General features: G+C 61.1%; 61 protein-coding genes, 1 tRNA gene and 1 pseudogene (1 of these 63 running past the window's edge). 47 read left to right on the top strand and 16 right to left on the bottom strand.

Annotated elements, in window-relative coordinates:
• Positions 1–164: 164 nt before the first annotated feature.
• Positions 165–1,103, top strand: a complete 939-nt coding sequence (locus J2S73_RS14385; RefSeq protein ID WP_306886240.1) for a replication-relaxation family protein — start codon at positions 165–167, stop codon at positions 1,101–1,103.
• 27 nt (positions 1,104–1,130) lie between these two features.
• Here the strand turns inward: J2S73_RS14385 and J2S73_RS14380 are convergent, their stop codons facing one another.
• The gene (locus J2S73_RS14380; RefSeq protein WP_306886239.1) at positions 1,131–1,349 is read right to left on the bottom strand and encodes a hypothetical protein; all 219 of its coding nucleotides are present in this window, start codon (positions 1,347–1,349) and stop codon (positions 1,131–1,133) included.
• A gap of 100 nt (positions 1,350–1,449) precedes the next feature.
• Here J2S73_RS14380 and J2S73_RS14375 point away from each other — a divergent pair, with 100 nt between their 5' ends.
• From J2S73_RS14375 to J2S73_RS14365, 3 genes are all read left to right on the top strand, one after another.
• On the top strand, positions 1,450–2,055 hold the full coding sequence (locus J2S73_RS14375; RefSeq protein ID WP_306886238.1) for a CHC2 zinc finger domain-containing protein: 606 nt from the start codon (positions 1,450–1,452) through the stop codon (positions 2,053–2,055).
• A gap of 227 nt (positions 2,056–2,282) precedes the next feature.
• Positions 2,283–2,837: a hypothetical protein gene (locus tag J2S73_RS14370; RefSeq protein ID WP_306886237.1), complete on the top strand. Its 555-nt coding sequence runs from the start codon at positions 2,283–2,285 to the stop codon at positions 2,835–2,837.
• A gap of 199 nt (positions 2,838–3,036) precedes the next feature.
• Positions 3,037–3,885, top strand: a complete 849-nt coding sequence (locus tag J2S73_RS14365; RefSeq protein WP_306886236.1) for an ArdC family protein — start codon at positions 3,037–3,039, stop codon at positions 3,883–3,885.
• 7 nt (positions 3,886–3,892) lie between these two features.
• Here J2S73_RS14365 and J2S73_RS14360 read toward each other — a convergent pair whose 3' ends face one another.
• The gene (locus J2S73_RS14360) at positions 3,893–4,588 is read right to left on the bottom strand and encodes a hypothetical protein (protein ID WP_306886235.1); all 696 of its coding nucleotides are present in this window, start codon (positions 4,586–4,588) and stop codon (positions 3,893–3,895) included.
• Positions 4,589–4,814: 226 nt separating this feature from the next.
• On the opposite strand from J2S73_RS14360, the gene J2S73_RS14355 reads away from it, so the two are divergent.
• From J2S73_RS14355 to J2S73_RS14300, 12 genes are all read left to right on the top strand, one after another.
• Positions 4,815–5,486 (top strand): hypothetical protein, encoded by a 672-nt coding sequence (locus tag J2S73_RS14355; protein WP_306886234.1) that lies wholly within the window; start codon positions 4,815–4,817, stop codon positions 5,484–5,486.
• 38 nt (positions 5,487–5,524) lie between these two features.
• The gene (locus J2S73_RS14350; RefSeq protein ID WP_306886233.1) at positions 5,525–5,809 is read left to right on the top strand and encodes a hypothetical protein; all 285 of its coding nucleotides are present in this window, start codon (positions 5,525–5,527) and stop codon (positions 5,807–5,809) included.
• A gap of 190 nt (positions 5,810–5,999) precedes the next feature.
• Entirely contained in the window at positions 6,000–7,235 is a 1,236-nt protein-coding gene (locus J2S73_RS14345) for a terminase large subunit domain-containing protein (protein ID WP_306886232.1), read from the top strand.
• A 65-nt stretch (positions 7,236–7,300) separates the two neighbouring features.
• The gene (locus J2S73_RS14340) at positions 7,301–8,119 is read left to right on the top strand and encodes a glycosyltransferase family 32 protein (RefSeq protein WP_306886231.1); all 819 of its coding nucleotides are present in this window, start codon (positions 7,301–7,303) and stop codon (positions 8,117–8,119) included.
• Between the two features lie 22 nt (positions 8,120–8,141).
• A complete protein-coding gene (locus J2S73_RS14335; RefSeq protein WP_306886230.1) occupies positions 8,142–9,914 on the top strand; it encodes a hypothetical protein in 1,773 nt (590 codons plus the stop codon).
• 52 nt (positions 9,915–9,966) lie between these two features.
• On the top strand, positions 9,967–10,155 hold the full coding sequence (locus J2S73_RS14330) for a hypothetical protein (protein WP_306886229.1): 189 nt from the start codon (positions 9,967–9,969) through the stop codon (positions 10,153–10,155).
• Positions 10,156–10,241: 86 nt separating this feature from the next.
• Positions 10,242–10,841: a hypothetical protein gene (locus tag J2S73_RS14325; RefSeq protein WP_306886227.1), complete on the top strand. Its 600-nt coding sequence runs from the start codon at positions 10,242–10,244 to the stop codon at positions 10,839–10,841.
• Positions 10,842–10,896: 55 nt separating this feature from the next.
• The gene (locus J2S73_RS14320; RefSeq protein ID WP_306886226.1) at positions 10,897–11,799 is read left to right on the top strand and encodes a hypothetical protein; all 903 of its coding nucleotides are present in this window, start codon (positions 10,897–10,899) and stop codon (positions 11,797–11,799) included.
• 54 nt (positions 11,800–11,853) lie between these two features.
• On the top strand, positions 11,854–12,291 hold the full coding sequence (locus J2S73_RS14315) for a hypothetical protein (protein ID WP_306886225.1): 438 nt from the start codon (positions 11,854–11,856) through the stop codon (positions 12,289–12,291).
• A complete protein-coding gene (locus J2S73_RS14310) occupies positions 12,288–12,707 on the top strand; it encodes a hypothetical protein (protein ID WP_306886224.1) in 420 nt (139 codons plus the stop codon). The genes J2S73_RS14315 and J2S73_RS14310 overlap by 4 nt, the downstream gene beginning before the upstream one ends.
• On the top strand, positions 12,688–12,957 hold the full coding sequence (locus J2S73_RS14305; RefSeq protein WP_306886223.1) for a hypothetical protein: 270 nt from the start codon (positions 12,688–12,690) through the stop codon (positions 12,955–12,957). Before J2S73_RS14310 ends, J2S73_RS14305 begins: the two co-directional genes overlap by 20 nt.
• Positions 12,954–13,421, top strand: coding sequence for an SAP domain-containing protein (locus tag J2S73_RS14300; protein ID WP_306886222.1), 468 nt, complete (start codon positions 12,954–12,956; stop codon positions 13,419–13,421). Before J2S73_RS14305 ends, J2S73_RS14300 begins: the two co-directional genes overlap by 4 nt.
• Here J2S73_RS14300 and J2S73_RS14295 read toward each other — a convergent pair.
• Positions 13,418–14,347: a hypothetical protein gene (locus J2S73_RS14295; protein ID WP_306886221.1), complete on the bottom strand. Its 930-nt coding sequence runs from the start codon at positions 14,345–14,347 to the stop codon at positions 13,418–13,420. The two genes, J2S73_RS14300 and J2S73_RS14295, sit on opposite strands and share 4 nt — an antisense overlap.
• Before the next feature lie 55 nt (positions 14,348–14,402).
• Between J2S73_RS14295 and J2S73_RS14290 the strand changes: the two genes are divergently transcribed.
• From J2S73_RS14290 to J2S73_RS14200, 19 genes are all read left to right on the top strand, one after another.
• Entirely contained in the window at positions 14,403–15,119 is a 717-nt protein-coding gene (locus J2S73_RS14290) for a phage adaptor protein (RefSeq protein ID WP_306886220.1), read from the top strand.
• Between the two features lie 170 nt (positions 15,120–15,289).
• Positions 15,290–16,789 (top strand): hypothetical protein, encoded by a 1,500-nt coding sequence (locus tag J2S73_RS14285; RefSeq protein ID WP_306886219.1) that lies wholly within the window; start codon positions 15,290–15,292, stop codon positions 16,787–16,789.
• Positions 16,790–16,801: 12 nt separating this feature from the next.
• Complete coding sequence (locus J2S73_RS14280) at positions 16,802–18,253, top strand: hypothetical protein (RefSeq protein WP_306886218.1); 1,452 nt, start codon at positions 16,802–16,804, stop codon at positions 18,251–18,253.
• Between the two features lie 2 nt (positions 18,254–18,255).
• Positions 18,256–18,501 carry a hypothetical protein gene (locus J2S73_RS14275; RefSeq protein WP_306886217.1) on the top strand — a complete coding sequence of 82 codons (246 nt, stop codon included), beginning with the start codon at positions 18,256–18,258 and terminating at the stop codon, positions 18,499–18,501.
• Positions 18,502–18,504: 3 nt separating this feature from the next.
• A complete protein-coding gene (locus tag J2S73_RS14270; RefSeq protein ID WP_306886216.1) occupies positions 18,505–19,977 on the top strand; it encodes a coiled-coil domain-containing protein in 1,473 nt (490 codons plus the stop codon).
• Between the two features lies 1 nt (position 19,978).
• Positions 19,979–21,673, top strand: coding sequence for a hypothetical protein (locus J2S73_RS14265; RefSeq protein WP_306886215.1), 1,695 nt, complete (start codon positions 19,979–19,981; stop codon positions 21,671–21,673).
• Positions 21,674–21,875: 202 nt separating this feature from the next.
• Positions 21,876–22,184 carry a hypothetical protein gene (locus J2S73_RS14260; RefSeq protein WP_306886214.1) on the top strand — a complete coding sequence of 103 codons (309 nt, stop codon included), beginning with the start codon at positions 21,876–21,878 and terminating at the stop codon, positions 22,182–22,184.
• Between the two features lie 3 nt (positions 22,185–22,187).
• Positions 22,188–23,225: a hypothetical protein gene (locus J2S73_RS14255; protein WP_306886213.1), complete on the top strand. Its 1,038-nt coding sequence runs from the start codon at positions 22,188–22,190 to the stop codon at positions 23,223–23,225.
• 608 nt (positions 23,226–23,833) lie between these two features.
• Positions 23,834–24,010 (top strand): hypothetical protein, encoded by a 177-nt coding sequence (locus tag J2S73_RS14250; protein ID WP_306886212.1) that lies wholly within the window; start codon positions 23,834–23,836, stop codon positions 24,008–24,010.
• 752 nt (positions 24,011–24,762) lie between these two features.
• Positions 24,763–25,266, top strand: coding sequence for a hypothetical protein (locus J2S73_RS14245; protein WP_306886211.1), 504 nt, complete (start codon positions 24,763–24,765; stop codon positions 25,264–25,266).
• Between the two features lie 3 nt (positions 25,267–25,269).
• Positions 25,270–25,845, top strand: a complete 576-nt coding sequence (locus tag J2S73_RS14240; protein ID WP_306886210.1) for a hypothetical protein — start codon at positions 25,270–25,272, stop codon at positions 25,843–25,845.
• Between the two features lie 339 nt (positions 25,846–26,184).
• On the top strand, positions 26,185–26,541 hold the full coding sequence (locus tag J2S73_RS14235; protein ID WP_306886209.1) for a helix-turn-helix domain-containing protein: 357 nt from the start codon (positions 26,185–26,187) through the stop codon (positions 26,539–26,541).
• A gap of 340 nt (positions 26,542–26,881) precedes the next feature.
• Positions 26,882–27,244, top strand: a complete 363-nt coding sequence (locus tag J2S73_RS14230) for a RusA family crossover junction endodeoxyribonuclease (RefSeq protein ID WP_306886208.1) — start codon at positions 26,882–26,884, stop codon at positions 27,242–27,244.
• 83 nt (positions 27,245–27,327) lie between these two features.
• Positions 27,328–27,741, top strand: a complete 414-nt coding sequence (locus J2S73_RS14225; protein ID WP_306886207.1) for a very short patch repair endonuclease — start codon at positions 27,328–27,330, stop codon at positions 27,739–27,741.
• Positions 27,738–28,895 carry a DNA cytosine methyltransferase gene (locus tag J2S73_RS14220; protein WP_306886206.1) on the top strand — a complete coding sequence of 386 codons (1,158 nt, stop codon included), beginning with the start codon at positions 27,738–27,740 and terminating at the stop codon, positions 28,893–28,895. Before J2S73_RS14225 ends, J2S73_RS14220 begins: the two co-directional genes overlap by 4 nt.
• The gene (locus J2S73_RS14215; protein ID WP_306886205.1) at positions 28,895–29,587 is read left to right on the top strand and encodes an Eco29kI family restriction endonuclease; all 693 of its coding nucleotides are present in this window, start codon (positions 28,895–28,897) and stop codon (positions 29,585–29,587) included. Before J2S73_RS14220 ends, J2S73_RS14215 begins: the two co-directional genes overlap by 1 nt.
• Positions 29,588–30,265: 678 nt before the next feature.
• On the top strand, positions 30,266–30,691 hold the full coding sequence (locus J2S73_RS14210) for a hypothetical protein (protein WP_306886204.1): 426 nt from the start codon (positions 30,266–30,268) through the stop codon (positions 30,689–30,691).
• 84 nt (positions 30,692–30,775) lie between these two features.
• Positions 30,776–31,000, top strand: a complete 225-nt coding sequence (locus tag J2S73_RS14205; RefSeq protein ID WP_306886203.1) for a hypothetical protein — start codon at positions 30,776–30,778, stop codon at positions 30,998–31,000.
• 140 nt (positions 31,001–31,140) lie between these two features.
• Positions 31,141–31,216: transfer RNA gene (locus J2S73_RS14200), tRNA-Arg, on the top strand.
• A gap of 107 nt (positions 31,217–31,323) precedes the next feature.
• Here the strand turns inward: J2S73_RS14200 and J2S73_RS14195 are convergent.
• Both J2S73_RS14195 and J2S73_RS14190 read right to left on the bottom strand, forming a co-directional pair.
• A complete protein-coding gene (locus tag J2S73_RS14195) occupies positions 31,324–31,824 on the bottom strand; it encodes a thermonuclease family protein (protein WP_306886202.1) in 501 nt (166 codons plus the stop codon).
• Positions 31,825–32,063: 239 nt separating this feature from the next.
• A complete protein-coding gene (locus J2S73_RS14190) occupies positions 32,064–33,206 on the bottom strand; it encodes a GGDEF domain-containing protein (protein WP_306886201.1) in 1,143 nt (380 codons plus the stop codon).
• A 313-nt stretch (positions 33,207–33,519) separates the two neighbouring features.
• On the opposite strand from J2S73_RS14190, the gene J2S73_RS14185 reads away from it, so the two are divergent.
• Complete coding sequence (locus tag J2S73_RS14185; RefSeq protein WP_306886200.1) at positions 33,520–34,476, top strand: calcium/sodium antiporter; 957 nt, start codon at positions 33,520–33,522, stop codon at positions 34,474–34,476.
• A 34-nt stretch (positions 34,477–34,510) separates the two neighbouring features.
• Here J2S73_RS14185 and J2S73_RS14180 read toward each other — a convergent pair whose 3' ends face one another.
• Positions 34,511–34,810 carry a monooxygenase gene (locus J2S73_RS14180; protein ID WP_306886199.1) on the bottom strand — a complete coding sequence of 100 codons (300 nt, stop codon included), beginning with the start codon at positions 34,808–34,810 and terminating at the stop codon, positions 34,511–34,513.
• A 119-nt stretch (positions 34,811–34,929) separates the two neighbouring features.
• Complete coding sequence (locus tag J2S73_RS14175) at positions 34,930–35,481, bottom strand: superoxide dismutase family protein (RefSeq protein ID WP_306886198.1); 552 nt, start codon at positions 35,479–35,481, stop codon at positions 34,930–34,932.
• Between the two features lie 159 nt (positions 35,482–35,640).
• Between J2S73_RS14175 and J2S73_RS14170 the strand changes: the two genes are divergently transcribed.
• Positions 35,641–36,834: a YbfB/YjiJ family MFS transporter gene (locus tag J2S73_RS14170; protein WP_306886197.1), complete on the top strand. Its 1,194-nt coding sequence runs from the start codon at positions 35,641–35,643 to the stop codon at positions 36,832–36,834.
• Between the two features lie 197 nt (positions 36,835–37,031).
• Here J2S73_RS14170 and J2S73_RS14165 read toward each other — a convergent pair whose 3' ends face one another.
• The 3 genes from J2S73_RS14165 to ku form a co-directional block, all read right to left on the bottom strand.
• The gene (locus J2S73_RS14165) at positions 37,032–38,303 is read right to left on the bottom strand and encodes a glycerate kinase type-2 family protein (protein ID WP_306886196.1); all 1,272 of its coding nucleotides are present in this window, start codon (positions 38,301–38,303) and stop codon (positions 37,032–37,034) included.
• Positions 38,304–38,385: 82 nt separating this feature from the next.
• Positions 38,386–41,010 carry a DNA ligase D gene (gene ligD, locus J2S73_RS14160; RefSeq protein ID WP_306886195.1) on the bottom strand — a complete coding sequence of 875 codons (2,625 nt, stop codon included), beginning with the start codon at positions 41,008–41,010 and terminating at the stop codon, positions 38,386–38,388.
• A 12-nt stretch (positions 41,011–41,022) separates the two neighbouring features.
• A complete protein-coding gene (gene ku / locus J2S73_RS14155) occupies positions 41,023–42,036 on the bottom strand; it encodes a non-homologous end joining protein Ku (protein ID WP_306886194.1) in 1,014 nt (337 codons plus the stop codon).
• A gap of 205 nt (positions 42,037–42,241) precedes the next feature.
• On the opposite strand from ku, the gene J2S73_RS14150 reads away from it, so the two are divergent.
• Positions 42,242–42,802, top strand: a complete 561-nt coding sequence (locus J2S73_RS14150) for a type 1 glutamine amidotransferase domain-containing protein (RefSeq protein ID WP_306886193.1) — start codon at positions 42,242–42,244, stop codon at positions 42,800–42,802.
• 92 nt (positions 42,803–42,894) lie between these two features.
• On the opposite strand, the gene J2S73_RS14145 is transcribed toward J2S73_RS14150, so the two are convergent.
• The gene (locus J2S73_RS14145) at positions 42,895–43,155 is read right to left on the bottom strand and encodes a DUF7218 family protein (protein ID WP_306886192.1); all 261 of its coding nucleotides are present in this window, start codon (positions 43,153–43,155) and stop codon (positions 42,895–42,897) included.
• Between the two features lie 165 nt (positions 43,156–43,320).
• On the opposite strand from J2S73_RS14145, the gene J2S73_RS14140 reads away from it, so the two are divergent.
• From J2S73_RS14140 to J2S73_RS14130, 3 genes are all read left to right on the top strand, one after another.
• Positions 43,321–44,346: a YihY/virulence factor BrkB family protein gene (locus J2S73_RS14140; RefSeq protein ID WP_306886191.1), complete on the top strand. Its 1,026-nt coding sequence runs from the start codon at positions 43,321–43,323 to the stop codon at positions 44,344–44,346.
• Between the two features lie 220 nt (positions 44,347–44,566).
• Positions 44,567–44,764 (top strand): CsbD family protein, encoded by a 198-nt coding sequence (locus J2S73_RS14135; protein WP_306886190.1) that lies wholly within the window; start codon positions 44,567–44,569, stop codon positions 44,762–44,764.
• 210 nt (positions 44,765–44,974) lie between these two features.
• Complete coding sequence (locus J2S73_RS14130; protein ID WP_306886328.1) at positions 44,975–45,457, top strand: YciE/YciF ferroxidase family protein; 483 nt, start codon at positions 44,975–44,977, stop codon at positions 45,455–45,457.
• Between the two features lie 99 nt (positions 45,458–45,556).
• Here J2S73_RS14130 and J2S73_RS14125 read toward each other — a convergent pair.
• Positions 45,557–46,326: pseudogene (locus J2S73_RS14125) on the bottom strand (Crp/Fnr family transcriptional regulator).
• Positions 46,327–46,486: 160 nt separating this feature from the next.
• Between J2S73_RS14125 and J2S73_RS14120 the strand changes: the two are divergent.
• The 3 genes from J2S73_RS14120 (at position 46,487) to J2S73_RS14110 (ending at position 50,875) form a co-directional block, all read left to right on the top strand.
• Positions 46,487–46,846, top strand: coding sequence for a hypothetical protein (locus tag J2S73_RS14120; protein ID WP_306886189.1), 360 nt, complete (start codon positions 46,487–46,489; stop codon positions 46,844–46,846).
• A gap of 363 nt (positions 46,847–47,209) precedes the next feature.
• On the top strand, positions 47,210–49,027 hold the full coding sequence (locus tag J2S73_RS14115) for a sensor histidine kinase (protein WP_306886187.1): 1,818 nt from the start codon (positions 47,210–47,212) through the stop codon (positions 49,025–49,027).
• A 102-nt stretch (positions 49,028–49,129) separates the two neighbouring features.
• Positions 49,130–50,875: a phospholipase D family protein gene (locus J2S73_RS14110; protein ID WP_306886186.1), complete on the top strand. Its 1,746-nt coding sequence runs from the start codon at positions 49,130–49,132 to the stop codon at positions 50,873–50,875.
• A 192-nt stretch (positions 50,876–51,067) separates the two neighbouring features.
• Here the strand turns inward: J2S73_RS14110 and J2S73_RS14105 are convergent, their stop codons facing one another.
• Complete coding sequence (locus tag J2S73_RS14105) at positions 51,068–51,322, bottom strand: hypothetical protein (RefSeq protein WP_306886185.1); 255 nt, start codon at positions 51,320–51,322, stop codon at positions 51,068–51,070.
• Positions 51,323–51,685: 363 nt separating this feature from the next.
• Here J2S73_RS14105 and J2S73_RS14100 point away from each other — a divergent pair, with 363 nt between their 5' ends.
• The gene (locus tag J2S73_RS14100) at positions 51,686–51,850 is read left to right on the top strand and encodes a DUF1328 domain-containing protein (protein WP_306886184.1); all 165 of its coding nucleotides are present in this window, start codon (positions 51,686–51,688) and stop codon (positions 51,848–51,850) included.
• A 129-nt stretch (positions 51,851–51,979) separates the two neighbouring features.
• Here the strand turns inward: J2S73_RS14100 and aroQ are convergent, their stop codons facing one another.
• The 3 genes from aroQ to J2S73_RS14085 form a co-directional block, all read right to left on the bottom strand.
• A complete protein-coding gene (gene aroQ / locus J2S73_RS14095; RefSeq protein ID WP_306886183.1) occupies positions 51,980–52,429 on the bottom strand; it encodes a type II 3-dehydroquinate dehydratase in 450 nt (149 codons plus the stop codon).
• Between the two features lie 162 nt (positions 52,430–52,591).
• Complete coding sequence (locus J2S73_RS14090) at positions 52,592–53,188, bottom strand: exopolysaccharide biosynthesis protein (protein ID WP_306886182.1); 597 nt, start codon at positions 53,186–53,188, stop codon at positions 52,592–52,594.
• Between the two features lie 77 nt (positions 53,189–53,265).
• Positions 53,266–53,736, bottom strand: coding sequence for a MarR family winged helix-turn-helix transcriptional regulator (locus tag J2S73_RS14085; protein ID WP_306886181.1), 471 nt, complete (start codon positions 53,734–53,736; stop codon positions 53,266–53,268).
• Between the two features lie 179 nt (positions 53,737–53,915).
• On the opposite strand from J2S73_RS14085, the gene J2S73_RS14080 reads away from it, so the two are divergent.
• Complete coding sequence (locus J2S73_RS14080; RefSeq protein ID WP_306886180.1) at positions 53,916–55,022, top strand: cupin domain-containing protein; 1,107 nt, start codon at positions 53,916–53,918, stop codon at positions 55,020–55,022.
• 40 nt (positions 55,023–55,062) lie between these two features.
• A protein-coding gene (locus tag J2S73_RS14075; protein WP_306886179.1) for a maleylpyruvate isomerase family mycothiol-dependent enzyme crosses the window boundary here: on the top strand, positions 55,063–55,361 show its 5' end (the start). 481 nt of this gene lie beyond the right edge of the window; the window shows 299 of its 780 coding nt (coding positions 1–299); its start codon is at positions 55,063–55,065; its stop codon lies off the right edge, out of view.

Raw genomic sequence — 55,361 nt, 5'->3', positions numbered from 1 at the left:
TACTCATGCTGGTTCAGCGGCCACTTTCCCGTCTTACGGCCACTCATTCCGAACGTTGATGGACTGGACGAATTGATCTGACCTTCCCGTGTCAAGCAACGGAAGGTCGGGATGCACAGCGCACGTGCCCAGATCGGTCAGTGCCGCCGTGTATAATAGGATCAATGCGTTACAAGACCGATACACTCGGGCGACGAACCTTCTCTTCGCACACCTCAAAGCCAAACCGGAGCTTCAAGGCCCGCCGACGCGATGTCGAGTGGATGCAGTTTCTCAATCTGCACGGTCCACTTTCGTCGGAGTATCTCTTTCAGCTGACCTACGACAAGGCGAAGAACCGAGACAACTTCAACAAGCAGATCCTCAGGCTGTTCGATGGGCAGATGATCTACAAGCCCATCCAGCAGCGAGCGACCGATCCGGATACGCGGAACGGCCACTTCCACGTCTACGACCTCACCGAGAAGGGCAAGGCATATCTCAAAGCGGAGGGGCTGTGGGTTGATGCCGTCCGGCCGAGTGGCAACGACTGGGTCCACCAGTTCATGATCAGCTCGATCACGGCGACGATCGACATCATGTGCCGTCGGAACGGCTACCGTTACATCCCGCCCCACGAGTATCTCGCCAGGGCCGGCTCGGCGCGCATCGAGAACGTGCCGTTCGTCTTTGATGGTGTCCGTCGGGAGCGCAATCTGACACCGGACGCCGTCTTCGCCATCGACTACGGCGGTGGCTCCTTCATCGCCTATGCGCTCGAGGCAGATCGCGACACCGAATGCGGGGAGACGGCTGACTGGCGCCGGAAGTCATTCAAGCGCTCTGTGCTCCAGTACCGTGAGGTCATTGGCCGAAAGCTATACCGCGACGCCTACAAGCGCGAAGCGATGATGATGTTGCTCTACGTGACCGTGAACCCAGGGAACGCCGAGAGCGCGCTCCGCATCATCGGCGAGCAGATCGGGCCGTGCCCGTATATCGCGGTCGGCCTCGAGAACGCGTTTGAGACGCCGTTCTATCCCCCGAAGCTCATGACGCATCTGTTCGAAGAGCCGCTCGCTCGGGCAGGGAAGGGTGCGTGGGCACTAAAAAAGACCACCTAACCGAAGCTAGGTGGTGAGTTGGGAGGATTACTGGTCGCTGATCCACGCCTCGCATTTCTGCAGGAGGCGCGCGGCGTTCAGGAGATCCGCGTGCGCGAACGAGTTCGTGTTCTTGACGTCATCGCCGTCGCGGTACTTCCGCTGGAGCGTGACGTTGTGGAAGGTGCGATCGCCGTTACCTTCGTTCTCCCAGATCGCGGCTTCGACGTAGCCGATCCGGAATTTCTTCACCGGCTTATCCGACATCGTGCTCTCCATTGATGTACTACCTTCCTAATAGTACCACGCGGGCTATTCCGTGTGGGTGGTACAATGGGAAAGGATTGTACAACTGTGGAGGTCTGTGATGACCAAGCCGAAGTTCATAGATTTTGCAGCGGTGAAGCGTGCGGTCTCCATCGAGCAGGTGATGGAGTATGCCGGCCTTTCAATGAAGAAGGTTGGCGCCGGCGAGTATCGCGGCGAGTGTCCCGTCCATGGCGGCGGCAAGCGCGCGCTCGTCGTGAGCTTGGACGTTGAGGATAAGAAGGGAGATCCAGGCTGCTTCTACTGCCACGCGGCCGGCGAGGGCGGCGATCGCATCGGCCTTCTCGCCCACGTCCGCAAGTCCGGCCAATACGCAGCCGTGAAGGAGCTAGCAGAGCGCTTCGCACCTGAGCTGTTCGACGGCGAGCGGGAGACCGTTCCCGCACCAGTTCCCGAAGAGAAGGAGGAAACGAGGAGCGGCGAACGTGGCTTCAAACCGCTTCCATACCTGCAACACGAGCACGACGCCGTACAGGCCCTGGGGTTCCCACCAGAAACCGCCAAGGCCCTAGGCATCGGGTTCGCCCCGCGTGGCGTCCACCGGGGGCGTATCGCCATCCCACTTCGGACGGAAGCGGGTCTCGCAGGCTACGTGTCCATTCCGGCTGAAGGTAGTGTCCAGCTGCCGCCGAAATGGCACCTATAGACTTTAAAGCTCCCCGCACTGGGGAGCTTCTTTTATGCGCTTCAATTTCGGCAGAAATACGATTCACGCCGATGTGATGTCTCCTCATTGCGCGTCATTCTACTCCACCCGATTTCGAGGCGTCCCATAGCAGACGTTTACGTAGAGCTTCGCGGGCTGATACGAGTGCAATGGCTGGCTTCTGGTCAGCCTTAGCAAGCCTAACAATAAGAACTATGGGACTAGATATGTATGCGACGAGGAGGATCTATGTAGAAAGGTGGGAGCACCTTGATTCAGATGCTCAGTACGAGGTGACGATTGCTCGTGGCGGAAAGCCGGTGCGAGGCATTCAACCAGAGCGCATCTCTTCCGTCGAGGAAAAGGTGATGTATTGGCGTAAGGCAAACCACATTCATGCGTGGTTCGTCAAAAACGTGCAGGATGGTCAGGACGATTGTCGAGAGTACTACGTAGCTTGTGAGCAAGTGCGCGATCTGCTCAGGGTATGTACGAAGGTGATAGACGCATCGAAGCTAATTGAGGGGAGCATATACGGCGGAACGGCATATACCAAGGATCACCCCGACGGTGTTGAGCGGAGGCTACCCGGCAAGGTGATTGAGGACCCGAGCGTCGCTAAACGGCTCCTTCCAACGCAAGATGGCTTCTTCTTCGGCAGCACCGAGTACGATCAGCACTATCTCGAGGACGTGGTCGCGACACGTGATTGGGCCGCCCGCATGGTGGACGACTGCGAACGTGGGGTGCCAGGCGACATCTACTATCAATCGAGTTGGTAGCGTCAGGTTGATCCATCGATCGGAGTCCGGCACGGCGGTCGCGCCGTACGGTCACTGACCAGGTCACCAGTCTTCAGATCCTCGGGTCGTATCCAATTAGCCCTCCGTCCTGAGACGGGGGGCTTTTTGGTACAATGGCCCCAGAGCCTCGCCTCCTCTCCACAGCCCGCATTCCGTTGGCTGTCAGAGGAGGTGAGACATGTCTTTTGACATATACCAGCACGTGACTCAGACGATCGTCGACGCGATCGAGGCCAATCCGGCCGAAATGCAGATGCCTTGGCACCGTTTCGGCGGGCAGCTGCCGGAGAACGCTGTCAGCGGCAAGCAGTATCAGGGCGTGAACATCCTTTCGCTCTGGTGCGTCGCTCAGCTCCGCGGCTTCGATGAGGCCCAGTGGGGCACCTACAAACAATGGAAGGAGGCTGGCTGCCAGGTCAGAAAGGGCGAGAAGTCCTCCCTCATCGTCTTCTACAAGGCGGTTCGCTACGAGGATGACCAAGGCGAGGAGCAGACCAGGCACGTCATCAAATGGAGTGCGGTGTTCAACGCCTGCCAGGTCGACGGCTACGAGGCACCCACTCGTCCCGAAATGTCTCCCCTTGAGCGCCTCGAGGCGGTGGATGCGTTCGTTCAGTCGACGGGCGCTACCATCAAGGAGGGCGGTGGGCGTGCCTGCTACGTGCCCTCGCTCGACGAGATCCACATGCCGGACGGCGATCGGTTCTTCGATACGGAGACCAGGAGCCGGACGGAGGCCTTCTACGGTGTGCTCTCGCACGAGCTGACCCACTGGACGGGCGCGCCACATCGGCTCGCTCGTGACCTCACAGGGCGTTTCGGCAGTGACCGGTACGCCATGGAGGAGTTGGTTGCGGAGCTGGGTGCTGCGTTCCTGTGTGCCAAGCTCTCTATCACGCCGGAGGTGCGGGACGATCACGCCTCGTATCTGGCCAACTGGCTCGACGTGCTGAAGCGCGACAAGAAGGCCATCTTCACGGCTGCTGCCCGAGCGCAGGACGCGGTGGAGTACCTTAGCCCCTCATAGAGGGGCTTTATTTTCCGTCGCAATCGCTCTGATCGATCGTCATCGAAACCGTCTCTCCGTGGAGTGAATACTCGTAGCGGACGCGCTCCAACACGCCATCGGTTTGCATGGATGCAAATGTTTTGCAGAGTTCCGGAAGGCGATGTGTCTTCAGGCGTTCGATGTCCAGTCGATCACCAAACTCCTCGTCGAGGGCGTACTGGTAGACGAAGGTCAATCCATCGAAAGTGAATCCCTCCAGGGTGGTCACTGAATCGATTTGTTTTGGAAGAGAGGTCTGCGCCCTAGCTTGTCGGAGCATCTGTTCCTGATAGACACGGACACTCTGTGCGTCGCTAGGGTCAGGCGGTTCAAAGGCGGTCATCAGCGAGGTGTAGTACGAAACCGGAAGCCGGATCATATTTATTACAACGATAATGATCGCGATCCAGCCCCAGAAACCGGTCGGTTTGCGTTTGCGAGCGGAAAGGATGACTCCGTATCCGATCAGGTAGACCAGAAAGGCCTTTGCTGTCAGCAGCAGTATGAAGGCGGCCCAAAACGCAAATGCGTTCCAGTAGATTATTTCCGGATATTCCTCGGAAAGCGCAATCGAAACCGCATCGATGATGACGATCGGAATGCCTGGGACGATGTACCAGAGCCAGTAAGTTACTCCGAGTGGTCTTTCGCCACGCGCTGTCTTCGCAATAGCCCCAATCATGTCACGCTCCCCATTCCCCGGAGAGAAGAATACGTAAAGCCGCTGTCTGATACAATCACAGCTGAAGCGGTAGGTGCGCCATCTGCTCCGTAGTGTGGGGCGACAAGCAACAGGAGTTCGATTCCCTGGCCGGTGAAATTCCGGCGCATGATGTCTGGGACTTGCTTGCGGTGGCTGCGGTTCGATTCCGCACGCTTCAGTCTGCATGGTATGATGGCGGTGTCTTATGGACATCGTCTATCCACTGAGGCGAGCCGGTCACAATCGGGAACTGCGCTATTCCCTCCGGTCGCTCGTGAACCTCCCCCACGACAGCGTCTTTATCGCAGGCGAGATACAGCCGTGGGTCCGCAACGTGACCCACATTTCGCTCCCTCAGCGCGACACCAAGTACGCCAATGCGCGAGCCAACATATTGGCAGCGGCACGAGATGAGCGCGTCTCGGACGACTTCATTCTCATGAACGACGACTTCTATGTGCTCTCGCCACAGGAAACGGTCGCCCCCATGCACCAGGGCGACATGGACGCCTTCATGGCCACGTTCCCGCACCGCCGCGCCTATTGGGAGCTGATGGTGTCGACCAGGGAGCTACTTCAAAGCCTTGGGATCACGCGGCCGAAGTTCTACGAACTGCACGTGCCAACCGTCTACAACAAGAGAAAGCTGTTGGAGATGGTCGATCGCTTCGACGGACGTGAGTACATGATGCGCACCGTCTACCACAACCTATACAGGTCCGGTGGACGGAAGCGTGATGACGTGAAGAAGCACAAAGTGGGGCAGGAGATCACTGAGACAGACTACCTGTCGTCATCGAATGCGATGATAAAGAGGCAGTCGTTCAAGTCCTACCTACACGCACGCTTTCCAGAGCGATCGGTGTACGAAGCGTGATATAATATTACTAAGGCGTCAAGTTTGTTGCCCCTCTTATGGCGAAGCAGTCAAGTGGAACAGGAAAGGGAGGAAAGAGTTTTCAGGATAGAGAGCTGGCGGCTTCAGTGCGCTCCCTCGCGCTGACGCAAATAAAGGAAATACTTGAAGGAAATAGCAAAGAGTACAAGGACGATAAGGAATTTAAGAAGGCCCTCATCTTAAAGCTATCCACAAACATTTTGCCGCGTCTGAATGAGCATAGTGGTCCAGACGGTGAGGGTATCAAGACGATAATTATTCAAAAGGCTTCTGAGCACCGCAAAGATACAACTGCTTCCTAAGCAATCTGAGGCGTGGGAAGTTTATGAAAGCGAAAGTGTAACCGAGCTGGGCTACGGCGGTGCCGCTGGAGGCGGAAAGACCCGACTAGGCTGCTACCTCGCTATTGCCATCGCTGAAAAGTACCCAACATCGCGAGGTGCAATTGGCCGAAAGGAGCTGAAGACGCTTAGAATCACTACTCTTGCGGAGATGTTCACGATCTTCGCGGAGATCGGATACGACCTTGGCTCGGACTACACTTACGATGCCAAGGACAACATCATTCGCTTCGCGAACGGTTCGGAGGTTTTGCTGCTCGACATGGCGGCATCCCCACAAGATCCAGAGTTTACGCGGTTTGGTTCGCTGAACCTCACGTGGGCGTGGGCGGAGGAGAGTAACGAAAGCCCTGAGAAGGGGATTGCTATCCTGAAGACGCGTGTTGGTCGGCACAACAAGCTGGACGGACTGGAGGTGAAGCCCTTTTGGTTGGAGACGTTTAACCCGAATAAGGGACACGTTCATCGCAATTATTATAAGCCGTGGAAGGAGGGTGTGCTTCCGCCCCACCGCCAGTTCATCCGCGCACTACCAGGAGACAATCCACACCTGCCGGATGCCTATATCGAAAACCTGAAGCGTGCTGACAAGGTGACACGGGAGCGGCTTCTGTACGGTAACTTTGACTACGACGCCGACCCGAACCGGCTCATGGACTACGACGCGATCCTCGACTTGAAGACGAACACAATCGATGCGGGAACAAACCGATTTCTGATCAACGACATCGCACGGTTCGGTGGAGATAAGATCGTGCTCGGAGAGTTTGAAGGCCTGTGTTTGGTAGGCCTTACCGTCAACACATACCAGGGTATCGAGGTCACGACCAAGCAGATCAAGGACCAGGCAGCGGAAAGCCGCATCCCGTTCTCGCACATCCTGTCAGACGAAGATGGGGTTGGTGGCGGTGTGGTTGACAATTTGCGCGGTACTAAGGGGTTTTTGGGCGGATCTCGCCCGCTGGAGATAGTCGATAGTCTGACTGGAAAAATGGTGGCCGCCAACTTCGCCAACCTGAGGTCACAGTGTTACTTCCGGCTCGCAGAACTGGTAAATGGTCACCTCATGTCGATTGACCTGCGATATTTTAAGTCAAACATCGAGGGCTACACCGAGGAGCGCGCACTCAGCGATCTGGAAGAGGAACTCGATCACATACTAAGTGTGGACATGTCGGGGCAAAGCACGAAGCACGCGGTCATCCCGAAGAGCGATATCAAAGAGCGCCTTGGTCGATCGCCTGATTTTGCGGACATCTTGATGATGCGCATGCTATTCGAGCTGCAAGGCAAGGACGTGGTGAAGAAGGCACAGGATCCGGTGACAATCATTCTGAATCGTGAGCGCCGCCCGTCACCTGCTGGAGCCAACCCCGAACTCGACTAACTATGAAAATACCGAAAATCATTCATCAGGTGTGGATCGGACCGCTGCCGCCCCCGACTAAGTGGATGGACACGTGGCGGGAACTGAACCCCACATGGCGCTACGAGCTGTGGGATAACGAACGTGTGTTTGGCAGGACGTGGAAGAACCAACACCTCATCGATGAGTATGTGCGCCGCTACACTGAGGAGGTGGAGGGGCAATGCGCTGATGTCGCGACGGTGGTCCGTGATGATGGCAAAGAGATCCTCATTAGCCGACAATCACTAGAGAGCCATCTGGCACGCGGGTTCACCCTCAAGCAGCTTGGGCAGGACACGTTCGCATCTGCCCGTGGCAAGGTGTTTCGTGGCGAGAAGGCGACGCTGTTTGCGTGGCACGTCATTGCCGACATAATCCGATACGAGATCCTCTATGAGGAGGGCGGCTACATGCCAGGTGCGGACTCGGTATGTCTCCGCAGCATTGACGAGGATGACCCATTCCACGGCGACATTGAGCTGTTCGCGCTGAATACGGGCCACCTCTATACCGAACATCATGTGGCGCTGCTGGCGAAGATCGGGACCAGAGAGCCGACGGCTCATGAGCGGCTCTTGCTTGCTCGCTACGACGCTGAGAACGCCGCGCCGGTGATGGCCGCGGCGAAGGGTATCCCATTTCTCCGTCACTGCATCGACGAGCTGGCTGCGCTCTCACCCGCCGACCTCGGGGAGGCTGTGGATACGACCGGCAACGTCTTCATGGGCCGGATGCTGAAGCGGTACCCGCCTGAAAATGCGAGAATACTGCCATACCTCCACGCCGAGGATCGTGACCCCAACGAGTGGCACTCGGTACACTATTCAGGTACGACGCGTAACCGCTACCATCTTGGTCGGTAAGCGCGTGATATAATTTCAATGCATGAAACGCGAACGCGATCTCATTAAGCAAATCCGCCAGGAGATTGCAGACTTCTACACGAAGCGCATTCCAATCACTGTCGTGCCTGAGGAGCAGGGGCGTCGGGAGTTCACGTATGAATTCAGTCAGCGTGAGAACGTTGCGCTCATCGACCTGTACTACAATTCGCAGTTCCGCAGCGGGAAGTACGACAGCGAGGGGCGCCAAAAAATCTTTCTCAACGAGGGCAAGTTCCGCACAGACGTGGCGGAGATGCAGATCGACATCGACATCGCCAATTTCCTGTTTCTCCCAAGCACCTCCGATCTCTGGTCCCCGTGGCTCATGTCGCGCGACTTCCAGCAGTACGTGCAGGACAACGACTACGGCCAGGTCATCAACAGCTGGGGCGCCGACCTGCCGCGGTATGGCACGTGTGTCGGGAAGCGTGTCGGCGACGAGATTATGCGCGTGCCGATCGGCCGCCTCATCAACACGCAGAACGCTGAGAGCCTGAAGAAGGCGGCGATGAGTGGCGGCTACGCGATCGAGGCGCTTCAGATGACGCCCCAGGAGATGGAGGCGTACCCAGACTGGAACCTGAGCGGGCTGGAGGAGAGTGACCTGCAGGGAGCCGTCTATGAGCGCTATGGCCTCATCACACCGGCGCACGTCAAGCTCGCCAATGACGAGACGCCAGAGGATGGCGATTGGGACGAGTGGCGCCTCGGCATATCGGTCGTGAACACCGACATCCACAAGAAGGAGAAGAACGGCGCGCTCGTCTTTGCCGAGTTCATTGACGAGGACGACTTCCCGTACGAGGAGGCGCACTGGCAGAGGCAGGATGGCCGCTGGCAGGGTGTCGGTGAGATGGAGAACCAGTTCCAGAACCAGCTCGCAAGAAACGTCTCCACGCACCTCCGTCAGAAGTCCATGTATTGGGCTGCGAAGCGGATGTTCACCTCAACTGACGATGCGGTGGCGAACAATCTCGCTAAGGAGGTGGCGGACGGCGCCGTCATCAAGGTCGGTCCTGGTGGACAAATCACCCCCGTGAACACGCAGACCCAGCACCTCGGTGATTTCAATGCCTGGGACCAGACAATTGAGAACAACGCCGACAAGACGTCCTTCACATACGAGGCGGCGACCGGCGAAAGCCCGAAAGCCGGCACGCCGTTCTCCCTACAGGTGCAGCTCGACCGGACACTCCAGAAGCACTACGGCAAGAAGCGGGAGAATTTCGGCCTGTTCTTGAAGCGTGCCTTTTTCAATCAGCAGGTCGAGATCTTTAAGAAGAAGACCCGCAAGGAGCACTCGCTCACGTTTGCATACACCGATGAGGATGCGGAGCTTCTGCGAGAGGCCTTCATCTACACCCAGGTCAACGACCGAAAGGCGCAGAACGTGTTCGCCGGCAAGGTCGTGTCGAAGGCCGAGATCGAGGCGGAGCTGCGGGAGGAGCTGGCGCGTTCGCCGTATCTTGTCGTCGACATCCCTGATCGCTTCTACGACCAGGTGAAATACCACACGAAGCTCATCATCACCGGTGAGCAGGAGAACGTCGGCGCTGACATGCAGACGCTCGTCACCTTCTGGCAGGCGCTGCAGCAGGCAGGAGATCCTCGGTCTGAGAAGGTCCTCGAGCAGATCATGGCGCTGTCGGGCAAGAACCTCCGCATGATCGCCGGCATGAAGCCGCAGCAGCAGCCAGCGCTCCCGCAGCAGGCACCCGCACGGCCGGTCCCCACTAGCAGCCCCGTAACCCCTTCAATCGATGTTGCAGCGTAACGAACAGGAGCAGAAGACCCTCGAGCTACTCGCTGAGAGTAGCGAGGGAGAGGTGCTGGTCGGCTATCTCCGGCGCCTCACCGCGCACCTCACCGATACCCGACAGCTCAAAGGCTCGAACGTCGACATGGGCATAGCTGTCGAGGCGGCGAACCGCGCAGCTGATATAATCGAAGAGAACCTGATCCAGCCGCTCAGTCGTGTGCGAGAGCATCGCGCAGAGGATGAGCAGTTGGACTAGCCGTTTAGTGGGTGTTCGGCAGAATAACCACGCATTACACGAGCGAGCCCGCGCTTTAGCAAATCGGGTTTACCCTTTTAGCGATTATGGTAGAGCAAGAAATCGACAAGGACCTTCCCGAAGAGGAGGAGGTCGACGAGGAAGAGGAGGAAGCAGAGGAGGAGCCTGACGAGGCCGATGAATCCGAAGAGGAGGAAGAGGACGAGCCAGGTGATGATCCCTACGCCGACCTTTCTCATGAGGACGCGATCAAGCGCCTCAAGAAGGCTGAGAAGGCGATTGCCAAGCACAAAGGCAAAGGCAAGGCGCCGAAGCAGCCAAAGGAGCCCACTACCAAGCAGCCCAAAGGCGAGGAAATCCCCGAGTGGGGCCAGAAGATCATTCAGTCTGAGGAGAAGCGGTCGTTCGGTTACGAACACCAGCTGTCTCCGGAGCAGGTGGACGCAGTGTTCCGCTACAACGGCGGAAAGGTGCCTGATGAAAAGGTGCTGAAGCGTCCCGAAGTGAAGGCGATGATCAAGGTTCTCCAGTCGAAGGATCGCGTCGCGGCGAACACGCCGAAGGGCGGCGCTGGCGTTGTGTACAGGGGTAAAACCTTCAGTGAGGTCACGACCGACCCGAAGTCATCGAAAGCGGACAAGCAAGGCGCGTTCGATGCAACCCGCAAGCGACACAACGTCGGCTAATCCATAATTCAACGTGGCATTCGCATCACCCACTGACGCCTTCACCAAGGCGAACATGGACCCGTTCATCAAAGAGGTCTGGTCCCCGATCATTCACGATCTGAAGCAAGCTCAGATGTCTATTCTGAACTTCGCGCAGGACCTGTCCTACCTTCTGGTGGACGGCGGTGACACGATCAACGTCCCGAACATCTACACCAACGTCTTCAGCGTGCAGACGCAGTCGACCGAGGGTGCAGGTGTCGTGGACGAGTCGCCGGCTCCAGCGAACAAGACGCTGGACGTCAACACGCACAAGTACATCGCCTTCGTGATCGGCAAGAAGACGATGAAGCAGATTTCGCGCCTCTACCCGCTCAACGAGAAATACGCTGAGCAGGCGCGTGACCTGTTGATTGCTGCTGTCGAGACGAGCCTATTTGCGCTCGTATCGTCCCTCACGACGACGGACGTCGGCAGCGGCACGACCGCGGTATCGGACCTCACCGTTCGATCCTCGATCAACACGCTTACCAACACGGATGGCTCAGTCTTTGAGCTTTCGAAGATGGCGTTCTTCTTCCATCCGACTGTCTACTGGATGCAGCTTCTCGGTATCTCGAAATACTACGAGAAGCAGAAGTCTGGCATGCAGCCGGTGAAGGACGGCAACTTCGGCGCTGATGCCGTGTCCGAGTCCTACATGGGCCGGCTCTACGGCATCCCGCTCTACGTCTCTCCGCGTGTCCCTGTCGCGGCGACCGTCGTGTCCAACATGCTCTTGCATGAGGATGCGTTCGCGTTCGCGATGCACACGGATGGCGAGAACGGCATCGACATCGCCACCGACTACCTCGTGCAGAACCTCGCTTGGCTCACAGTCGTAGACATCATCTACGGCGTCGCATGTCTCCGACCAGGAGCAGGTGTGACGATCCTTGCGGACGAGGAAGAGAGCGTGGCCGACGACGAGTCGTAGGCTCACAGCCGGTCGCTGACCGCCCTCCCATCCATTGCGGTTGGGCGGTCCGCAATGGAAACGACCGGCAACTTATCCACAGTTCAACATCACACCATGATTTACTTATTTCGCAAGTTTAACGGCCAGATCACCATGGCCACGGGCGCTGCCGCATGGGAGCTGTACGCGTCGGATGGCCAGTGGAAGCACCGGCCACAGTACCTCGGCGCCATCACCGAGGCCTTCTATCGGAAGATGAAGCAGGCGCTCGAGGAGAAGGTCCCCGTCGACCCAGCCCTCTATCAGGCGGTCAACAAGGGCGACCGCTCGCAGGATGCGCCCCTTCGCTCAGCAACGGCAAAGCGCCGAAAGCTCGAGGCCCAGCTCTACGACGAGCTGGTGAAGGCGGCAGACACGTCGGTCATGCCCCGCAATATGAGCGTGCTGAACCGCGACACGCTGCAGCCGCACGAGCAGAAGGCGCTTAACAATCTCATCGGCGGATCATGAACAAGCGCACCCGCAAGATAATCCAGGACATCAACGACTCCGTCCCGAAGGAGCTGCGGGACCGGCTCTTCAAGCGTGAGTATGTGGCGCCCGACCTGCGTATCCGCGTTCGAGAGACTGTGGCCGAGCTGCGGAAGGAGGCGGAGCAGCTGGAGGGCGAGGAACGGGACAAGGCGCTCAAAGAGGCTGGCCGGCTTCAGAACATGATCGACGCCGGCTTCTACGACGCCACACAGATCGTTGTTGACCCTGAGGTCGCGAAGGAGGTCGACGCGTACGTTGAGCGAGAACTCGACAAGGCGATCGCTGAGGGGCGCATTCCGCACCCGAAGAACGATCGGGACTACCAGTCATATATCCGTAAACTCAAACAACATGGAAAAAGGAAACAAAGGAGTGAAAAGCCCGCTCAATGATAAGTTGGCCTATGAGCAGGCGGTGAAGGCAGATGCAGCCTTCCGTATTGATAGTGCTATAGTAGAGAAGAAGTTTGCACTCGAGTATATGCGATTGCAACTTGAGGAGCTGCCGGTCCCGCCTGACGACGCGTCGGACGAGGATAAGCAGGCATACGCGCGGGAAAAGGTGAAGGTCGACGCCCTTGAGGTGGAGATCGAGCGCCAGGAGGAGTACCGCGAGTTTATTCGTCAGAAGTTTAATGTATGAAGCGGGAATTCTCCCATAACTTAAAACACCCTATGGAAAAGACTAAGGCCGTCGTGACCGTCGTGCGCAGCGACGGCAAGGAGTTTGTTATTCAGCGCGCGCTCGTCGCAGAGCACGTGAACCGCGGCTTCCGGACCAAAGAACTGTCCGATATGCCGAGCGAGGGCGAGCTGAAGAAGGCCGTGGGTTACCGTGAGCCGAAAAAGAAGCCGGAAGACGGGCCAGAGGGGCTCCCTGACACGCATGCAGCGAAATCCGACCTACCGGACACCCATGCATCGGTTGACCAAGGGGAGGGCGCTGGTGATGCGTCTGGAGACACCAAGGGAGATGCGTTTGCCGCTGGAGACTTGAAGGCGATGACCGTCCCGCAGCTCAAAGCGCTTGCGCAGAAGCTCGATCTCAGCACGAGCGGCAAGAAGGCCGACCTCATCAAGCGCATTAACGCATCGAAGAGCGACTAGAACCAGGGCAGTCTCTCGACCAAAGAGTTCACTGTCGACACAATAATCCCCACGACAATCGCACCGAGCAGCACTCGGTGCTTTGTTGCGCTGTCCCTGTTCTCTTCTAGAACGTTCACGGGAAATGCCCATTTGAAATACCCTGTGAGTATCCGGTAGAGTACCAATCCGAGCCCGACAACGTAGACGTAAAAGGGAATGCGGAAGCTCGAGTAGGTGCCATCGGGAGGGAAAAAATAATCCATATAGATGGTGGCGAAATAGAGGGAAAGAGGCAGTGCTACGAACCACAGTCCCGCATCATATATGCCTTTTCCGTGGAGTGGCGCATGCCACATTCGATCGGCTTTAAGCTTGCTATCCACGATATTTCGTGCTGCGCGAAAATAGCCATTGTCGTGAGCGCGAATTTCGACATGGCTGTTATTCGGTGTGGCATGTGACACCGGTGTCTGCGGATCGAAGAGCGGCGGCTTTTCGAAGCTCAGCGTAACTGTGAACTGATTTAGCGGATCAGTGCCATTTGCGTTTCGTCTGAAGGCGGTAATGTTTGTAAAGTATATTGCTTTGACTTGGTTGGGAATGCTGTCTGAATCAAATATTGATTCAAATTCTCCGTATGTCGATTCACCATCGGAGCCAATAATCGAGACTGTAACTCGAAATGCATTTTCCTTGATGGAGTTTTTTCGTGCGGCGAGTTCTTCGTCTGTCTCCCCTTCGTTTTTGGGCATATCGTTGAGTATGCGGGTGCCTTCTGCATCAGTGAGTTTCTGGAATTCTCGGTACACCGCTTTGATAGACTGAAGCCTGAGCCTGTAACCTCGAGCCGGAATGAAATCGTCGTACCACTGAGTATCGGCGGCGGCATTCTTCTCAAGTGCATCGCTGGCCAAGGTTGCCCCCGTCGCTTCTTCCGGTACCAAACAGCCGACTCACAAATTCCCACTTTGCTATGATATTATTTAGTTTACAGCATCCATGCAATTTAACTCCCACAGCGACGAACAGGATATCGTCTCATACGTCGTCGACGCGACGGGGCTGAACCCGACTGCTCACCTGAAGAAGATCACACGCGCCGCGAACGAAGCGCTCCGCATCATCTGGTCCTGGATCTTTGAGGCGTACGGTGGCTGGCAATTCGACGACGGCAATCAGACCGACCTGCCGTCCGCCACGGCTGCGCTCGTCGCCTCTCAGCAGAAGTACACGCTGCCCTCAGAGGCGCTGACCGTCCGCCGCGTGTCCGTAAAGGACGAGAGTGGCTTCTGGCGTGACCTCGACCCCATCACGCTCGAGGAGATCACAGCGACGCACGCCGAGAACGAGTTTCAGTCGACACCGGGCAATCCGACCTACTACCGGCTCGTTGCCGGCATCCTGAAGCTCTACCCCGGGCCGAGCTACGGGCAGGACGCCTCGCTGCGGGTCCAGTTCGACCGCGGCACGATGCAGTTCGTCTCCACCGACACGACGAAGACGCCAGGCTTTGCTTCTGAGTTTCACGGCGCGGTGCCAACCGGTGCAGCCGTCCACATCGGCGGTGACAAGACGTTGAAGAACACCACGCTGCAAGAGCGGCGCTGGGCTCGGTACGAGCTGGCGATCAAGGGCTTTTACAAGAAGCGCTTCGCGGAGATGAACCCGGAAACGCACAGGAGCCAGGTCGATGATCCGGCTGCTGAAGTGATATAATTATGCCACTAGCCGAATGGACAAATGAGGCCCTTCCAGGAAGCACGTGGTTTGCTGGACAGGCGCTACTGACGGCCGGGGCGGAGTTCTTTGATGGCCTTCCGGTATATGCCGGCCAACTCGGTGCGGTCACCGATTGGGATCTAGAGGCCGTTTAATTCTTCATTATCGTGGCGCAAAATTTTCCTACATCACTCAATACGCATAAGAAGGACTGGGCGAACACAACGCCGGTAAAGGATACGCATCCGGAAGAGCACAACGACATCGCCGGCGCCGTTGAGGCGCTCGAGGCAAAGGTCGGTGCTGACGGCTCAGCGGTCCAGACCTCCCACGACTACAAGCTCTCGGGCATCACCGGAGCCGACAAGGCGGCATCGAAAGCGACGTCCGACGCGCACATTGCGGATACTGACAATCCCCATGAGGTGACCAAGTCACAGCTGGGCCTCGGGAACGTCGACAACACGTCAGACGCTGCCAAGAATGCAGCGACGGCCACGCTCACGAACAAGACAATCGATGCCGATGAGAACACCATCGAGAACATCGACACGACCAATTTTCGGCCGGATGTCGTCGACGACGATCCCACGTTGGCCGCTGTTAGCGACAGTCGGCTACCGACCCAAGGAGCTGTTAAGTCTTATGTTGACAACGCTGTTGGAGCGGGCGGTGGAGTTCTTCCGTTTGGAGACGGCCATGACGGCGAAGCAACGATCTCGGGCTCTGTAACTCTCACTGAAGATAAGTACTATACGAATCTGATAGTCGAGGCGGGTGCGGTGCTTAATACTGGAGGGTATCGCATTTATGTCTCAGGCACACTCACTAACAATGGAACGATTAGGAACAACGGTGGTCCGGGCGGTGTCGGCGGCGACGCGCCAAGTTCGACTACTGGCGGAGCCGGTGGCTCCGGAGGAGGAGGCGCCGCGGGCGGGACTTTGGCGGCCGGTTCGGATGGCGGCGATGGAGGAAATGGTGGTGGTACCGCAACGAGTGTGAATGGCGGCGCCGGTGACAATGGCGTTGCTGCGAACCCTTCGCTGGGTGTCAGCGGTGTGGCTGGCGGCGCCGGCCAAGGTTCAGCATCTGGCGGTGGTGGATCCGGAGGCGCCGCTGGAGCTGCCGGCACGGCAACTCCTGAGACGCTATCGCTGTCCAAAGGTGATGGCGATAGCGAAGTCGTTGCCGCGAATACGCCGGAAGATTGGGCAGCATTCTTATTCAACTTCCTTGGTGCAACAAGTGGCGCAAGCCTTTCGCCCTCAGCCGGTTCGGGTGGAGGTGGCGGCGGTGGAGGTGTAACCGACGCTGCCGGTGGAGGTGGCGGCGGAGCCGGTGGCTCCGGAGGGGTGGTCTGGATCATCGCGAATTCGGTCGTCAACAACGGGATTATCGAAGCGAATGGCGGCGATGGAGGAAATGGTGGTGCTGCTTTATCCGATGGAGGATCTAATGGTGGTGGAGGTGGCGGCGGAGCCGGTGGCTCCGGAGGAGTTATTGTGCTCGCATACACCTCAATCACAGTAGGGACGGTTCAAGCTCTTGCTGGCGCGGGCGGTACAGGTGGCGCCGGAGCAGGCGGTGAAGATCCGGGCGATGATGGCAATGCGGGTAACGTCGGCAATATCTTCCGAGTTCGTTCGTCGTCCGCACTCGCCTAATAATCTATCTAGATGTTCAAGAATGGCGTCCTCACAATCGACTACGACACGTGGAGGGACGGCATAGCGCCGTCGGCTCTTGTCGGCTGTGGGATGGTCCGCAACGCGGACATCTTCTCAAAGCCAGGCGTGCTTCGCTGTGGCCCCAAGGCCGTGAAGGAGAGCGGCGAGGTCATTGAGGAGTTCATGCGCTTCATGTGCCACGACGAGAGCAACAATCGCGTCTTCGGCGCCGATGATAGCGGGCTGCTCTACCGACGGGTCTCAGACGGCACCTGGAGCCAGGAGGAGAACGGCGCGGTCAATTGGTCCGAGGCGTCCGACTGCCAGGGCCTTGGCTTCTGGAAGCAGCACCTGTTCCAGGCCGACGACGACCACCTGCACGTCTATGACATCGAGAGCTTTTGGTACGAGGATTGGGCTGAGTTCGAGGAGGGGCGACGCAACCTGATCCGATTGCCGCATGTCATGCGCGTCGGCCAGGATGACGTCCTCTACATCACCGACGGCCGGTACATCATGTCCGTGCAAGAGGTTGCCGGCCAGACGTTCGATCCGAACGACAGCAACACCTACACCGTCAACGCTACGGCGCTCGACCTTCCGGAAGGCTATGTTGCGTCGACGCTCGCGGAGATCGGCACCTACCTCGTCATCGGCACCTACTATTCGGAGGTGCGGAACCGCGGCAACCGCGCGGAGCTATTCCCGTGGGATCGTGTCTCGCCGTCGTTCAATATTCCGCAGCGGACGAAGGGGAACGGCATTTGGCAGACGATCGAGAACGGTAACGTCCTCTATTCCCTGGTCGATCGTCGGAATGGTCGCGTCTACGCGTCAAACCTCACCACGCTTGAGCTTCAGCGCGAGGTCCGCACCATCGCCGCGGAGCTGGATCTTCATCCTGACGCCGTCGACGCGCTCGAGGGCGAGCTTCTCTTCGGCATCGGCACTCCAACGAGCGGCACAGAGAATTGCGGCGTCTACGGCTACAAGGATGGCGCCATGACGCTCAAGAACGTGCTCTCTGCCGGCGACGATGGCGTAGAGATCGGATCGGTCCTCAACATCGGGGAGGGGCAGTATCTCGCCTCTTGGACGGATGGCACCGACAACGGTGTGGATCTGATCTCCGATATTCGCTGCGACGGCTACACGACTGTGCTCGAGACACCGCTCTTCACGGTAGGAACGCCGCTCGAGAAGGCATCCTTCATGCAGGCTAACATCAACCTCGCGAAGAAGCTCTCGGCCGGCCAAGGCGTGCGGCTCAAGTTTCGCGAGCAGCTCGACGACCCGTGGAGTGACATCGGCACGTTCGACTATGCGACCTATGGTTCTGTTTCGAAGATCAACGACGTCGCACAAACCGGCGATGTGGCGACGATCCAGCTCCGCCTCGAGTTGACCGCCGCCGCGGATAGCACACAGACGCCCGAGCTATTGTCCCTATCACTTTCCTAGTCATGCCTTCATTTGAGCAACTCGTTTCGAATTTTAATCGCTTAAAGCGCGAGTTCATTGAGCACCGCCACACCGGTCTCGACAGCAAAGAGATCAATCTCACGGATCAGATCGAGGTACTCGACAGCCTTACCGCCGCCGATAACAGCGCGATCGACGACATGAGCCGCGACACTATCATCGCCAATATCCGCACGCGGCAGGCTGAGATCGAAAATGTGCTGAAGGAGTTTGGTATACTGGAATAGTCTATGGCTCTCACCGACACACTACGAGAGAAGGCGATCGATACGATCGAAGGCGATGCGGATCGCACCGCCACTTCGCCTGCACCACAGGTGAACCTCACGACCCCCACCTTCAGCGCCGCAAATCAGCTCTCTGCCTCAGCGCTCTCGTCGCCCACGACGAACCTCACCGAAGCGCCGGCAACGCCGCTCACCGACTTCAGTGCGTTCGTAAAGTCTCTGTCGCCCGACACATCGGCGCTCGACCAAGAGCGCGAGAGCTTGCGCGGCGACATCACCGACACGATGGACACGCTGGGAACACGCGGAGCCCGTCAGACGGAGGTGGAAGAGGAGCTTGGCCTCCCCGAGGATCGGCAGCGCCTTCGGGAGCTGAACCTGCAGATCGCTCAGCTCCAGGGAGATTTCAACGAGGCGATCGTCAACGAGGAGGGGGTTGCGCGTCCTCAAGAGTTCATCACCGGCCGGCAGGACTTCTTGCAGCGGAAGAGCGCGGTGATGATCGGTGCGCTGACGTCTGTTGCACAGGCGCTCCAGGGCAACATCACGCTTGCCGAGCAGACGGCCGAGCGCACCGTTGAGCGCGAGTTCTCCGATGAGGAGGCGGACCTGCAGCGCCTCCAGTTTGAATACACCGAGAATAAGGAGGAGCTGGAGAAGCGCGACAAGAAGGCCGCGGACAATCTCGCCCTCTACATCGGCGAGCGTGCTCGTGTTTTGGCTGAGCGAAAGGATGAGCGAAAGCAGGTGCTCGCACTCGCCCAAGAGGCAGCCATCAACGGCGCGCCGAACAGTGTCGTTACGCGCATCACACAAGCGCAGACGTCGGAAAGTGCATTGTCTCTTGCTGGCGACTACATCGGCCGGCTCGATCGGATGCAGGCAGAGGCGAGTATTGCAAACGCGTATGACCAGATACGCGCTCGCCAAGAGGCCCTGGACGCCGCAGACGATAAAAGCATGGAAGCTAAGGAGCTGCAGCAGAAGAAACAGGAGGCGGAAGTTGAGGCGGCATTGCGAAACATCCAGATGGTTGATGAGGTCCTCAATCATCCAGCATTTAGTCAGTCTGTCGGTCCGATCGGATCACGCATTGTAAACTTTCAAGGAGGTGCACTCGGGCAAGCCTACAACTACATATCCGGAGGTGCTACTGGCTTTGATGCCGCATACGATCAGCTAGTCAATAGCCTTACACTCGAGAACCTTGACCTCATGTCAGGCGTCCTTTCGGAGACCGACGTCAAGATACTTAGTGGCGCGGCCACGAAGCTGCGAAAGGGAACATCTGAGCGAGAATTTCAGCAGGAGCTTGAAAACATTAAAAGCACGTTCCAGCGAGCAATCGATAAATACGGTCTCACTGACGAGCAAGCTAAATTTTACTTTGACGTGAGCGACGACGAAATTTCAGAGGTGAACAGTATCTTCGGGATTGCTTCACAATCGACCTTTAATCCCGCTAACTTCTACTAGTATGGCACTTTCAGAACAAGAACGACAGATAGTCGAATACGGCAAAGAGCAGGGGAAGTCGAGGCAGCAGGTGCTTGCTGCTTTGGGCAAGTTCCGACAGCAATCTCAACGTCCTGAAGGCGCGACCAAGGCGAGCGTCGTTGAGAGAGTCTCAGATGTCATCAATACCGCAGGTGCAGGTGTTGAGCAAAATATAAGTGGAGACGGTCAATTTTCAGGCCAATCCGCTATCCGGCGCGGGACACAAGCCGTCGCCACAGCCGCGTCTGCGGTGCCGCAGACTGTACTAGCGGCAGCCCCAGAACCGATTCGTGCCGGTGTCCAGAAAATTAGTGACTTTGTTGGTAGCGGATTCAAAAAACTAACCGATGCGATTGGTGGGACGGAATTGTTCCGTGGAGCTTCCGGTAATCTCGTCGTAAAGCCGGATGGAACTTATGAGTTTGAGCCAAATGATCTGGGCGTTACCGAGGAGGCACTTGGAACGGCCGCTGCAGTGGGAGAGGTTGCCGGCAACATTGCCGGTGCTCAGGGCACCGTAAATACTCTCACTCGCGCAAAGTCGCTATTTACGCGCCCTGTATCGTCGGTGGATGACGTTATCGCCCAAGCCGATGATGCATTATCTAATTCTCGTGCCGTTGATACTCCTCCTCCGCCGCCATCCAGCAACCGCTCAGGAGCCTCCACACCGGCTGATGTCCGTAGGCAGGCTGTATCCTCGGCGCCGGACCTTACCCTTCAAGAGAAGTGGGCGGGCATTCAACCCGATGTAAAGCGCCGCATCGCTGGGAAGCAGGAAAAGTTGCGTGACTATTTTGACGTGGCTCATGCTCGCAATGCCGACGACACCGCGCCAACACCTTACGAATACGGTGCTCGACAAGCGCAATCAGCCGTTGATGAGATGGAGTCGTTGTTGAGTGAGACTGGTGGAAAGATTGGCGCGACGCGTGAGAAACTCGGTACCTACACAGCACCGATCGACGCAGTGAACCGCATTGAGACAACCTTCACCAGCCAACTCGACCGGCTTAATCTTGAGGTTAGAAATGGTCGAATCCGGAAGAAGCCAGGCACCATCACCAAAGCAGGCACCGGCGATATTAACGCATTGCAGGAGTTCTACGACAACATCGGTGTCGTTAAACAATCGCCTAGCCTAATGAATCTCATTGAAGCGCGGACTGCGTTTGATTCCCGCATCAATTTCGGAAAACGCGCACAAGAGGTATCGAATGAGGTTGATCCTCTTGCGCGGCAAATGCGGAAAGAGATCGCAGATGTGGCGGCTGGCATAGTTGGAAAATCCGAGGCCGCAGAGCTAAAACGATTCTCGGATTTCATGGACGCTTACAGCGACCTGCGTTCCTACACGGACCGCCGCGCCGGTGGTGAATACCTGCTCCGTCTTGTTCTATCCGGACGTGGAGGAGAGGCACGACAAATTGTCGATACCATTCGGGAGTACACAGGCATCGACCTTATGGACGACGCAACCATGATGACGATTGCTACCGACTTGATTGGTAACTCACGACAGAAAAATCTATTCCGCCAGGAAGTGACGAAATCTGGCTTAGACGCCGCGCGAGCGCTTACCGGAGATACGGCAGGCGCGGCCGGATTGCTCGCCGACTTCATCAAAGACAGGTTCTTGGATGAGGAAAAGATATTCCTAGATGCGGCCAAATAGTATTTTTTTGATGATATAGTACGGTATCAGTAATGTACCTAGTGCTAATATCGACGCTGCAATCGTGGCCTTCTCAATAAATTGTTTCATATCCGAATACGAAACCACATATCTTGGTTTTCTGCAACCTGGTAAAATGCGTCCACACCCATCGATACTTGAGGGCGGGTGCTGTGTGAACTTAATGATAGAATAATGCTATATGATTGGTGGTGACCAAGATCCATCAGAACGCAGAGCTGCCGGCGTCATCCGCTGGGAGCGCTTCATCACGTTCGCACTGATTGCGCAGACGGTCGCCGCAATCTGGTACGCCGCGCAGCTCGACGCTCAGGTGAAGCAGAACGCGGCCGACATCGCCACGCTCTCAGAACGCCTCGACAGCTCCTACTCAGTCAGCATCTCCCGCGAGCAGCTCGAAGACATTCTTGGCTCCCGCGACGCCAAGCTCGACAGCCTGGAGACCACCGTGGCCCGCATCGAGCAGAAGATTGATCGCCTAACCAATTAGCCTATGCACATCCTGCTCGTAACGAAGCGAGGGACGGAGCCGCTCACCGACTACGAAGCGATCCTCGAAAAGCGTGGCTTCACGTTCGAATACGCCCACCTCGACGACACGATCCCGTGGAGCGGGGGAGACATCGATTTCGGGTGGCTCGCCCGCTTCTGCCGTGACACCTACGGCCGCCGCGCTGAGGCCGTCGACGCGGTCCAGTTCTTCATAGAGCCCGAGGACTGGCAAACCGTGCGCCGCACTACCGTCGGCCGGCAATACCACAAGGTTTATTCGAGCTACCTGACCGCCATTGTGAAGCGCTACCGGCACTATGGGCGGGTCGCTGAGCATGAGCTGACGCACATGCTCGACGACATCGTCCGGATCTATCTCGGGATATCGCTAGCCCGCATTGTCGGTGTCGACGACTGGGATGAGGACGTCGTCCATGGCCGCGATACTCGCTTTGAGGAATACGAGTACGACCGCGCCTTCGAGGAGGTGAAGCTCTACGTTTCCGCCGCCATCCAGAAGCGCAAGCGCCTGTCCAAGCTGACGCTGACCGACCGCGCTCTCGTCTACGTGCGCATGCGCCTCATCGAGATCAGCCGGCAGGTCGAAGAGATCACCGTTCCCGAAGAGAATGACCTGTACCGCGCCGCTATGGCGGCTCTCGGCACGGACGCCTCACCGAACGACGCTGCTCCCGATGAGCTGGGCTGCGCGGAGACGGTGTCCTCCATCATTCGCCAGGTGCTACCCGAGTTCCCCGTCATCACTGGCACATGGACGCTCTGGGAGCGCCTCAGGAAAGGCAGCGAGTTTACGGCCGTAGCCGAGCCTCGTCCCGGCGACATCGTCATCGCGCCAACCGGCACGGTTCGAAACGCGCCGTTCCCAGGGCACGTGGGGATCGTCGGCAAGGACGGTATCGTCATGTCGAACGATAGCGGTACCGGCACTTTCAATCAGAACTACACGATCGAGAGCTGGCACCGGCGCTACGCGGAGGAGGGCGGCTACCCGATCTATTACTACCGGTTAAACCAATAACGTATGCTCGAAACTACAATCACATCATTCATCATGGCGGCTTCGCCCGCCATCATTTCATTCATAACAGGACGCCTTAAAAAGCTACCGGCCATTTCGGAGATGAGGGGATCTCGTCGGCCTCTGATCCGCGCCCTCGCTGCAGGCGTGTCGCTTGTCTACATCTGCCTCACGTATTGGGTCGGGGGCGGGGAGTTTGACGATGGCCTTTTCATTACTACGCTCAACACCCTCGCGGTGTCGATCATCGCGTGGCTGTCCTCACTGGGCTGGTATCACGGCTTCGTTAAGCGCGGGTGATATACTGATAGAGCCTCATACAAGGTCGAAAGCGCTGGCATTGTCCGGCGCTTTCTTATCCCCAGCCTTCCCTTTGACGTATATACGGCGTAGCGTATACTTACAGTATTACAAATAATATATATGATTTTGAAAAAGACATTTTACTTCGACAAAAAGTCTGATCGCCTTGTGAAACGCCTAGCGCGACGCCTCTCCGGAAAGACGGAAAGGGTGAGTGAAAGCGAGGTGATCCGACAAGCGCTCACCGTACTGCCCTACGACCGTATGGTTGATGCCATTAGAAATCGTAGGGAGCAGTAGAACATATGAAATTCACCAACGACATGCGACCCGACTGGAGCGACCACAAGAGCCGGCACGACCGCCTCGCGCTACCTCGATACGGAGAGGTCAGTTGCGGCGACGTGCTCCGTCTCATCCTCTGGACGGGCTTGCTGTCCTTCATCGCGGGCATCGTCAGCGGGTATTTCGGGATCTTCTGATATTCCAATCGTTATGGCGAGCGACATCAAACAGAGATTGGCCAAGGTGCGAGCAGCGATAGAGCGCAAGGAGCACCGCATTCCGTACGCGGATCGACGGGCAATTGAACTCTCGATGACTGCTCGCGCCTATTGGCCTCAGCCTCAGCCGTACGATCTGCCTGGAGACGAAGCACGTTTCCCGTGGAACGATCAGGAGCATCCGAGGGACTAACCAAAATGTATGGGATACACTTGGCGCACACATGGTATGACCGGTACGCGGTTCTACCGGATATGGACTAAGATGCAGGAGCGCTGCCGGAACAAGAACCACGTCCACTATAGGGACTATGGTGGTCGCGGTATCTCGATCAGGTGGTCGTCCTTCGAGGCGTTCAAGAACGATATGTACCGGTCTTATACCGCGCATTGTCGACGGTACGGTGAGAACAATACGACGCTTGACCGTATCGATGTGAACGCAGGGTATTCAAAAGCCAATTGCCGTTGGGTGACTAAATGGGAGCAGCAGCAGAACCGAAGAGATAGCAAAATTCTTTGTTATCGAGGTGAGGCGCTCACTCAGTCGCAGTGGGCACGCAGGGCGGGAATTTCATTCTCGACCCTACGAAGCAGAATACGACAGGGGTGGGGCATTGAAAGGGCATTAAATACACCAGTTAAATACAAACAACATGACACCAGACAATTCAAACGTAGATAGCTTCCTTCCGTCTGACTATTCAGTCCCGCAGGGCGAAAGTCAGTACATGAAGCTTGAGCAGGGGGACAACAAGTTCCGTATTATGGATAAGCCGGCGTTCGGCTGGCTTGCGTGGACTATCGATGAAGAGGGGCACAACAAGCCACTTCGATTTCAGATGAACGAAAAGCCGACAGACCTACGTGAATTCCGAGAACAAAAGCTTTCTCACGTGTGGATGCTGCCGGTTTGGAACTTCCAGACCAAGTCGATCCAGATCCTCGAGGTAACGCAGAAGTCGCTGCAGAAGGCGCTGGAGGCCCTGGCGCGCAACGAGGACTGGGGAAGCCCACTCCGGTACAACATCACGATCCGCCGGCAGGGTGAGAAGCTCGACACCGAGTATTTCGTGAACCCATCGCCGCACAGCGATGCGCCTGCGGAAGCGCGTGAAGCCTGGTCACAGACCGTCAAGAACGGCTTCGACATTACCCGCCTCTTCAAGGGTGAGGACCCGTTCGCACCGAACCCGAGCATCGACGGCGAGGACGCTCCGGCCGCGGCCGCATAGCCTATGAAGATCATCGCAGTCCCGAACGACACGCGCACGGGCTTCCGCATTCCAAGCGAGTACAGCAAAGCGCTGTTTCTCGAATGGCTGAAGACGCACAACGCCTTCGAGATCACGCCCGTCGTCGAGGACAGCAAAGAGGGGCGCGGCTATCTCTTTGGCGCAGTGGTCCCGAGCTACTGCCACTGGCAGTACGGCATCGACCCACGGGAACCAGGGCGCAGCGATCAGCGCAAGTTCCTGTTCATGCGGGACTTCAACAACGAGATCGTCGAAAACCGCGACGGCGACCCTGAGCGCATTCCCCTATCGTCCAAGGGCAAGGTGCGGCAGTTAAACGAGACGTATCGCTTCTACGCCGACCAGAACGGTGCGCCGATGCCGAACCCCGAGCTGTACAAGAAGTGGAAAGCGGAGTGGAGCATGGACCCCCGCTTCCCCACTTTCCACGACTGGCTCGCGTTTCTCGGGATCGAAGAAGACGCGATGCCGAGCGCGGAAACGCTGGCACCATTACAAGACGACGCGGCGCCGAAGATGCCGGAGTATCCGGACAACTACGAAAAGCCCGCATTCTAACGACGACCTATGACCCGACCACTATTACTAGATAAGCCGACAACGCCGCGCGTGGGACTGCACGACCTGTTCGTGCGCCTCATGGCCGATGCCATGCAAGTGAGCGTGGACGAGGCGAGGGCGGTGTTGCGGCAGCAGAATTAGTATGAAGGGTAAGACCGTAATTGGTGAAAAGCCTGTCGCTCAGTGTCCGGACTGCGCCTCGATTAAGCAGCAGGTTGATCGAGGGGAGCGGTTCGTCTGGCAGAGGACGTTTGTCGTCTTCTCATCGCTTCCCGCCGAAAGATGTCCCTCATGTGTGGATAAGCATGTGGATATGGGGATAACCGACGATCGCCTATGAAGCTCACCCCGCAAGAGCAGAAGGTCTACGCCTACATCCGCGACCACCGTGGCTGCACGACACGCGACATCCAGCGTGATCTCCTCATCGAGTGCCCGTCGGCCCGCATCACTGGCCTTAGGCGCAAGGGCGTTGATGTGCAGGAGATCGGGAAGCTCAAGTACCCTGGCGCACGACCGTTCACGAAGTATGCGATCGGAGCCCCGCAGACGAAACGCGTCCAGCACATTGAGATCGTCGGTGGAATGGCGGTGCGGACGTTCCGGACTGTGTTAGACCTCGCTGGAAGCGTAGGTCTTGCTACCGGGCTGCTCCTCGTATCTCTGAGTGCCTGCCTCGCCAATGCTGGATAGGCGACGCGCGGACGGCCGCGTCAACTTCGACGATATGTTGTAGTAGGGGTAAGATCCGAAAATGTCAGGGTGTAAGTGTGCGGCGAGATCCACGTCCGTCTGGGAGACGTAACGTCCGCCCCAGTTCTCGATGATGTGCTTGAGGGGGCGAAACTTTCTGTTGGCGGACTTTAGCTTGGTCTGAGCGTCAAGCCATTCATACGCGATGCGGACGCAATCGTTGTGCTCATGCAGAACGTCGCCAATGCTATAGCGAACGGTCGTCTTGGCCTTTTCGATCGCCTTATCAGTCAGCATGACAATAAATCCTCCTCAAAGTTGCAGATGATATACTGGCGGCGTGACCATCACGCTACTCGGAGAGCCGAAAAGCACAAGCCACATATACCACTACCACTGCAAATTCGGCAGGCCTGCTGGCTACATGACGGCGGCAGGCAAGGCCCTCAAGGAGGACTACCAGTGGCAGGCAAGGAGCCAGTGGAGCGGACCGCCGCTCGCTGGCCCTTTGTGCGTGGAGGTGACCCTCTTCTTCGGCACGCGTCGCAAGGCCGACATCGACAATTTCAATAAGCTCTGGGCCGACGCGCTCACCGGCATCGCGTATGAGGACGATAGCCAGATAGAGCGTCTGACGATCGTGAAGGGGTACGATAAGGCACGGCCGCGAGTGGAGGTCGCTCTGTCGCCATTGGTCGGGTAGTTCTGTCCGGAAGCCGGCGAAGCCCGCCTGCTCGCGATTCAAAGGGGGGACACGAATCGGTAGCTCTTTGCTAGCCTCTAAGCATGGATACCCTCGACCCGCACGATCGCAGCGAAAGGATGAAGCGCATTCGGGGGAAAAACACGAGACCCGAGATGGTCGTCCGGAGTCTCGTGCACCGTATGGGCTATCGGTTCCGACTGCACAGGCGGGATCTGCCAGGCTGTCCCGACCTTGTGTTTCCCGGCCGCAAGAAAGTGATCTTCGTCCATGGATGCTTCTGGCACAGACACCCGGACGACGCGTGCAAACTCGCTCGCTTACCGAAGTCGCGACTCGATTTCTGGCTACCGAAGCTCGAGGGCAATCGGGAGCGGGACGTCTTACGGCAAAAGCAACTAGCTGATCTCAATTGGGGGGTGATGGTTGTATGGGAATGCCAAATAGGGGATCTCGAGATGCTGCGCAAAAACGTAAGAGAATTTCTTGAATCATGAAGTCAATAGAGCTATTTGCGGGTGCCGGAGGACTGGGTATTGGCCTCCATGAGGCAGGGTTCCATCCTGTGAATGTCGTCGAATGGGATCGCTATTGCTGCGACACGATACGGGAAAACAAATCGCATGGCATCCCTTCGGTATCGGACTGGCGATTGACCGAGGGAGACGTATCACAGGTGGATTTCAGCCCTTACGAGGGGCAGGTCGAACTCGTATCGGGCGGTCCACCGTGTCAGCCATTCTCTCTCGGTGGACGCCACCGGTCGTACAACGACGCTCGGGATATGTTTCCGCAGGCTATCCGAGCCGTCAGGGAGTGTCGCCCGAAAGCCTTCGTGTTTGAGAACGTCAAGGGACTGACGCGGAGCGCCTTCCGCAACTACTTCGAGTACATCCGTCTGCAGCTAGAGCATCCCGAGATCGCAGCCAAGGCCGACGAGCCATGGGCTGACCACTTCGCGCGCCTTGAGCGTCACCACACGAGCGGCGTTCGAGATGACCTGCATTACCAGGTTGTGACTCGAGTCCTCAACGCCGCTGACTTTGGGGTGCCACAACGCCGAGAGCGTGTGGTTTTTGTCGGCTTCCGTGACGATCTGGGCGTGGAGTGGACGTTCCCAGAGGGCACGCATTCCGCGGATGCGTTGTTGTGGAGCCAAACTACCGGAGAATACTGGGAACGGCATCAGGTCCCCAAGTCAGGTCGGTATATGGCCCCACGTGCCGTCGAGCGCGCGCGCCGTATCTCCGAAGCACCGTCCGCGCTTCCCTGGCGCACCGTCCGCGATGCGATCCATGATCTGCCGGACCCAGAAAAGCGGCCGAAGCTCGCTTCCTCTATTCTCAACCACCGCTTCCAGCCAGGTGCGCGGTCTTATCCGGGGCACACCGGAAGCCCGCTTGACGAGCCCGCCAAGACCTTGAAGGCAGGGGTGCACGGCGTTCCCGGCGGCGAAAATATGCTCGCGCGGCCGGACGGAACGGTACGTTATTTCACTGTCCGAGAGAGCGCGCGACTCCAAACATTTCCGGATGATTTTCGCTTTCATGGATCATGGTCAGAGACCATGCGCCAGCTGGGGAACGCGGTCCCCGTAGTGTTGGCACGGACCGTCGGTGAGCATGTGGCTCGGCACTTGGAGCCGGCTTGATGGCGAAGACGGAGTCATATAATCCGCTCGACAAATTTAATATTGCGAAGAGCATTGAATCAGAGGTCCTCGCTCGACCGGCTGCTCCACTAGCCGAAGTTGGAGGTATCACCGGAGCAGGGGTGTACGTTATCTACTACACCGGTGATTTTGCTGCGTATGCCCCAGTTGCTAACGCCAACCAAAACGGCGAGCTGACCCAGCCCATCTATGTGGGCAAAGCAATCCCAAGGGGAGGGCGAAAAGGCGGTCTGGCGACAGATATTGCTGCAAAGGGGAATGCTCTGGCGGATCGCCTGAGGCAGCATGCTGCGTCAATTGATGAAGCCCAAAACCTCAACCTTGAGCACTTCTTCGTCCGGCATTTGGTGGTCGATGATATTTGGATACCACTCGGCGAGAATATGCTGATCGAGACGTTCAAGCCGATCTGGAACAGAGCAATTGATGGATTTGGAAACAAAGATCCAGGTAGGCGACGTTCCACTCAGTATCGGTCTCCTTGGGATGTGCTTCATCCGGGGCGGAAATTTGCGGAGAAGCTCGCTGAGAGTCCTGCTACCCCTGACCTGCTGCTGCAGCGTATCGGTGACTATTTTGCGGACCGGCCGCTGACAAAATTGCCGCGAGCTGTTGTTGAACAGCAGGAAGAGGAAGAGGTCGACGCGGAAGACGCCGCCGACGACTTGTGAGTGATAACGGGTGGGCCCTATCCCCACTGGCGTTTGCTGCACTAGTGTCCTGTGGTACTATTGGTGTATGCCAAATTTGATAGTACAATACGGTCGAACCGTAAGTAGGAAAGAGGGCGCGAGTTTCGTTCCATCTTTCGTACTATCAGGTACGGCATCACTCTGACCTCGCTTCGGCGAGGTTTTTGTGTATCTGACGGGGTAGGGTGGCCGGATCTCGCAGCCTCCCGTTGGAAGCCATTAAATGTGAGAACTCATAGCCCGATGTCCGGAGGCAGCATCCTCCGGCCCACGTCGCATGAGGCCTCTGTGTGCGTAGCCTTAGATCCCCGAACGCACACAAGTACGGCGGGACCCGCAAAGCCGGTATCCCGTACAGTCTGGGGTGAGAACGCGCGGAGAGAAAACCGCTGAAAAGCGTTCGGGGCCAAGGTGCGTATAGACACGGCCTTTTAGCCGTTCTGTGCCCACATCGCAGATAATAGAACTTAATCACATGAACTATGATGAGAAATGGAGTTTGCCAGCGGAAGCGCCAGGATGGAGCCCGCGATCACGATATGCGCCAGAAGGTCGACGGCGCAGGTCGAAAGTACGAGGCCTGTAAGCGGTGCGGAACGATGTTCATCACGCCCGCCGCGTAGACCAACTTAGCCTATGACAAAGAAAATTAAGACAATGTCGTTTGCTCCGGCGGCGGCAACAAAGAGGGAGAAGTATCAGGAGCTACGGACTCGCATTAACAAGCACTGTCCGTGGCTGATGGAGCTGCGGTTTGGGTGTGAGGTCGTAATAAACAACACTTGCGCTACCGTCATTTACGGCGAACGAGAGAACATGGACGGAGAAAAGTATATATGCACAACATTAGGAAGTGCAGTTGATTTGCGTATATACCTTAAACCTAGAAAAACTGACTACCATCGTCTGACTAAAATCCTCGGTATCCCACCGACCTTGCAGGATGTGTTGGCCGCAATACCGGCATCACTCTATAACGGCGAGCAAGTTAGAAAGTCGGTGCTTGATCACTACAACCTCACCAAACCCCTCAGCGACCAGAGCGAGGAGACACTCGACTTCCTTTTGTCCGTCATCGAATAGCCTATGAAGCCTCTCGCCTCACACCTCGATATGTCCCGCTATCAGCGCCCTGCTGGTCCAAACATCCGCAGCGAGCGGGATGAAATGGTTCAGAAGTTTGTCGACAAGCGCGTCATCAAGATCCACGACCGGACGACCAAGCAGCTGCGTCTCGCGACGGCCGCGGAGGTCGCGCTGCTGTTGAAGGACTGTCCGACCGCCGACCTCTACGCCTTCTTCCGCGAGTGCGAGGGGGCTCGGAGCTTCTCTCGCTTCTTCTGGTGGGCGGTGAAGGGCGGGAAGCAGCGCGGCCGTCAACAAGACGCGTGAAGCCTCGTGTGGTGCCCCATCTGTGAGCGTGCTATGAGCTTCGGCGCATATTTTCACAGGTCGCTGAAGCCGAAATCTGAGACTAAAGAGTGACTAGGAATTTCGGCGCGTTTCGGTAACATACTGAAAATAAGCCGTTTGGCCCCGTAGCTCAGTGGATAGAGCACCGGCCTTCTAAGCCGATGGTCGTAGGTTCGAATCCTACCGGGGTCGCCATTTAATTCCAAAGGCTTAGGGAAAGTCCGCATCGGTCAGAGATGGCCGTTTTTACAGGCGATTTTACACCTTTGTTCGCCTTCTGAGCACGTCGGGTCCGGCGCCCCTCAGGGGTCGTCTGGACCGGACGATGCCTGATGCTCACGACGATAGGACCCGTCGTCCCAGGGGGGCAGCGTCGGTACGCGCCAGATCCCCTTGCGGCGTAATCTGGCGATCCACTCATCCTTCACGTAGGCGTCGCTGTACCGCAGATCGGCCCAGGCGAAGCCGCTCCGCACCATGTCCTGGCTGATGTCCTGCCCGGCAGCCTTGCATTTGGCGACTTTCTCCGGGGCTCTGGCGTCCGCTTCGATGTCCAGCTCTTCGCAGGCAACCTCAAGACCCGCGACGATGCTCTGCAGCGTCAGCGTGGCGGCCTCCCCGCACGGCCAGGTGCCGCCTTTCGGGGTCTTGCATGTCCGGCCCTGCTCCGGAGCGTCGATCCCGTACAGATCGTAGGTTTCGCCGTGGATCCGGATCGTATCGCCATCGATGACGGTGGCATGGTCGGCCAGGGCCCCCGTGGCGGTGAGCAGCACCGCGCCGGCCACAATCGCAGTCTTCAATGTTCTGGCTCCGGCTTGGTCTGGACCTGCGTTTCCGGTTTCTTGCAGACGACCTCCGGCAAGGCAATGCCTACCCCGGTTCCCGGATCGATCAACCGCAGATTGACGCACTATGCCGTCTCGATGTGATGGAAGTTGGGCGTCTTCGGCCTGCCGGTGCGATGCCGGAAGCGAAGCCACCCGGGCCTGCGACCCTGCCGCTGCGGCTGTCCGGACGCCCCGCCGCTGCCCGCCAAGCTTCAGGCGGGCGTTGCGGCGGTCCCCCTGTCCAGAAGGCAGAGCGCAGCGTGATCGCGCGGCGTCAGAGCGCTCATCACCACGTTCCGGCCGTTCACCTTGGCATCGTAGAGCGCGGCGTCGGCGGCCGACATAAGGGCATCCGCCGTCGCGGCAGTCGCCGTCTTGTCGGCGATGCCGAAGCTCGCCGTATAGGAGATCGTGTTTCCGCCGATGGTCAGTTCCGCGGCGGCAATGCTGGACCGGATCCGTTCGCAGATCTTCTCCGCCTCCTGCCGGTTGGCTCCTTGCAGGACGAGGGCGAACTCTTCACCGCCGATCCGCGCGGCGAAGTCGTTGCCCCGAATGTTGTCCTTCAGAGCCGCGGCGAAATGCTGGATCACCCGATCTCCCACGTTGTGTCCGTAGCGATCGTTGATCGACTTGAAGTGATCCAGGTCCGTGATCACCACCGAAACCGGCGACGATCGCTGCTGCGAACGCTCCAGCGCCCGGTTGAGCGCCAGGTAGAAGGATCTCCGGTTCGCCAGCCCGCTGAGTTCGTCCATGGTCGCCTGTTCGCGGGTCAGCTGTTCCACTTTTCTGCGCCGCTGCTCGTGAAGGAGAAGCCCGCCGAGCAATAGGACGCCGATCGCCCGAAAGATCGATGTGGGAAGAAACAGTTCCTGGATCGCACGCAGCGCGATCTCGATCGGGAGAGCGAACACCGCCACGAAGGACAATGGCGACAGGGCGGCCAGGATCAGTACGCTCTTGATCCTCACAGGTTCGCCGCGGCCTTTGCTGCCATAATAGACCAGCAGGCCGATTGCCGCTGAAATGAGGATGGACCCGACGCCGGGGACCACACCGGCGCCGCCGAGATAGATGCGAAGGGCTGCGGCCAGCGAAGCCGAGATGATTGCTGCGATCGGGCCTCCGAAAAGGGCGGACAGCAGGATCATGGTCGATCGCGAATCCACGAAGACCCCGTCGGTGAGCGGGATCGGATCCAGCATGGAAATGCACGCGCCGAGGCCCAGCACCGCTCCCAGAATGCTGGGGTCCGCCAGTCTGTTCGTTCGTTTTGGCACCACGACGTAGAGAACCATGACGGTCGTTATGAGCGTCATGTTCCTGAACATGGGCAGAACATAGTCGATCATGGGTGATGCGAGCCGGTTGGCGTTGAGGCGCGATCTGCGATCGTCGGTCGCCTGACATGGGTACGGACTGTTACGTACCGGCCCAGGCTCGCGCGAAGCTGACCTGGACGCCGGCGGGCAAGATTGCGGAGGCCGGATAGATCCGGTTTCCAGGATGGCGTCCGGGAACCGGGACGGTCCGAAGCGGCGAAAGCGGGACTGAAAATTGTTTCGCTACCAGGCCCGTAACGGCCGCTTGAATTCGGCCGAGCCCGGGCCATCTAGCCGGAGCCGAAGGCATCGTGCCGACCACGGCGTTACCCGGATCATCCCAATGACATGGCTTTTTCTTTGTATCGGTCTCGTCCTCCTGCTTGGCGGAGGCGAGGCGCTGGTGAACGGCAGCGTGGGCGTCGCCCGGCGCTTTCGCGTTTCGCCGCTCGTCATCGGGCTGACCCTGGTCGGGTTCGGCACGTCAACGCCGGAGCTGGTGGCCAGCCTCGAAGCGGCGATGATCGGCGCGCCGGGCATCGCCATCGGCAACGTCGTCGGCAGCAACATCGCCAACATCCTCCTGATCCTCGGCGTGTCGGCCGTCATTCTGCCCGTGACCACGTCCCGGAAGGCCTTCACCCGGGACGGTCTGGTCCTGATGATGGCCAGCGTGCTGCTGGTGATCCTGTGCATGGTGGGCACCATCGGCCGGACGACGGGCGCCGTCTTCGTGGTGCTTCTCGCAGCCTACACGCTCTACACCTACCTGTCGGAGCGCAAGCAGGCCGCGCCCGAGCCCGCCGCGGACGAGCCGGCCGACAGGCCGCTGGCCGTGTCCGCCCTGCTGGCGGTCGGCGGCATCGCCGGCGTGGTGGTGGGCGCCGGCTTTCTGGTCGATGCGTCCGTCGAACTGGCCCGCCGGTTCGGCATGTCGGAAGCGGTGATCGGGCTGACGCTGGTGGCTGTCGGAACGTCGCTGCCGGAACTCGTCACCTCGGTCATGGCGGCCATCCGGCGCCACGGCGACGTCGCCTTCGGCAACATCGTCGGCAGCAACATCTTCAACATCCTCGGCATTGCCGGCGTCACCGGTCTGGTGTCGCCGATCCCGATCCCGGAGGAGATCATCCGCTTCGATGCCTGGATCATGCTGGCGAGCGCGCTGGCGCTGGTCGCCTTCGCGGTCACGGGCTGGCGCATCAACCGATGGGAAGGCGGCCTGCTCCTCGCCGCTTACGCCGCCTATCTCGTGCTGCAGCTGTCGCCCCCGGTCCGTCAGGCCATCGGGCTTTCATAGGCACGGGGGCAGGGCGGAAGAAGGCGAGGAGGATCTACCGCCCCCTGGTGATCGCCGACAGCGCTTCGTTCACCTCGAACGAGCGCACGTCGATCCCGGTGATGCCGAAGCCGGCCAGCCGGGTGGAGTGCTTCTGGGTGTAGGCGCGGGCCTGCTCGCCCGTCTCGAACAGATAGGCGCCGCCGGCGACCTTGCGGTCCGGATCTTCGGTCCAGACCTTCCAGATCAGGCCGGGTTCGCCGGAGATGTCCTCGGCCAGGCCGCGATAGGCCTTGGCCGCCTCATCGCCGAACGGACCCTCGGACGGAAACTCGAAAACCAGCAGCGTCGCCATGGTGCCTCCCTCCCGGCTCACCCCTTGTCACCGGTATGGTGCGACAGGAGGCCGGCGAAGGAAAGTGGGCGATGCTTCGCGCGGGCGACGGACAATCGCCGCCCGCGGCGGCTTCGGTCCTATGTCTGGCCTTCGATCACGGCGCAGGCGATCCGGCTGCCGGCATCGCCGGAAGGCTGGCTTTCGTAGTCGTCCGTGCCGTCATGGATGACGATCGCCTTGCCGAGGATGGCCGTGTCGCCTTCGTTGAGGGTCACGGCCGTGTTCAGCACCTGGGTGCGCAGCACGCCGTTGCCGTCGACATACTGGTTCGGCATGTCGCCGGCGTGGGGCCCGCCGTCCACGAGGAAGCCGTGCTTGGCGTCGGTCGGATTGAAGTGGCCGCCGGCCGACTTGAACCCGTCGTCGGCGGTGCACGTGCCGGTCTCGTGGATGTGGAACGCCACCCAGCTGTCGGCCGGAAGCCCTTCGATCTCGGCCTCGATCAGGGCGCCGTCGCCCGTGGGCGTGATCTCGGCGGTGCCGATCTCGCTGCCTTCGGTGTCGATGAAGGTGGCCATGGCGGCGGGCTGACCACCGGCCGTCTTGTCGGCGTCGGCGGCAAGCGCTGCGCCCGGCACCATCAGGGTGGCGAGAAGAGCGGCGGCGAAGGTCGCGGGTCGTGAGGACATGATCTCGATCTTTCGCTTTGGGTGTGTCTGGCCTACGAACCCTTTCGGCCCTCCAGTTGTTCCGTCCTGCGACGGAGAGGGGCACAAGAAGACGTCGAAGGCGGGGAGGTCGGCAATGGCCGGGAAACGGGAAGGCGGCGTGCACGGGACGGGCGGACAATGACCGCCGCCGCGCCGTCGCTGCGCAAATGGGGTCTCGTGGCCGCGCTGGCGCTGGCGCCGGCCGTCAGCAACGGCTTCGCCCGCTTCGCCTACGGGCTGATCCTGCCGGCGATGCGGACCGATCTCGGCTGGACCTACACCGAGGCCGGCTGGATCAACACCGCCAACGCGCTCGGCTATCTGATCGGCGCGCTGATAGCGCTCACCCTGATCGCCCGGATCGGCACCCGGACCATGTTCGTGGGCGGCATGCTTCTGACCGCCCTCGCGCTGCTCTTCTCCGGCCTGACCGAGAATTTCTGGCTCCTGACCGTCTGGCGCATCCTGGCGGGCGTGGGCGGCGCGCCGGCCTTCATCGCCGGCGGCGCGATGGCGGCGGCCGTGTTCCGCAACGCGCCGATGCAGAGCGCGCTCGCCCTGGCGCTCTATTTCGGCGGCGGCGGCCTCGGCATGCTGGCCTCCGGCGCGACCGTGCCCCTGGTCCTCGACGGCGCGCCCGGCGCGTGGCCCTCCGTCTGGGTCGGCATGGGCATCGCCAGCCTCGTCACCATGCTGCCGGTCGCCTGGGCGGCGCGGGAGGTGAAGCCGGCCGACAAGGGCGGCGGCGTCGACACCAGCCAGCGCCTGCCGTGGCGGGCGATGCTGCCGGAGCTGTCCGCCTATTTCCTCTTCGCCGTCGGCTACATCGTCTACATCACCTTCATCGTCGCCTGGATGCGCGAGACCGATGCCTCGGCGGGCCTCGTCGCGGTGATGTGGTCGCTGATGGGGATCGCGGTGATGGTGTCGCCGTTCGCCTGGCGGAGCGTCCACGTGCGCTATTCCGGCGGCGCGCCGCTGGCGCTCTCCAACGCGGCGACGGGCATCGGCACGCTGCTGCCGCTGGTGGTCGCCGGCCCGCCGGGCGTGATCGTCTCGGCCCTGGTGTTCGGCGCGTCGTTCTTCATGTCGCCGGGGGCGGTGGCCGCGTTCGGCCGGGCCAACCTGCCGGAGCCCCAGTGGGGCGCCTCGATCGCGCTCTTCACGTCCGTCTTCGGGGTGGGGCAGTTGGTCGGGCCGGTCGCAGCCGGCTACATCGCCGACGCCACGGACGGCGTCGGGACCGGGCTTGCCGCTGCCGGTATCATTCTTCTGGCCGGCGGGGCGCTGGCGCTTCTGCAGAAGCCGCTGGTGCGGGCCGGGGCGGCATAAGCCGCCGCCGTCCGCCAGGCCCGGTCACAGGTCGCCGTGACCTCGCGGGTCGCGGCCGACGATGGTGTCGGCCTCTCTCCTGGTGAGGCACAGCGGCGGCGCGAAGCCGAGGATGTCGCCCTGGGGCATGGCCCGGCTGATCACGCCCCGCCGCGCGTCCCATCATCTCGCCATATGGCAGGCGCTCGGCGTCCCGGTCAGGTGATCAGGATAGCCCGGAAATCGTTCACGTTGGTCCGGGTCGGACCGGTGACGACGAGATCGCCGAGGACGGAGAAGAAACCGTAGCCGTCATTGTCGGCGAGGAAGGCGCGCGGATCGAGGCCTGCCGCCCGGGCACGGGCGAGCGTTGTCGGGTCCACCAGCGCGCCGGCGTTGTCCTCCGAGCCGTCGATACCGTCGGTGTCGCCGGCGATCGCCGAGATGCCGGGATGGCCGTCGAGCGCGAGCGCCAGGGCAAGCTGGAATTCCGTGTTCCGGCCACCGCGCCCGTTGCCACGAACCGTGACGGTCGTCTCGCCGCCCGACAGGATCAGGCACGGCGCGGACAGCGGGCGGGCATGTGTAGCGCAGGAGATCGCGATGGCCGCCAGCACCTTCGCCACTTCGCGCGCTTCGCCTTCGATCCGGTCGCCGAGAACAAGCGTCCGGATGCCTTTCTCTTCGGCCAACGCCGCTGCGGCTTCCAGCGACATCATCGGTGTGGCGATCAGCCGGCACGAGGCATGGGCGAGGGCAGGGTCGTCGGGCTTGGGCGTTTCCGCTGCCGGGTCGGTGAGCCAGTGGGTGATAGAGGCGGGAACTGCGATCCCGTGCGCTTCGAGAATGGCGCGTGCGTCGGCTGCGGTCGTGGCATCCGCCACCGTCGGCCCGGAGGCGATCACGGCCGGGTCGTCGCCCGGAACGTCCGAGATTGCGAGCGTCACGATCGGCGCCGGCGCGGCGGCGAGCGCCAGGCGTCCGCCGGCAACCGTGGAGACGTGTTTGCGGACCGTGTTCATGTCGGAGATCGGCGCGCCGGAGCGCAGCAGTGCCCGGGAGAGCGCCTGCAGGTCCTCCAGCGACACCCCGGGCGGCGGGCCTGCGAGAAGGGCCGAGCCGCCGCCGGAGAGGAGGCAGATCACCAGATCGGCCTCGGTGAGGCCGTCCAGGCAGGCGAGCATCTCCGCCGTTCCGTCGACGCCGGCCTGGTCGGGAACCGGGTGGCTGGCCTCGACGATGCGGATCTGACGGGTGTCCTCGCCGTGGCCGGTCCGGGTCAGGACCACGCCTTCGAGCGGGCCGTCCCACGCGGCTTCCAGAGCCCGGGCCATGGCAGCCGAGGCCTTGCCGGCGCCGATCACGACGGTGCGGCCCTTGGGTTTCGGGGGCAGGTGACCGGCGAGGGAGGTGTCCGGTCGGGCGCGGTCCACGGCGGCCCGAAACAGGTGGTCCAGCAGGCGTCGCGCGTCGTCGGTCGAGTGGCTCATCGGCGCCGGGCTCCCTTCCTCGGAGGTTCCGGCCAGTCGTATCCGATGGGGCGCGCGAACCGAAGCGGGAGTTTCCAGGAGGTCAGTCGTCGACGGGCTCCAGCCCGAGGCTGTCATAGGCGGCGGCCGTCAGCCGCTGCCGGCGTTCCTTCTCCGGGGGCCAGGCCTCTGCGCGTTCGGCGATCGCCGCGCCGCCGTCGGTCAGGCTGAACTGGCTGGCCGCCTTCAGGCTCTTGAACTCGTCGAAGGAGACCGGAACGGCGACGGGCGCGCCTTCCCGGGCGCGGGGCGAAAACGGAGCGATCGCGGTGGAGCCGAACTGGTTGCGGAAATGGTCGATGAAGATCCGGCCGGTCCGCTTCTTCTTGGCCATGGACGCGACGAACCGTTTCGGGTCCAGCTCTTCCATCTTGGCGGCGAAGGCGCGGGCGAAGCCGGTCACCTCGCTCCAGTCCTGCCGCCGCTCCAGCGTCAGCACCAGATGAATGCCCTTGCCGCCGGTCAGCAGCGGATAGGAGTCCAGCCCGGCCGAGCGCAGCACCTCGGCGAGATCCACCGCTGCCTTTTTCACTGCTTCGAAATCGACGCCGTCGCCTGGGTCCAGATCGAACACGAGCCGGTCCGGCTTTTCGATCCGATCGGTGCGGCTGCCCCACACATGGAGTTCGAGCGCGCCGACCTGGGCGCAGGAGATCAGCGCCTCGCGGGACGCGACAAGCAGATAGTCCTTGGTCTCGCCCGAGCGCTCCTTGATCGGGCGGGTGGTGAAGGCGTCCGGCAGTCCGGCGCCGGCGTGCTTCTGGAAGAAACAGGCCTTTTGACGGCCTTCCGGGCAGCGCACCAGGCTGACGGCGCGGTCGGCGAGTTCCGGCAGCATCACGTCCGCCACCGCGTCGAAATAGTCTGCCAGCGCCTTCTTGGTGACGTCCATCTGCGGAAACAGCACCCGGTCCGGATGGGTCAGGCGGACGCCGGCCACCTTGTCTTCGCCGTCTCCGTCGCTCATGGCCTTTTTCCCTTTTCCGGCCGGCGGTTTACCGGAACCGCTGCCGGCCTTGGACGACGACGATCGCGGGGGCTGAGGTGTCTCCGCCACGACTTCCCTGGCCGGCTTGTCCTCGCGCAGGCCTTCGAACACGGCGTGGCGGACCGCGCCATCCCGGGTCGTCTCGGTAAAGCGGACCTCGGCGACCAGATCGGGGCGGACCCAGCGGGCATCGCGGGCGATGTCGGATGGAACCTCGGCAAACGGCGCCGTGCGCCGCGCCCGCTTCTTCAGAAGGCCGGCGATGTCCGCCAGCGTGTCGTCGTCGAAGCCGGCACCGACCCGGCCGCTGTACACCAGCTTGCCGTCCTCGTGGACGCCGAGCAGCAGCGACGAGAACGGTCGCTCCTTGCTCGACGGCGACCAGCCGCCGATCACGAATTCCTGCCGCTTCACGCACTTGATCTTGAGCCAGTCGCGGCTCCGCTCGGAGCGGTAGCGGGCGCCTGCGCGCTTGGCGACGATGCCTTCGAAGCCGCGGCTGCAGGCAAGCCGCGCGATCCGGCTGCCGTCGCCCTCGATGAAGGTCGACTGGTGGATGGGCTTGCGGGCTTTCTTCAGGAGCTTCGCAAGGACCTCCTTGCGGTCGCGGAGCGGCTTGCCGGTCAGGTCCTCGCCATCGGCCTTCAAAACGTCGAAGACCATGAACGCCAGGGAGGAGGGATCCTCCTTCAGGGCGCGCTGCAGCGCTCCGAAGTCGCTGCGGCCGCTGTCGTCGGCGACGATCACCTCGCCGTCCAGGAGCGTGTCGGTCAGGCCGAGCTTGGCCAGCGCGCTGGGGATCGGACCGAACTTCTCCGTCCAGTCCTTGCCGTTGCGGGTGTAGCAGCGCACCGCGGACCCGTCGCAGGCCGCCAGCATCCGGTAGCCGTCGAACTTGGTCTCATAGATCCAGTCGTCGCCGTCGGGAGCCCCGTCGACCAGGGTCGCGAGCTGGGGCTTGCGGAACTTCGGAGGCGTGCCGGACGTATCCGCGGCGCGCGCGCTGCTGTGCGCGCCTGAGCGGCCTTTGCTTGCGCTTTTTTGCTGCGCGCGCGCACTGCGCGCACGCTGTGACTGCGCACCAGGTCGGCGGCTTCGGCGCGCTGATTTTCCGGCCGCGATCTCGTCCATGGACCGGCCGGTGCTCACGCTCCAGTCGGTGTCCTGAATATCCGCCTCGTCTTCCGGAACGGCGGCCGCGTCGTCCTTCTTGATGAGGAGCCAGTTTTCCCGGCCCTTGTCGGACTTTCGGCGCGGCTTCATCCGGACCAGCGAGAAGCCGCCCTTGAGCCGGTCGCCGTCGAGAACCAGGCTCAACTTGCCTTCTTTCAGGCCCTTTTTCGGATCGCCTTCGGCCACGAACGGCCCGGTATCCCAGAGCATCACCGTCCCGCCGCCATACTGGTCTTCCGGGATGGTGCCCTCGAAGTCGGCATAGTCGAGCGGATGGTCTTCGGTTCTTACGGCAAGCCGCTTTTCCGAGGGATCGAGGCTCGGCCCCTTGGTCACCGCCCAACTGGCCAGAACACCGCCGATCGCGAGCCGGAAGTCATAATGGAGCCTGCTCGCGTCGTGCTTCTGCACCACGAAGAAGCCGTCCGCCGCCTCGGCAAGCTCGCCGGACGGTTCTCTGGTTTTGGAGAAGTCGCGCTTGGCGCGGTAGGTGGAGAGATCGGCCATGGGACGTTGCGGTCAGGCCGCTTTCTCCGTCGATTTCTTCGTCCGGCGCGTCTTGGTCTTGGCGGATCCGGAGGATTTCGCCTGGGTGCTGCCGGACGCCGACTTGCCGCCCGACGACCCTTTCGAGGACCCGGACTTCGTGCCGGTGCTCTTGCCTTTCGAGGCGCTCGACTGCTTGCCGGCGGACGCGTTCGCCCGTTTCGAAGAGGACCGCGAACCGCCGGATTTTCCCCCGCTCCCGCCTTTCTCGCCGAGGCTCTTTTTCAGGGCCGCCATCAGATCGACCACGTTGCTGTCGTCGCTCGTGTCCTCGTCGACGGCGACCTCCGGCTTGCGGCCCTTCGCCTTGCGCTCGACCAGCTCCTTCAGCGCCTCGTTGTACCGGTCGCGGAACGCGTCGGCCTTGAAAGGCGCGCTCTTCCGCTCGATCAGCTCTTCGGCGAACGACAGCAGTTCCTCGTCGGATTCCTCGTCGCTGAGCGAGGAGAAATAGGGCGAGGCCCGGTGAAGCTCGTCCTTGAACCGAAGGGTCTCGACCATCAGGCCCGACCCGCACGGCTTCAGCGCCGCGATGTATTCCCGCCCGCGCATCACGAACTGGCCGAGACCGACCTTGCCGGTATGGCGCAGGGCATCGCGCAGGACCCGGAAGGCGTCTTCGGACAGATCGTCGTCGGGCACGACGTAGTAGGGGCGGTCGAAATAAATCGGGTCGATCTCGCAGGCATCGACGAACTGGACCAGCTCGAGGGTCTTTTTCGCCTCGATCTTGATCTCGTCGATGTCCTCGTCGCTGACCAGGACGTACTTGCCCTTCTCGACCTCGTAGCCCTTGACGATGTCGTCGCGCTCAACCGGCCCCATGCCGGGCACGACCTTTTCATAGCGGATGCGTTTTCCGCTCGGCTCGTGGATCTGATGGAAGGACAGCTTCGCACTGGACCGGGTCGCGCTGTAGAGCTTCACCGGCACCGACACGAGCGCGAGGCGTATCTGACCACTCCAGACCGGACGCGAGGGCGCCATCTCCATTCTCCCATGGGCAACTGCGCGGGCAGATGATTCGCGCGCTTTCACACGAACGCCCTTTCCCCGCGAATGGTTCACTTTCGGCCGGAACAGCTCTGTCTGGAACCACAGAGCCGGCTCGGGCGTTCGCCGGTCAAACGGGCTGGCACCGTTCATCCGCGGCAGCGATTGCGCCGCGAAGCCGAATTGGAGGTTATCCGCAATGCCGAAAATCACCGATAGCAAGATCCTCATCGTTGCCACCAACGGCTTCGAGCAGTCCGAGCTTGAAGTTCCGCTGACCAAGCTCCGTGACGCCGGTGCGACCGTCCATGTTGCGACGCTGGACGGGAAGGCGATCCGCGGCTGGGACAAGACGGACTGGGGCAACGAGGTCCCCGGCGATGCCAAGGTCTCCGACGTGAACCCGTCCGATTACAATGCCATCGTGCTGCCGGGTGGCCAGATCAACCCGGATCTGCTGCGGGTCGAGGGCGACGTCATGAAGGTGCTTCGCCACTTCATCGACACCGGCAAACCGGTCGCGGCGATCTGTCATGCGCCCTGGCTTCTGATCGAAGCAGACGCGGTACGCGGTCGCGAAGCGACATCCTACAAGTCGATCAAGACCGATATGATCAATGCCGGCGCCCTCTGGCGCGACGAGCCGGTCGTGGTCTCGGAAGGGATCATCACGTCCCGCAATCCGGGCGATCTGGACGCCTTTGTCGGCAAGATCATCGAAGAGGTCGAGGAAGGCCGCCACGAGCGCAAGGCGGCATAAGGGGCGATCAGGTGATCCCCCAACCGGTCGCATGAGACAAACGCCGGTCATCCAGAGGGTGGCCGGCGTTTCTCATGTCGCGACTGCTCGCATCAGTGGGCGCGCAGGGCTTTCACCAGGTCGCTCTTGGACATCTTGGACCGGCCGTCGATGCCGATTTCCCGGGCCCGCTGATAGAGATCCTCCTTGCTCCATTCCTCGTAAGGCGGCGCCTTGCCGCCCTTTTTGGAAGGTTTGTCGCCCGCCGCCTTGGCGTTGGCGATCCGGGCCGCCTTTTCCTTGCTGTTTCCCTGCTTGCGCAGCTCTTCGTACATCTCGTCGTTCTTCACCTGCTTGCCATGAGACTTGGCCATCGTCTGACTCCGTTTCTCGGGCGGCGTTTGTCCCTACGATACGCCGACGCGGGATGAACCGCCATGGCGGCACCTGGTTCCAGGCCGGGCCAAGCGAGCAGGCGCGGGGAACGGTGACGGGTTTCGTCCGTTGACGGTGTGGGCGCGGCCGAGCAGGGGAATCTCATGACAACCGCTTCGTCCGAGCCGGCCGTGGGCCGGACGGACGTCACCAGTCTGGAAGACGTGACCGAGGAAGAGCTCGTTCAAGGACGCGGCCGGCAGGCAAGAGACCCGCGCGCCATGCCCTGGCGGGCGTGGCGCGACGTGGCGTGGCGCGTCTACAAACGGATCATTCTCGACCGGGTCGGGCTGATCGCGGCAGGTGTGACCTTCTACGCGATCCTGGGACTGTTTCCCGCCATCGTCGCTCTCGTGTCGGTTTACGGGCTCCTGACGGATACGAGCGCGCTTCAGGAACAGTTGCAGTGGCTCTCCGGCTATGTCCCGGAAGATGCGCTGACCCTCCTGTCGAACGAGCTTCGACGCATCGCCCAGGCGCGGCCCGACAGTCTGGGCATTGCCGCGCTCATTTCGACGGCGGTGGCGCTTTGGAGCGTGAACACCGCCGTGCTCGCCCTGTTCAATGCCCTCAACGTCGCCTACGGCGAAACCGAGAAGCGGTCTCTGCCGCGCCTTTACGGCACAGGGTTCGCGGTGACGCTGGGCATCATTCTGTTCGCGGTCATCACGGTGAACAGCATCGTGGTGCTTCCGGTCGTCCTCGTCGCGGTCGGTCTCGACGGGCGCGTCGACTTCTTCATGCGCATCGCCATGGCGCCCATCTTCTTCTGCCTGATGGTCGCGGCGGCCTCCGTATTCTACCGGATCGGCCCGAGCCGAAGGGATGCGCGCTGGCGCTGGATCACCTTGGGATCGGTGGTGTTCGCGGCCGTCTGGATCACCGCGGCCCTTTCCCTCTCGTTCTACCTGTCCCGCTTTGCCGATTATTCGGCGACCTACGGCTCGCTGGGCGCCGCGATCGGTCTGATGCTGTGGATCTACGCGGCGGTTTACATCTTCCTGATCGGCGCGGAGCTGAATTCCGAGCTCGAGCACCAGACGGCCGAGGACACCACGGTCGGCCGAGACCGTCCGCTCGGCCAGCGCGGCGCCCATGTCGCCGACACGCTCGGGCGACTTGCCGACTGATGCAGAGCCATACGGCAATCCCGTTTACATTTTTGAATCGCGCCCGGAATTTCGTACAGACTTGCCATCTACTTCGGAACCGGTGCGACCATCTCGACGTTATCAAGTCGATGGACGCCCTGAACGGTGTCCGGTCAAGAAAAGCACACAATCTCATTTGTCAGGAGTCGCGCGAGTACGCACCCGAAGGGGCCGCGGAGCCGACTCGGAAAGGATGATCATGAACTGGGATCAGATCGAAGGTCAGTGGAAGCAGTTTTCCGGTCAGGTTCAGGCCGAGTGGGGCCGCCTCACCAACGACGACGTCGCCGTTGTCGAAGGCAACCGCGACCGTCTCGCCGGCCGCATCCAGGAGCGGTACGGCGTCGAGAAGGACGAAGCGCACCGCCAGATCAACGACTGGCTCGCCAAACACTGACGACCCGGCTTACGGCGCGGCTTCGGCCGCGCCGTCGCTCCTCAGCCGTCTTCGAACGGCACCGAAAAAGATTTCAGCAGCACAGATGGGCGACGTCAGCGTGAGACGCGGATTTCCTTCCGCCGACCGGTGGGAGAAAGGCCGTTCCGTCTCTCCGACACATCGGGGTCACACCCGGCTTGCGCCCGCAAAAGGATACCCGCAATGGCTATGAAAAATCTGGAAGATCTGTTCGTCCATTTCCTTCGCGACATCTATTACGCCGAAAAGCAGGTGCTGAAGACGTTGCCGAAGATGGCGCGCAAGGCGAGTGCACCGGAATTGCGTGAAGCGTTCGAGCATCACCGCGAAGAAACCGAAGGCCAGATCGAGAATCTGGAGCGCGCGTTCGAGGCTCTCGGCCTCAAGGCGCGCGGCGTGACCTGCGAGGCGATCGACGGAATCCTCGAAGAAGGCAAGGAGATCATGGACGAGGCGCGCGAGGACGATGCGCGCGATGCCGGCATGATCGCCGCTGCCCAGGCCGTCGAGCACTATGAAATCACGCGCTACGGCACGCTGATCGCGTGGGCGAAGCGGCTCAACAAGACCGATATCGCCAAGCTGCTCGCCGCCAACCTGGAGCAGGAATACGCCGCCGACCAGAAACTGACCGGTCTGGCGGAGTCGGGCCTCAACAAGCAGGCCGCCTGACCAAATTTCATGGCAGCAGAATGACTGAAGGGGTCCGCATCGGTGCGGGCCCCTTTTTCATGGGCAACGCGGCAGCGGACCCGGTTCGGCGCGAAGCGGTCAGATGAATGGCCGTTTCGGCCGGGCGGTCTGCTCCACGTTGGCGATCTCCATGAGGCGGGCCTCGTCCTCGATCTCCAGCCAGCGCTCGCTCCAGCGCACGGTGCCGGTGGATCGCAGACGTTTGATGGTCTTGTTGGTGTGAACCAGGGACAGGCCGAGCGTGTCGGCCATGTGCTGCTGGGTGAGCGGAAACACCATCCTGCCGTTCTTGACCATGCCGAGCTCGCGGCCTCGATCGAACAGATACCAGACCACGAATGCCACCCGCTCGATGGCGGTCCGCCGTCCCACCGTGACCAGCTGCGCGTCGAGGAGGCGTTCCTGTTCAGCGGCCAGCCACGTGACGTCGTAGCCGAGGGAGGGCTGGTTCTTGTAGAGCGCCATGAACTCGGTGCGTGGAAACAGACAGAGCACCATGCCCGTCAGCGCCTCGATGCCATGGTCCATGACGTAGAACACCGAAGATTGAAGCCCGATCAGGTCGCCGGCAGCGCGAAGTTCAGGATCTGTCGGCGACCGTCGGCAAGCGTCTTGTAGCGGAACGCCCATCCTTCCAGAACGGTGAACAGGTGGGGGCTGGTCGAGGCTTCCTGGACGACCGCCGAACCAGGCTCCACGACCAGTTCGCCGCGCTTGAACCAGTTCACGAAGTCAAGCTCGTCCTTGTCGAATTCGCGGAAGCACGGGCGCGTGCGCAGCGGACATGACGAACAGCTCGTCTTGAACGACGACACTTTGGTCGAGGATGAGGTTCCTTCGGTGCGCATCGTTTTGTCGCCGCGGTGATGTGATTCTTAAAAGACGGACCCGATCAGACGGTTCTATATTCATTCTGATTTTACGCGGTCGAGGCCTTTCCCGTCCATATGTACCTCGTAGGTGGTAGGCGGCGTCGGCATCTCTTCTCCTCGGTTGAAAGTAAGAGTTTTGACCCAGCCGACCAACGCAGTCCTGCTGGCTGTCGACAGCGAGGCGCTCGCCCTCGAACTCGATGCGGCCGTCCGTGAACTCGGCATCGCCGACGACGTGCTTCTTGCCCGGACCGCCGACGATGCCTTCGCAGCGCTGCTGGCCGGAGGCGCTCATCTGGCCATGATCTCGCTCGCTCCCTCGGCGGCGCGCAGCCGACTGGAGCAGACGCTTCAGGGCATGGCGGTTCCGATCCTGCGCTTCGTGCCCGACGCGTCGCGAACGAAGTCCCGTGCGGGGCTGGAGCCCGTGAATCTGCCGTTTTCGGGGGAAACCCTGCGTTCGGCGCTTGGCCGGCTCGGCTTCGCGACCGCTTAGGGCCGGACCCGTCCTCTCGCCAGGCTCGAAAGCCGGCAGCCGAATTTCTATGGTCGGTGCCAGCCGGCCCGGAGGGCTTCCTCCAGCTCCGGACTTTCCCACCTTTTTTCCGGGATACCCGGCCGGTTGCGGCTGTCGCAGCGTCGGCGGGGTGCCCGAATCCCACATTTTCGCCCATTTTGTCGAACGCCGGGGAACTCCTTTGCCGCAAACGGCTTGCGGATCGGGGAGGTTTGCTCCCTTGCTTCAACCGTCTGAATCTCGCCGGCGGGACATCCCTCCGGTCGAAAGGCCTGGTCTATGGAAAGCGTGGTTCAATATTTGTTCGGTGCGGCGAGCTTCATGCCGCACGGATATTGCCTGTTGTGGAGGCCCGACCTGGTCGCGCTCCATGCGGTGTCGGATACGGCAATCGCGTTCGCCTATCTCGCGATCCCGCTGGCGATCCTGGCGCTTGCGCGCCGCCGGCGCGACTTCACCGGCGACACCGGCCATGTGGTCGTCCTGTTCTGCGCCTTCATCCTGGCCTGCGCGGTTACGCATATCGGCGGCGTCCTGACCCTCTGGTATCCGGCCTACGGGCTCTACGGGCTGTCGAAGGCGGCCACCGCGCTGATCTCCATCATCGCGGCCGTGATCCTGTGGCGGCTGCTGCCCACGCTGACGCGGCTCCCGTCGATCAGCGAGATGGAGACCATCAATCGGCAGCTTCTCGCCGAGGTCGAGGCGCGCAAGCAGGCCTACCAGGAACTCGAGGAGATCAAGGGCCATCTGGAGGAGCAGGTCAGCGCGCGCACCGCCGAACTCGACCAGATCAAGCAGCTCTACGACGCGGCCACGAGCGGGGCGCACATCACGGTGTTCGCGCAGGACGAGTCGCTTCGCTACACGTGGGTTCACAATCCCCGCCTGGGCCTGCGGACGGAGGATGTCGTCGGACACGTGGACGCCGACATCGTTCCGGAAGGGCCGCTGGAGATCATCGCCGAGCACAAGCAGCGGGCCCTGGAAACCGGCGAGCCCGTCAATTTCGAGGTTGAGGTTCCCGAAGCCGGCGGCTCGGTGTGGTTCCGCATGGACGTCACCCCGGTGCTGGGTCCGGGCGGCGAGGTGACCGGGCTGGTCGGGACGGCCATCGACATCACCCGCGCGAAACGTCTGGAGTCCATGCGGGCCGATCTCAGCCGGCGTCTGTCGGCCACGGTGCAGCGCTTCAACCTCGCGCTGCGCTCGAGCGAGATCCTCGTGTTCAGCCAGGACCGGGACCTGCGCTACACCTGGTCCAACTGGTCCGCCGACTACGGAGGACCGGCGATCGGCAAGACCGACGACGATCTCTACGAGGAGCCGGAGCGCACTGCCATCATCGCGCTGAAACGGGCCGCGATGGAGAGCGGGGAGGCGCAGTCGGAGGAGGTGCGCGTCAAGATGGGCGACGCGCATTACTGGTACGTCCTCACCGTCGAGCCGGATTTCGCGCCGGACGGCGAGCTGAGGGGCGTGATCTGCGCGGCCGTGGACATCACCGAGCGCAAGGATCACGAACAGCGCATGCGCCTGGTGATGCGCGAGCTCAGCCATCGCTCCAAGAACCTGCTTGCCGTGGTGCAGGCCATTGCCCGGCAGACGGCCCAGCAGGCGGACACGGTGCGCGAATTCCTGGAGAAATTCGGCGACCGGGTGAGGGCGCTCGCCGCCGCCCAGGACCTGCTCGTTGCGGGCAACTGGAGCGGGGCGAGCCTGGCCGACGTCGTGTCCGGCCAGCTCGGCCACTACGTTCCGGAGGACGGCTCCCGGGTGATCGTCCAGGGGCCGGACGTGCAGCTCTCGCCGGACGCCATGCAGACGCTGAGCCTCGCGCTCCACGAGCTTGCCACGAACGCCGCCAAGTATGGGGCGCTGTCCAACGAGACGGGTACGGTGCATGTGGAGTGGGATGTCGACACCAGCGCCGACGTTCTGGATCTGAGCTGGCGGGAGGAGGGCGGTCCGCCGGTTTCGGAACCCTCGCGCAGGGGCTTCGGGCGGATCGTGATCGAGCGCAACATGGCGCGATCGTTGTCGGCCGACGTGGAGCTTGCCTTCGAACCGACCGGTTTGCGGGGCAGGTTCCGGATCCCGCTGACCCAGATTCGGGCGCGGGCGACCCCGGAACTGGAATCGTCGCCCCTGTTGAGTTGATCCGGTCGCCGGATTCTCCCGCGCCTGAGAAACCGAACCGGCTGCCGGGCGTTTGCATCAGGCGAAGCCGGCACGACCGGCGCACGACGAGGGGCCCATCTGGTGCGGCAATCGAACAATCTTTCGGAAGACGCGCTTCCGCGGCGCGCCGACAGCGCGACAGGCGCGCCTGCGCGCAGCGAAGCGGACGTCGCCGCCCCGCTCGGCTTCGGTCCGGCCTTTCCGACCCGCCCGGCAGGTCTGGTCGAGCCTCTGATCGAGGCGAGCGCGGCCTTTCCGATGATGGAGCGCCTCGTTCTGGAGGCCGAGCATACGGCACACTTCGCGTTCCGGCTGTTCGATCCCGAGACCCGTCTTCAGTCGGACGAGGCGAAGTCCCGGGGATTCCGGACGTGGGGCGATCTGCTTGTCGATGCCGCCCGGCGCGGGGTTCGCGTCCGGCTCCTGCTCACCGATTTCGAGCCCGTGGTTGCCCATGAGCTGCACGAACTGGCCTGGCAGAATGCGGAGCGTATAGAACGGTATATCGCGCAGATCCCGACCGACGCTCCCGGCAAGGTCGACGTTCTCGTCGCCCTGCACGAAGGCGAAATCGGGTTCGGCCTGCGCAGCGGCCTCTGGCCCGCCGTTCGTCAGAAGCTGAAGCGCCTTGTCAGCCAGAAGCCGGATGCGGTCGGGTTTCCGGGGGTCGCGCATCTGATGCTGGCAAGCCGGCCCAGATTCGTGCCGCCAGGGCGGGTGTGGCCGGCCACCCATCACCAGAAACTGCTGGTGGTCGACGGCCGCAAGACCGTCATCGGCGGGATCGATATCGACGAACGGCGCTACGACGACCCGGAGCACAACCGCCCCACGGAGCAGACCTGGCACGATGTCAGCCTGTATGTCGACGGTCCGGTCGCCTCCGACGCGGCGCGCCATTTCGGCGATTTCTGGAATCGTGAGGTGACGAGATATGGCGGGGGCGGGGACCAACTGCCGGGCTGGTCACTTCCGCCCGGACACGACCGGCAAACCGTTCCGCGCTGCATTCCTTCCGTTCGCGATACGATGAAGCTCGCGCCAATCGATGCAGAGGTGACCGACGGTCAGCCGTCGATCCGGTTCCTGCGGACGCTGTCTGCGGTGCGGGACGGACCGTTCGCGATCACGCCCCGGCCGGTCGTCACAGAGATCGAGGACGCCTTCGTCGAGACCATCCAAAGCGCGACGCGTCTGCTCTATATCGAAAACCAGTTCTTCCGCCTGCGCCGGGTCGCGGATCTCATCGGGAAGCAGATGGAGGCCCATCCGGAGCTGGAGGTGATCCTGCTTCTGCCGATGGCGCCGGACATGGTCGCGTTCGAGCACCAGCGGGGTCCGGAGATGCGGTTCGGGGAATGGCTGCAGGTTCGCGCCGTCCGCCGCCTCATCGAGCGAGGCGGCGACCGGTTCGGCGCCTTCTCCATCGTCCGGTCCGCAGACGCGGAGCCGAACCTGGATCCTCGTGCAAAAGCGTTCGGCAGCGGGATCATCTATCCGCATGCGAAGGTGATGATCGCCGATGACCGGCGCGCGCTCGTCGGATCGGCCAACATCAACGGCCGAAGCTTCCGGATGGACACCGAGGCGGCTCTTGCCTGGACCGACGATCCGCGGATTCGGGCCTTTCGCGACCGGCTTTTCGAGACGCATCTGTGCGAGTCCGCACCGGAAGGAATGTCTCCGCTCGCCTACTGGCGCGAGACGGCCGACTTCAATCGGGATGCTGAACCGGAGGATCGCCGCGGGTTCGTCGTTCCCTATCAGCTTGGCGTGGCACGCCGCTTTTCCAGATTTCAGCGGTTTATCCCGGAAGCCTACCTCTGACGGCAGCGTTCGCCCGCTTCTTCTGCGGCGATCGGTGCCAAAAGGGAGTGCAACGACGGCGGGAAAGCTGCGTGACTTGCGGAGAGATCAGTCCGGGCGGGGAATGCGGTCATCCGGTCGAATGACGAGCTGCGAGGAGATCGGAGGCAAGAGCCCCCGCCGCGTTCAGGTCAAAAGACCTGAACGGGCAAGTCAGCGATCGCCCCTTTCGCCAGGGCTATCGACGGTTTCCAGCTTCTTCATCAGACGCTGGAGTTCCTCCGGGAGGTCCTGTCCGACCTCCGGCTCGTAGTACCGGCGCAGCGTGCGCCCGAGATGAGAGCGCAGGTGCGGCGCCAACGTCACGTCCCCGGAGTGGGCGCTGTCGCTGTTGGACGTCATGTTCGACAGCGCACGCGCGTCCTCCGGCTGGGGGAACGTCGACGTGGTTTCCTTCTCATACTTCATAGCTACCTCACGCGGTGCAAAGTGAGCTCGCGTATTGGAAGCAGAACGTACCGCTGATCCAATGGTTCCGATTTAGCATTTTTAATTGACCTGCACTTTTTCGCATAAGGTGACCAGTTCGTAAACTGCCAATGCGCGCCGCTTCAGCCGTCGTCCAGAACGATAATCCTTGGAAGGCGGTGGCAATTGACGGGAGAGCCTGCCCTCATGTTCTCGGCGGTCTTCGGCCTCCGACCAGCCGTCGTGACGTTCGCGAAGCCGGGCGCGGTTGTCGCTGGCAAAAAACTTCTTTGATCCCTCAGAACCAATTCCCTTCGGCAACGTTTCCCCACCGGATTTGCATATGTCGCGAAGGAGCTAATCATGTTGCAATGGGCTTTGATTTTTCTGATCGTTGCGATTATCGCCGGTGTCTTCGGTTTCGGCGGCATCGCCGGGGCCTCTGCCAGTATCGCTCAGATTCTTTTCTTCATCTTCCTGATCGCCCTCGTCGTGTCGGTGATCATGCATCTGGTCAGGCGAACATAGCCCCGCGCCTTCGGGCCGGCCCCGTTCCGATGACGTGGGTCTGACCTTGCAGAAGCGTGTCGAAAGCGGCCTGGGCATGAGCCCGGGCCGTTTCTTTGCGTGCCCATGGCAGTCGGCTGCCAGAAGCGTTTACGGGTGCGATGCGGTCAGCAGGGTCGCCAGCCGCATGACCGCAAACCGGTAGCCTTCCGGCCCGAACCCGGCGATCACGCCTTCTGCCCGTTGTGACACATAGGAATGGTGCCGGAAGCTCTCACGCTTGTGGATGTTGGTGATGTGGACTTCCAGCACCGGGATGGTGCAGGCGTTCAGCGCGTCGAGCAGCGCGATGGACGTGTGGCTGTAGGCGCCCGGATTGATGATGATGCCGGCGGCAGACGTGCGCGCCTGATGCACCCAGTCGATCAGCTCGCCCTCCGCATTGCTCTGCCGGAAGCGGACGTCCAGGCCGAGCCCCCCGCCAACGGACCGGCAGTCCGCCTCGATGTCGGCCAGTGTCGTCGAGCCGTAGATCTCCGGCTCGCGCTGGCCCAGCAGGTTGAGGTTGGGGCCATTGATGACGTCGACCAGCCGCGTCATGAGTGTTCCTTCGTTGCCGTTGGACAAGCTGCTGTTGTTGGGTCCCGGACAGTCCGGGGCGTGCCGCCGCAATCATCCGCAGACGAAACCGCGCTGACAAGAGTGCCGCTGCAGGACGGGGTCGCCGTAAGCGGAGGCGCGGCCGACCCGGCCGGAGTTGGATCAGAAGAAGATCCGTCCCGCGACGCTGACCGCGACTGCGACCGCACCCAGGGAAACGGTCAGCCCGATCCCGAGCAGAAGACCGTCGCGCACCAGTAGCGCGAGACCGAGGATGGCGATCGCCGCCATCGGGACCGTGGTGGCGAAGGGGACGACCTCGAGCGGGGGAACCAGGCAGGCAAGGAGAATGCAGGCAATGGCAGCGATCCGGCTCATCCGGCCGTTGGTCAGGGCGGGAAATCGGTAGCCCACCCATCGATCGAGAAAGCGGGCGACCGGGCGCAACTTGCGAACGCCAGCGCTGACGCGCCTGGCCGGCAGCCGGGTCCGCTCGAGCCGGGCCGGGATCCAGAGGTGTTTCTTGCCGATCGCCATCTGAAGCGAGAACAGCATGACGATCATCGCGAGGATGGTCGGGACGGTGGGAATGCCGCCGATGGGCGAGATCTCGATCATCGCCGGGACGATGATGAAGGGCGCGAACGTTCGCGCGCCGATGGCGTCCGCCATCTCGCCGACTGTTATGCGGTGGGAGGTGTCCGATTTCGCCTCGATCCGATCCAGAAGGTCGCCCAGGCCGGTGGGATTCTCGCTCATGGATCGGGATAACCGGTTGAAGGAACGCTGGTTCCCATCATCGCGCGATTTGCGCCGGCGGACCGAGCGAGCCGCCGCTATTTCGGCTGAGGGGCGGCGCGCAGGGGCGCCCGGCTGAGACTGTTTCCGGCGTCGGTGGCCTTCTTCAGAAGGTCGAGCAGCGTGCGTGCTTCCTCCTCCGACAGTCCGGACAGGGACTGATCCTGCACCTCCGCGACGATCGGAGTGGCCGCCTCCAGGACCGCTCGGCCTTCGTCGGTCAGGTCGAGCACCCGTGCGCGCCGGTCGCTGGGGCTGACGTCGCGCTTCAGATATCCCTTCTGGATGAGCCGGTCGACGACGCCGCCGATGGTCGCCTTGTCGTAGGCGATACAGCCGGCGAGCGTCACCTGATCGATCCCCGGATAGCGGTTGACGGTGGCCAGCGCGCCGTACTGAACGGGCGTCAGATCGAACCCGGCTTCGGCCGTTCGGGCGGTGAAGATGGCAACCGAGATCTGATGGAGGCGCCGGATCAAATAGCCCGGCATGTCGTTGATGTCGGTCAAGCGCGATCGATCCTGAAACCGTTGTGAGGGATGTGGCGGCGGGTCGGGACACATTCGAGGCCAAGGGCCGCCGTGTCCAGATCGTTTGACGATCGCGATAATAGTTAGTATGCATACTTTATCGAACAACCCGCTTGCCGACCGGACGATCCGGCGGTCCACGGGAGGAGGAAAAGGCCATGCTCGACACCCCATCCGACAAAGCCAAGACCACCAACCACATGATGCCGGAAGACACGCCGGAACTGCGCCAGCTCTATGCCGACTTCGAGGCGGAGAGCCTGATGCCGCTGTGGACCCAGATCGACAACATTATGCCGCACACCCCGGCACCCAAGGCGGTGCCGCACGTGTGGAAGTGGGCGAACCTGTTGCCGCTGGCGGAGCGCTCCGGCGAGCTGGTCCCGGTCGGCCGCGGCGGCGAGCGGCGCGCGCTCGGCCTGGCCAATCCGGGTCTGGGCGGGCGGCCCTATGTCAGCCCGACCCTGTGGGCGGCGATCCAGTATCTCGGTCCGAAGGAAACCGCGCCGGAGCACCGTCACTCCCAGAACGCGTTCCGGTTCGTGGTCGAGGGCGAGGGGGTGTGGACCGTGGTCAACGGGGATCCGGTCCGCATGAGCCGGGGCGACTTCCTGCTGACGCCGGGCTGGTGCTTCCACGGCCATCACAACCAGACCGACAAGCCGATGGCCTGGATCGATGGTCTCGACATCCCGTTCAGCTATCAGAACGACGTCGGGTTTCTGGAATTCGGATCGGAGCGGGTGACCGACTATTCGACGCCGAACTACTCCCGCGGCGAACGGCTGTGGTGCCATCCGGGCCTGCGGCCGCTGTCTGGCCTGCAGAACACGGTGAGCTCGCCGATCGGCGCCTATCGCTGGGAACACACCGACAGGGCGCTCACCGAACAGCTCCTGCTTGAGGACGAGGGCCAGCCGGCGACCGTGGAGCAGGGACATGCGGCGGTTCGCTACGTGAACCCGACCACCGGTGGCGACGTTCTGCCGACGATCCGGGCGGAATTCCACCGTCTCCGCGCCGGCACCGAAACGCCGACGCGGCGCGAGGTCGGGTCGACGGTGTTTCAGGTGTTTCACGGCAGCGGCGCTGTGGTGCTGGACGGCGTCACGCATCGTCTCGACATCGGCGACATGTTCGTCGTGCCGTCGTGGGTGCCCTGGTCGCTGCAGGCGGAAAGCCAGTTCGACCTGTTCCGCTTCTCCGACGCGCCGATCATGGAGCGGCTGCACTTCGACCGCGTCCAGATCGAGCCCACCAAATAAGACGGAGGCGGGCGGCGCGGACCGCTCCGGCGATATGACGATGAGCGATCCGGAAGACGCCGCCCGCGCCGCCCTGCGCGAACGCCAGGGCGCGGGGGCCCGTTACGATGCCGCCGCCGCCCCCCATGCGGACCTCGTGTGGGCCCGGCGCGGCACCGCCTATTTCGCGCGCAAGCTGAACGAGCTCGCCGACAATGAGCTCGACCAGCCCTCCCTTGTGGACGGCTGGAACCGCCGCCAGGTGGCGGCCCATGTCGGCTACCATGCACGCGCTCTGTCCCGCCTTGTGGATTGGGCGCGGACCGGCGTGGAAACGCCGATGTACGCGTCCGAAGAGCA

It is taken from the genome of Amorphus orientalis, assembly GCF_030814015.1.
GTDB classification, from domain to species: Bacteria; Pseudomonadota; Alphaproteobacteria; order Rhizobiales; family Amorphaceae; genus Amorphus; species Amorphus orientalis.
The sequence above is the reverse complement of the archived record's forward strand: the minus strand, read 5'-3'. Positions and strand labels throughout refer to the sequence as shown.

Bases quoted from the DNA above. Each gene is read 5' to 3' on its own strand.
- J2S73_RS14385 (WP_306886240.1), top strand. From the start codon at position 165: ATGCGTTACAAGACCGATACACTCGGGCGACGAACCTTCTCTTCGCAC.
- J2S73_RS14380 (WP_306886239.1), bottom strand. From the start codon at position 1,349: ATGTCGGATAAGCCGGTGAAGAAATTCCGGATCGGCTACGTCGAAGCC.
- J2S73_RS14375 (WP_306886238.1), top strand. From the start codon at position 1,450: ATGACCAAGCCGAAGTTCATAGATTTTGCAGCGGTGAAGCGTGCGGTC.
- J2S73_RS14370 (WP_306886237.1), top strand. From the start codon at position 2,283: ATGTATGCGACGAGGAGGATCTATGTAGAAAGGTGGGAGCACCTTGAT.
- J2S73_RS14365 (WP_306886236.1), top strand. From the start codon at position 3,037: ATGTCTTTTGACATATACCAGCACGTGACTCAGACGATCGTCGACGCG.
- J2S73_RS14360 (WP_306886235.1), bottom strand. From the start codon at position 4,588: ATGATTGGGGCTATTGCGAAGACAGCGCGTGGCGAAAGACCACTCGGA.
- J2S73_RS14355 (WP_306886234.1), top strand. From the start codon at position 4,815: ATGGACATCGTCTATCCACTGAGGCGAGCCGGTCACAATCGGGAACTG.
- J2S73_RS14350 (WP_306886233.1), top strand. From the start codon at position 5,525: ATGGCGAAGCAGTCAAGTGGAACAGGAAAGGGAGGAAAGAGTTTTCAG.
- J2S73_RS14345 (WP_306886232.1), top strand. From the start codon at position 6,000: ATGTTCACGATCTTCGCGGAGATCGGATACGACCTTGGCTCGGACTAC.
- J2S73_RS14340 (WP_306886231.1), top strand. From the start codon at position 7,301: ATGGACACGTGGCGGGAACTGAACCCCACATGGCGCTACGAGCTGTGG.
- J2S73_RS14335 (WP_306886230.1), top strand. From the start codon at position 8,142: ATGAAACGCGAACGCGATCTCATTAAGCAAATCCGCCAGGAGATTGCA.
- J2S73_RS14325 (WP_306886227.1), top strand. From the start codon at position 10,242: ATGGTAGAGCAAGAAATCGACAAGGACCTTCCCGAAGAGGAGGAGGTC.
- J2S73_RS14320 (WP_306886226.1), top strand. From the start codon at position 10,897: ATGGACCCGTTCATCAAAGAGGTCTGGTCCCCGATCATTCACGATCTG.
- J2S73_RS14315 (WP_306886225.1), top strand. From the start codon at position 11,854: ATGGAAACGACCGGCAACTTATCCACAGTTCAACATCACACCATGATT.
- J2S73_RS14310 (WP_306886224.1), top strand. From the start codon at position 12,288: ATGAACAAGCGCACCCGCAAGATAATCCAGGACATCAACGACTCCGTC.
- J2S73_RS14300 (WP_306886222.1), top strand. From the start codon at position 12,954: ATGAAGCGGGAATTCTCCCATAACTTAAAACACCCTATGGAAAAGACT.
- J2S73_RS14290 (WP_306886220.1), top strand. From the start codon at position 14,403: ATGCAATTTAACTCCCACAGCGACGAACAGGATATCGTCTCATACGTC.
- J2S73_RS14280 (WP_306886218.1), top strand. From the start codon at position 16,802: ATGTTCAAGAATGGCGTCCTCACAATCGACTACGACACGTGGAGGGAC.
- J2S73_RS14275 (WP_306886217.1), top strand. From the start codon at position 18,256: ATGCCTTCATTTGAGCAACTCGTTTCGAATTTTAATCGCTTAAAGCGC.
- J2S73_RS14270 (WP_306886216.1), top strand. From the start codon at position 18,505: ATGGCTCTCACCGACACACTACGAGAGAAGGCGATCGATACGATCGAA.
- J2S73_RS14265 (WP_306886215.1), top strand. From the start codon at position 19,979: ATGGCACTTTCAGAACAAGAACGACAGATAGTCGAATACGGCAAAGAG.
- J2S73_RS14260 (WP_306886214.1), top strand. From the start codon at position 21,876: ATGATTGGTGGTGACCAAGATCCATCAGAACGCAGAGCTGCCGGCGTC.
- J2S73_RS14255 (WP_306886213.1), top strand. From the start codon at position 22,188: ATGCACATCCTGCTCGTAACGAAGCGAGGGACGGAGCCGCTCACCGAC.
- J2S73_RS14250 (WP_306886212.1), top strand. From the start codon at position 23,834: ATGAAATTCACCAACGACATGCGACCCGACTGGAGCGACCACAAGAGC.
- J2S73_RS14245 (WP_306886211.1), top strand. From the start codon at position 24,763: ATGAAGCTTGAGCAGGGGGACAACAAGTTCCGTATTATGGATAAGCCG.
- J2S73_RS14240 (WP_306886210.1), top strand. From the start codon at position 25,270: ATGAAGATCATCGCAGTCCCGAACGACACGCGCACGGGCTTCCGCATT.
- J2S73_RS14235 (WP_306886209.1), top strand. From the start codon at position 26,185: ATGAAGCTCACCCCGCAAGAGCAGAAGGTCTACGCCTACATCCGCGAC.
- J2S73_RS14225 (WP_306886207.1), top strand. From the start codon at position 27,328: ATGGATACCCTCGACCCGCACGATCGCAGCGAAAGGATGAAGCGCATT.
- J2S73_RS14220 (WP_306886206.1), top strand. From the start codon at position 27,738: ATGAAGTCAATAGAGCTATTTGCGGGTGCCGGAGGACTGGGTATTGGC.
- J2S73_RS14215 (WP_306886205.1), top strand. From the start codon at position 28,895: ATGGCGAAGACGGAGTCATATAATCCGCTCGACAAATTTAATATTGCG.
- J2S73_RS14210 (WP_306886204.1), top strand. From the start codon at position 30,266: ATGTCGTTTGCTCCGGCGGCGGCAACAAAGAGGGAGAAGTATCAGGAG.
- J2S73_RS14205 (WP_306886203.1), top strand. From the start codon at position 30,776: ATGGTTCAGAAGTTTGTCGACAAGCGCGTCATCAAGATCCACGACCGG.
- J2S73_RS14190 (WP_306886201.1), bottom strand. From the start codon at position 33,206: ATGATCGACTATGTTCTGCCCATGTTCAGGAACATGACGCTCATAACG.
- J2S73_RS14185 (WP_306886200.1), top strand. From the start codon at position 33,520: ATGACATGGCTTTTTCTTTGTATCGGTCTCGTCCTCCTGCTTGGCGGA.
- J2S73_RS14180 (WP_306886199.1), bottom strand. From the start codon at position 34,810: ATGGCGACGCTGCTGGTTTTCGAGTTTCCGTCCGAGGGTCCGTTCGGC.
- J2S73_RS14175 (WP_306886198.1), bottom strand. From the start codon at position 35,481: ATGTCCTCACGACCCGCGACCTTCGCCGCCGCTCTTCTCGCCACCCTG.
- J2S73_RS14170 (WP_306886197.1), top strand. From the start codon at position 35,641: ATGACCGCCGCCGCGCCGTCGCTGCGCAAATGGGGTCTCGTGGCCGCG.
- J2S73_RS14165 (WP_306886196.1), bottom strand. From the start codon at position 38,303: ATGAGCCACTCGACCGACGACGCGCGACGCCTGCTGGACCACCTGTTT.
- ligD (WP_306886195.1), bottom strand. From the start codon at position 41,010: ATGGCCGATCTCTCCACCTACCGCGCCAAGCGCGACTTCTCCAAAACC.
- ku (WP_306886194.1), bottom strand. From the start codon at position 42,036: ATGGCGCCCTCGCGTCCGGTCTGGAGTGGTCAGATACGCCTCGCGCTC.
- J2S73_RS14150 (WP_306886193.1), top strand. From the start codon at position 42,242: ATGCCGAAAATCACCGATAGCAAGATCCTCATCGTTGCCACCAACGGC.
- J2S73_RS14145 (WP_306886192.1), bottom strand. From the start codon at position 43,155: ATGGCCAAGTCTCATGGCAAGCAGGTGAAGAACGACGAGATGTACGAA.
- J2S73_RS14140 (WP_306886191.1), top strand. From the start codon at position 43,321: ATGACAACCGCTTCGTCCGAGCCGGCCGTGGGCCGGACGGACGTCACC.
- J2S73_RS14135 (WP_306886190.1), top strand. From the start codon at position 44,567: ATGAACTGGGATCAGATCGAAGGTCAGTGGAAGCAGTTTTCCGGTCAG.
- J2S73_RS14130 (WP_306886328.1), top strand. From the start codon at position 44,975: ATGAAAAATCTGGAAGATCTGTTCGTCCATTTCCTTCGCGACATCTAT.
- J2S73_RS14105 (WP_306886185.1), bottom strand. From the start codon at position 51,322: ATGAAGTATGAGAAGGAAACCACGTCGACGTTCCCCCAGCCGGAGGAC.
- J2S73_RS14100 (WP_306886184.1), top strand. From the start codon at position 51,686: ATGTTGCAATGGGCTTTGATTTTTCTGATCGTTGCGATTATCGCCGGT.
- aroQ (WP_306886183.1), bottom strand. From the start codon at position 52,429: ATGACGCGGCTGGTCGACGTCATCAATGGCCCCAACCTCAACCTGCTG.
- J2S73_RS14090 (WP_306886182.1), bottom strand. From the start codon at position 53,188: ATGAGCGAGAATCCCACCGGCCTGGGCGACCTTCTGGATCGGATCGAG.
- J2S73_RS14080 (WP_306886180.1), top strand. From the start codon at position 53,916: ATGCTCGACACCCCATCCGACAAAGCCAAGACCACCAACCACATGATG.